This window comes from Promicromonospora sp. NPDC050249 (genome assembly GCF_040656015.1).
In the GTDB taxonomy this organism is placed as follows: domain Bacteria; phylum Actinomycetota; class Actinomycetes; order Actinomycetales; family Cellulomonadaceae; genus Promicromonospora.
Map to the genome: position 1 here is coordinate 1 of NZ_JBFAKY010000007.1, position 56,562 is coordinate 56,562.

The 56,562-nt window shown below is 73.1% G+C and carries 52 protein-coding genes and 1 pseudogene (1 of these 53 only partly in view); 36 read left to right on the forward strand and 17 right to left on the reverse strand.

Translation table 11 applies throughout. The features are described from left to right. Positions 1–93: pseudogene (locus AB0I32_RS07130) on the forward strand (uracil phosphoribosyltransferase); the annotation flags it as partial. Between the two features lie 62 nt (positions 94–155). Here AB0I32_RS07130 and AB0I32_RS07135 read toward each other — a convergent pair. After that, positions 156–1,088, reverse strand: coding sequence for an aldo/keto reductase (locus tag AB0I32_RS07135; RefSeq protein ID WP_357504299.1), 933 nt, complete (start codon positions 1,086–1,088; stop codon positions 156–158). A 40-nt stretch (positions 1,089–1,128) separates the two neighbouring features. Then, complete coding sequence (locus AB0I32_RS07140) at positions 1,129–1,989, reverse strand: aldo/keto reductase (RefSeq protein WP_357504300.1); 861 nt, start codon at positions 1,987–1,989, stop codon at positions 1,129–1,131. A 118-nt stretch (positions 1,990–2,107) separates the two neighbouring features. Here AB0I32_RS07140 and AB0I32_RS07145 point away from each other — a divergent pair, with 118 nt between their 5' ends. Further along, positions 2,108–2,986, forward strand: a complete 879-nt coding sequence (locus AB0I32_RS07145) for a LysR family transcriptional regulator (RefSeq protein ID WP_357504302.1) — start codon at positions 2,108–2,110, stop codon at positions 2,984–2,986. A gap of 107 nt (positions 2,987–3,093) precedes the next feature. Next, positions 3,094–4,545, forward strand: a complete 1,452-nt coding sequence (locus tag AB0I32_RS07150; RefSeq protein WP_357504304.1) for a hypothetical protein — start codon at positions 3,094–3,096, stop codon at positions 4,543–4,545. An 88-nt stretch (positions 4,546–4,633) separates the two neighbouring features. Here AB0I32_RS07150 and AB0I32_RS07155 read toward each other — a convergent pair whose 3' ends face one another. Next, positions 4,634–5,239, reverse strand: coding sequence for a TetR family transcriptional regulator (locus tag AB0I32_RS07155; RefSeq protein ID WP_357504306.1), 606 nt, complete (start codon positions 5,237–5,239; stop codon positions 4,634–4,636). 103 nt (positions 5,240–5,342) lie between these two features. On the opposite strand from AB0I32_RS07155, the gene AB0I32_RS07160 reads away from it, so the two are divergent. Further along, on the forward strand, positions 5,343–6,041 hold the full coding sequence (locus AB0I32_RS07160) for a DUF998 domain-containing protein (protein WP_357504308.1): 699 nt from the start codon (positions 5,343–5,345) through the stop codon (positions 6,039–6,041). Between the two features lie 69 nt (positions 6,042–6,110). Here the strand turns inward: AB0I32_RS07160 and AB0I32_RS07165 are convergent, their stop codons facing one another. Then, complete coding sequence (locus tag AB0I32_RS07165; protein WP_357504310.1) at positions 6,111–8,201, reverse strand: NPCBM/NEW2 domain-containing protein; 2,091 nt, start codon at positions 8,199–8,201, stop codon at positions 6,111–6,113. 128 nt (positions 8,202–8,329) lie between these two features. Next, the gene (locus tag AB0I32_RS07170) at positions 8,330–9,217 is read right to left on the reverse strand and encodes an AraC family transcriptional regulator (RefSeq protein WP_357504312.1); all 888 of its coding nucleotides are present in this window, start codon (positions 9,215–9,217) and stop codon (positions 8,330–8,332) included. 129 nt (positions 9,218–9,346) lie between these two features. Here AB0I32_RS07170 and AB0I32_RS07175 point away from each other — a divergent pair, with 129 nt between their 5' ends. From AB0I32_RS07175 to AB0I32_RS07200, 6 genes are read left to right on the forward strand one after another with little or no spacing between them, the layout of a single operon-like run. Continuing rightward, complete coding sequence (locus AB0I32_RS07175; RefSeq protein ID WP_357504314.1) at positions 9,347–12,886, forward strand: DUF5107 domain-containing protein; 3,540 nt, start codon at positions 9,347–9,349, stop codon at positions 12,884–12,886. Positions 12,887–12,943: 57 nt separating this feature from the next. Continuing rightward, positions 12,944–14,245 carry an ABC transporter substrate-binding protein gene (locus tag AB0I32_RS07180; RefSeq protein ID WP_357504316.1) on the forward strand — a complete coding sequence of 434 codons (1,302 nt, stop codon included), beginning with the start codon at positions 12,944–12,946 and terminating at the stop codon, positions 14,243–14,245. Continuing rightward, positions 14,242–15,183, forward strand: coding sequence for a sugar ABC transporter permease (locus AB0I32_RS07185; RefSeq protein ID WP_357504318.1), 942 nt, complete (start codon positions 14,242–14,244; stop codon positions 15,181–15,183). The genes AB0I32_RS07180 and AB0I32_RS07185 overlap by 4 nt, the downstream gene beginning before the upstream one ends. A gap of 1 nt (position 15,184) precedes the next feature. Continuing rightward, positions 15,185–16,063: a carbohydrate ABC transporter permease gene (locus AB0I32_RS07190; RefSeq protein WP_357504321.1), complete on the forward strand. Its 879-nt coding sequence runs from the start codon at positions 15,185–15,187 to the stop codon at positions 16,061–16,063. After that, complete coding sequence (locus tag AB0I32_RS07195) at positions 16,060–18,153, forward strand: alpha-galactosidase (RefSeq protein ID WP_357504323.1); 2,094 nt, start codon at positions 16,060–16,062, stop codon at positions 18,151–18,153. Before AB0I32_RS07190 ends, AB0I32_RS07195 begins: the two co-directional genes overlap by 4 nt. Before the next feature lie 2 nt (positions 18,154–18,155). Continuing rightward, the gene (locus tag AB0I32_RS07200) at positions 18,156–19,013 is read left to right on the forward strand and encodes a hypothetical protein (protein ID WP_357504325.1); all 858 of its coding nucleotides are present in this window, start codon (positions 18,156–18,158) and stop codon (positions 19,011–19,013) included. Between the two features lie 40 nt (positions 19,014–19,053). Here the strand turns inward: AB0I32_RS07200 and AB0I32_RS07205 are convergent, their stop codons facing one another. Beyond that, positions 19,054–19,893, reverse strand: coding sequence for an EamA family transporter (locus AB0I32_RS07205; protein WP_357504327.1), 840 nt, complete (start codon positions 19,891–19,893; stop codon positions 19,054–19,056). Between the two features lie 116 nt (positions 19,894–20,009). On the opposite strand from AB0I32_RS07205, the gene AB0I32_RS07210 reads away from it, so the two are divergent. After that, positions 20,010–20,759, forward strand: a complete 750-nt coding sequence (locus AB0I32_RS07210; protein WP_357504329.1) for a sugar phosphate isomerase/epimerase — start codon at positions 20,010–20,012, stop codon at positions 20,757–20,759. Beyond that, the gene (locus AB0I32_RS07215; protein WP_357504331.1) at positions 20,756–21,874 is read left to right on the forward strand and encodes a Gfo/Idh/MocA family oxidoreductase; all 1,119 of its coding nucleotides are present in this window, start codon (positions 20,756–20,758) and stop codon (positions 21,872–21,874) included. The genes AB0I32_RS07210 and AB0I32_RS07215 overlap by 4 nt, the downstream gene beginning before the upstream one ends. A 30-nt stretch (positions 21,875–21,904) precedes the next feature. Here AB0I32_RS07215 and AB0I32_RS07220 read toward each other — a convergent pair whose 3' ends face one another. Further along, entirely contained in the window at positions 21,905–22,552 is a 648-nt protein-coding gene (locus AB0I32_RS07220; protein WP_357504333.1) for a TetR/AcrR family transcriptional regulator, read from the reverse strand. Here AB0I32_RS07220 and AB0I32_RS07225 point away from each other — a divergent pair. Continuing rightward, positions 22,526–23,275 (forward strand): NAD(P)-binding domain-containing protein, encoded by a 750-nt coding sequence (locus AB0I32_RS07225; protein WP_357504335.1) that lies wholly within the window; start codon positions 22,526–22,528, stop codon positions 23,273–23,275. The two genes, AB0I32_RS07220 and AB0I32_RS07225, sit on opposite strands and share 27 nt — an antisense overlap. Positions 23,276–23,297: 22 nt before the next feature. On the opposite strand, the gene AB0I32_RS07230 is transcribed toward AB0I32_RS07225, so the two are convergent. Together AB0I32_RS07230 and AB0I32_RS07235 are read right to left on the reverse strand one after the other, a co-directional pair. Further along, the gene (locus tag AB0I32_RS07230) at positions 23,298–24,038 is read right to left on the reverse strand and encodes a glycoside hydrolase family 16 protein (RefSeq protein WP_357504337.1); all 741 of its coding nucleotides are present in this window, start codon (positions 24,036–24,038) and stop codon (positions 23,298–23,300) included. 10 nt (positions 24,039–24,048) lie between these two features. Beyond that, positions 24,049–24,852, reverse strand: coding sequence for an SDR family NAD(P)-dependent oxidoreductase (locus AB0I32_RS07235; protein WP_357504339.1), 804 nt, complete (start codon positions 24,850–24,852; stop codon positions 24,049–24,051). An 88-nt stretch (positions 24,853–24,940) separates the two neighbouring features. On the opposite strand from AB0I32_RS07235, the gene AB0I32_RS07240 reads away from it, so the two are divergent. Further along, the gene (locus AB0I32_RS07240) at positions 24,941–25,840 is read left to right on the forward strand and encodes a LysR family transcriptional regulator (protein WP_357504341.1); all 900 of its coding nucleotides are present in this window, start codon (positions 24,941–24,943) and stop codon (positions 25,838–25,840) included. Positions 25,841–25,871: 31 nt separating this feature from the next. Beyond that, positions 25,872–26,633, forward strand: coding sequence for a class I SAM-dependent methyltransferase (locus tag AB0I32_RS07245; protein WP_357504343.1), 762 nt, complete (start codon positions 25,872–25,874; stop codon positions 26,631–26,633). A gap of 12 nt (positions 26,634–26,645) precedes the next feature. On the opposite strand, the gene AB0I32_RS07250 is transcribed toward AB0I32_RS07245, so the two are convergent. Next, positions 26,646–27,614 carry an NAD(P)-dependent alcohol dehydrogenase gene (locus AB0I32_RS07250; protein WP_357504345.1) on the reverse strand — a complete coding sequence of 323 codons (969 nt, stop codon included), beginning with the start codon at positions 27,612–27,614 and terminating at the stop codon, positions 26,646–26,648. Positions 27,615–27,790: 176 nt separating this feature from the next. On the opposite strand from AB0I32_RS07250, the gene AB0I32_RS07255 reads away from it, so the two are divergent. After that, a complete protein-coding gene (locus AB0I32_RS07255) occupies positions 27,791–28,840 on the forward strand; it encodes a CobW family GTP-binding protein (RefSeq protein ID WP_357504347.1) in 1,050 nt (349 codons plus the stop codon). Positions 28,841–28,882: 42 nt separating this feature from the next. Further along, a complete protein-coding gene (locus AB0I32_RS07260; protein ID WP_357504349.1) occupies positions 28,883–30,088 on the forward strand; it encodes an MFS transporter in 1,206 nt (401 codons plus the stop codon). 4 nt (positions 30,089–30,092) lie between these two features. Here the strand turns inward: AB0I32_RS07260 and AB0I32_RS07265 are convergent, their stop codons facing one another. Beyond that, on the reverse strand, positions 30,093–31,712 hold the full coding sequence (locus AB0I32_RS07265) for a tannase/feruloyl esterase family alpha/beta hydrolase (RefSeq protein WP_357504352.1): 1,620 nt from the start codon (positions 31,710–31,712) through the stop codon (positions 30,093–30,095). A 201-nt stretch (positions 31,713–31,913) separates the two neighbouring features. Between AB0I32_RS07265 and AB0I32_RS07270 the strand changes: the two genes are divergently transcribed. The 4 genes from AB0I32_RS07270 (at position 31,914) to AB0I32_RS07285 (ending at position 37,215) form a co-directional block, all read left to right on the forward strand. Continuing rightward, the gene (locus AB0I32_RS07270; protein ID WP_357504354.1) at positions 31,914–34,703 is read left to right on the forward strand and encodes an AAA family ATPase; all 2,790 of its coding nucleotides are present in this window, start codon (positions 31,914–31,916) and stop codon (positions 34,701–34,703) included. Positions 34,704–34,806: 103 nt separating this feature from the next. Then, positions 34,807–35,862, forward strand: coding sequence for an alpha/beta hydrolase (locus AB0I32_RS07275; protein ID WP_357504356.1), 1,056 nt, complete (start codon positions 34,807–34,809; stop codon positions 35,860–35,862). After that, positions 35,859–36,575, forward strand: a complete 717-nt coding sequence (locus AB0I32_RS07280; protein ID WP_357504358.1) for a molybdopterin-dependent oxidoreductase — start codon at positions 35,859–35,861, stop codon at positions 36,573–36,575. The genes AB0I32_RS07275 and AB0I32_RS07280 overlap by 4 nt, the downstream gene beginning before the upstream one ends. Then, entirely contained in the window at positions 36,568–37,215 is a 648-nt protein-coding gene (locus AB0I32_RS07285) for a cytochrome b/b6 domain-containing protein (RefSeq protein ID WP_357504360.1), read from the forward strand. Before AB0I32_RS07280 ends, AB0I32_RS07285 begins: the two co-directional genes overlap by 8 nt. On the opposite strand, the gene AB0I32_RS07290 is transcribed toward AB0I32_RS07285, so the two are convergent. From AB0I32_RS07290 to AB0I32_RS07305, 4 genes are all read right to left on the reverse strand, one after another. Beyond that, entirely contained in the window at positions 37,176–37,634 is a 459-nt protein-coding gene (locus tag AB0I32_RS07290; protein ID WP_357504363.1) for a hypothetical protein, read from the reverse strand. The genes AB0I32_RS07285 and AB0I32_RS07290 overlap by 40 nt on opposite strands. After that, positions 37,621–37,857, reverse strand: coding sequence for a hypothetical protein (locus tag AB0I32_RS07295; protein ID WP_357504365.1), 237 nt, complete (start codon positions 37,855–37,857; stop codon positions 37,621–37,623). Before AB0I32_RS07295 ends, AB0I32_RS07290 begins: the two co-directional genes overlap by 14 nt. A gap of 25 nt (positions 37,858–37,882) precedes the next feature. Continuing rightward, on the reverse strand, positions 37,883–38,326 hold the full coding sequence (locus tag AB0I32_RS07300) for a VOC family protein (protein ID WP_357504367.1): 444 nt from the start codon (positions 38,324–38,326) through the stop codon (positions 37,883–37,885). A gap of 92 nt (positions 38,327–38,418) precedes the next feature. Then, positions 38,419–38,847 carry a hypothetical protein gene (locus AB0I32_RS07305; protein ID WP_357504369.1) on the reverse strand — a complete coding sequence of 143 codons (429 nt, stop codon included), beginning with the start codon at positions 38,845–38,847 and terminating at the stop codon, positions 38,419–38,421. Between the two features lie 133 nt (positions 38,848–38,980). On the opposite strand from AB0I32_RS07305, the gene AB0I32_RS07310 reads away from it, so the two are divergent. The 12 genes from AB0I32_RS07310 (at position 38,981) to AB0I32_RS07365 (ending at position 52,996) form a co-directional block, all read left to right on the forward strand. After that, positions 38,981–39,565 carry an ABATE domain-containing protein gene (locus tag AB0I32_RS07310; protein ID WP_357504371.1) on the forward strand — a complete coding sequence of 195 codons (585 nt, stop codon included), beginning with the start codon at positions 38,981–38,983 and terminating at the stop codon, positions 39,563–39,565. 271 nt (positions 39,566–39,836) lie between these two features. Continuing rightward, the gene (locus AB0I32_RS07315) at positions 39,837–40,838 is read left to right on the forward strand and encodes a LacI family DNA-binding transcriptional regulator (protein ID WP_357504373.1); all 1,002 of its coding nucleotides are present in this window, start codon (positions 39,837–39,839) and stop codon (positions 40,836–40,838) included. After that, positions 40,835–41,794: a sugar ABC transporter permease gene (locus tag AB0I32_RS07320; protein ID WP_357504375.1), complete on the forward strand. Its 960-nt coding sequence runs from the start codon at positions 40,835–40,837 to the stop codon at positions 41,792–41,794. Before AB0I32_RS07315 ends, AB0I32_RS07320 begins: the two co-directional genes overlap by 4 nt. A 4-nt stretch (positions 41,795–41,798) precedes the next feature. Then, complete coding sequence (locus AB0I32_RS07325; protein ID WP_357504377.1) at positions 41,799–42,626, forward strand: carbohydrate ABC transporter permease; 828 nt, start codon at positions 41,799–41,801, stop codon at positions 42,624–42,626. A gap of 65 nt (positions 42,627–42,691) precedes the next feature. Continuing rightward, a complete protein-coding gene (locus AB0I32_RS07330) occupies positions 42,692–43,966 on the forward strand; it encodes a sugar ABC transporter substrate-binding protein (protein WP_357504379.1) in 1,275 nt (424 codons plus the stop codon). Positions 43,967–44,021: 55 nt separating this feature from the next. Continuing rightward, on the forward strand, positions 44,022–45,191 hold the full coding sequence (locus AB0I32_RS07335) for an ADP-ribosylglycohydrolase family protein (protein WP_357504381.1): 1,170 nt from the start codon (positions 44,022–44,024) through the stop codon (positions 45,189–45,191). Further along, complete coding sequence (locus AB0I32_RS07340) at positions 45,188–46,582, forward strand: ADP-ribosylglycohydrolase family protein (RefSeq protein ID WP_357504383.1); 1,395 nt, start codon at positions 45,188–45,190, stop codon at positions 46,580–46,582. Before AB0I32_RS07335 ends, AB0I32_RS07340 begins: the two co-directional genes overlap by 4 nt. Beyond that, positions 46,579–48,639 carry an SUMF1/EgtB/PvdO family nonheme iron enzyme gene (locus AB0I32_RS07345; protein ID WP_357504386.1) on the forward strand — a complete coding sequence of 687 codons (2,061 nt, stop codon included), beginning with the start codon at positions 46,579–46,581 and terminating at the stop codon, positions 48,637–48,639. The genes AB0I32_RS07340 and AB0I32_RS07345 overlap by 4 nt, the downstream gene beginning before the upstream one ends. After that, a complete protein-coding gene (locus AB0I32_RS07350; protein WP_357504388.1) occupies positions 48,636–49,844 on the forward strand; it encodes a CoA transferase in 1,209 nt (402 codons plus the stop codon). Before AB0I32_RS07345 ends, AB0I32_RS07350 begins: the two co-directional genes overlap by 4 nt. Next, on the forward strand, positions 49,841–50,665 hold the full coding sequence (locus AB0I32_RS07355; protein ID WP_357504390.1) for a CoA ester lyase: 825 nt from the start codon (positions 49,841–49,843) through the stop codon (positions 50,663–50,665). Before AB0I32_RS07350 ends, AB0I32_RS07355 begins: the two co-directional genes overlap by 4 nt. A 30-nt stretch (positions 50,666–50,695) precedes the next feature. Beyond that, positions 50,696–51,280: an AAA family ATPase gene (locus AB0I32_RS07360; protein WP_357504392.1), complete on the forward strand. Its 585-nt coding sequence runs from the start codon at positions 50,696–50,698 to the stop codon at positions 51,278–51,280. A gap of 207 nt (positions 51,281–51,487) precedes the next feature. Next, complete coding sequence (locus AB0I32_RS07365) at positions 51,488–52,996, forward strand: DUF222 domain-containing protein (protein WP_357504682.1); 1,509 nt, start codon at positions 51,488–51,490, stop codon at positions 52,994–52,996. A 4-nt stretch (positions 52,997–53,000) separates the two neighbouring features. Here AB0I32_RS07365 and AB0I32_RS07370 read toward each other — a convergent pair whose 3' ends face one another. Both AB0I32_RS07370 and AB0I32_RS07375 read right to left on the reverse strand, forming a co-directional pair. Then, entirely contained in the window at positions 53,001–53,699 is a 699-nt protein-coding gene (locus AB0I32_RS07370) for a CPBP family intramembrane glutamic endopeptidase (protein ID WP_357504394.1), read from the reverse strand. Positions 53,700–53,761: 62 nt separating this feature from the next. Continuing rightward, on the reverse strand, positions 53,762–54,721 hold the full coding sequence (locus AB0I32_RS07375) for a zinc-binding dehydrogenase (protein ID WP_357504684.1): 960 nt from the start codon (positions 54,719–54,721) through the stop codon (positions 53,762–53,764). Between the two features lie 179 nt (positions 54,722–54,900). Here AB0I32_RS07375 and AB0I32_RS07380 point away from each other — a divergent pair, with 179 nt between their 5' ends. From AB0I32_RS07380 to AB0I32_RS07390, 3 genes are all read left to right on the forward strand, one after another. Next, on the forward strand, positions 54,901–55,779 hold the full coding sequence (locus AB0I32_RS07380; RefSeq protein WP_357504396.1) for a helix-turn-helix domain-containing GNAT family N-acetyltransferase: 879 nt from the start codon (positions 54,901–54,903) through the stop codon (positions 55,777–55,779). Positions 55,780–55,855: 76 nt separating this feature from the next. Next, positions 55,856–56,275, forward strand: a complete 420-nt coding sequence (locus AB0I32_RS07385; protein WP_357504398.1) for a CBS domain-containing protein — start codon at positions 55,856–55,858, stop codon at positions 56,273–56,275. Between the two features lie 22 nt (positions 56,276–56,297). After that, a protein-coding gene (locus AB0I32_RS07390) for an aromatic acid exporter family protein (RefSeq protein ID WP_357504400.1) crosses the window boundary here: on the forward strand, positions 56,298–56,562 show its 5' portion. The gene runs 869 nt beyond the window's last position; the window shows 265 of its 1,134 coding nt (coding positions 1–265); the start codon lies at positions 56,298–56,300; its stop codon lies beyond the right edge, outside the window.

The following is a 56,562-nucleotide window of genomic DNA, read 5'->3' on the forward strand; positions in this document are numbered from 1 at the left end:
CGCCTGCTCCCGACGGCGGAGGTCGGGTTCCTCGGACTCGTGCGCGACGAGGAGACGTTCAAGGCCGTCACGTACGCGAACCGCCTGCCCGACCGCAGTCCTGCACTCACCTCGGGGGCCGGTCCTGCCGGTCCCGACAGCCGCGGCTTCCGGCGCTACGGCACGATGTGGCCGGCCGTGCGGAACAGCTCGTACCACTCGGCGCGCGTCAGCGGCACGTCGGACCCGAGGGCGGCGCCCGCCACGCGCTCCGGGCTGGTCGTCCCGAGCACCACCTGCATCTGCGCGGGGTGGCGCGTGATCCAGGCGGTCGCGATGGCGATGGCCGGCACGTCGTACTTCGCGGCGAGCCTGTCGATCACGGCGTTCAGCTCCGGGTACTCGGGCGATCCGAGGAAGACGCCGGTGAAGAACCCGGCCTGGAACGGCGACCAGGCCTGCACCGTGATGTCGTTCAGGCGGCAGTAGTCGAGGGTGCCGGAGTCGCGGCTGATCGACTGGTCCTGCGCCAGCATGTTCGCGGCCACGCCCTGCGCCACGAGCGGCGCGTGCGTCACCGAGAGCTGGAGCTGGTTCGCGACGATCGGCTGCGACACCGACTTGCGCAGCAGCTCGATCTGGCCCGGCGTGTGGTTGGAGACGCCGAACGAGCGCACCTTGCCCGACGCCGACAGGTCGTCGAACGCGCGCGCCACCTCGTCGGGCTCCACGAGGGCGTCCGGGCGGTGCAGCAGCAGGATGTCGATGTAGTCGGTGCCGAGCGCAGCCAGGGAGCCGTCGACCGACTCGATGATGTGCTCGTACGAGAAGTCGAAGTACGGGCCCTCGCCCACGATGCCGGCCTTGGTCTGGAGCACGATCTCCTCGCGCTCGGACGACGTCAGCTGCATCGCCTCCGCGAACCGCTTCTCGCAGCCGTGCAGGGTGGAGCCGTAGACGTCGGCGTGGTCGAAGAACGAGATGCCCGCGTCCCGGGCGGTCTTGACCAGGGTGCGCACCTCCTCGTCCGTCTTCTCCTGGATGCGCATGAGGCCGAGGACCACGTTCGGGACGGTGAGGTCAGTCCCGGGCAGGGTGAAGGTCTTCACGGGGATTTTCTCCTGTGGTGGGTGGGAGGTCGGGGGAGGTTCAGGCGGCGGAGAGCCGCGCTACCTCGTCGGCGGTCAGCTCGAGCTCTGCCGCCGCCGCGGAGTCGGTGATGCTGGCGGGCCGCGAGGCCCCGGGGATCGGCACGACGACGGGCGCGAGCGCGAGCTCCCAGGCCAGGACCACCTGATACGGGCTGACACCGTGGTCGGCGGCGACCTCGGCGAAGGCGGCGTGGCGCGTGGCGAGCTCACCGGCGTTGGAGATGCCGCCCAGCGGGCTCCACGGCAGGAACGCGATACCCAGCTCGGCGCACAGCTCGAGCTCGGGCTCCGACGAGCGGAACCGCGGCGAGAACTGGTTCTGGACCGAGACGAGGCGGCCGCCGAGGATGTCCTGCGCCTGCCGGATCTGGTCCGGGTTCGCGTTCGAGATGCCCGCCATCTCGATGACGCCGTCGTCGAGCAGGTCGCGGATCGCGCCCACCGAGTCGCCGTAGGGCACGTTCGGGTCGGGCCGGTGGAACTGGTACAGGCCGATGGCCTCGACCCCGAGCCGCTTGGCCGACGCCTTCACGGCCTCCTTGAGGTACTCGGGACGGCCGTCCTTGGTCCAGGAACCGTCGCCGGGACGCAGGTGCCCGCCCTTGGTCGCGACGAGGACGCCGGAGGTGTCGCCGCCGTAGGTGCGCAGGCCCTCGGCGATGAGCTCCTCGTTGTGCCCGACCTCGTCGGCGTGCAGGTGGTAGGCGTCGGCGGTGTCGATGAGGGTGACGCCCGCGTCGAGGGCGGCGTGGATCGTGGCGATCGAGCGGTCGCGGTCGGGCCGCCCCTCGATGGACATCGGCATGCCGCCGAGGCCGATCGCGGAGACGGCGCGGCCGCCGATGGTGCGGTGCTGCATGAGTTACTCCTCGTGTCGCAACGGGTTCGAACCTGAGACTAGGAAGCGATAACCTAGAAGTCCAACAACTCCCCATCATCATTCCTAGAACTGGTACTGCTTAATGGAACTGCGTCAGATGGAATACCTCGTCGCCCTCGCGGACGAGCGGCAGTTCACCCGCGCCGCCGAGGTCACCGGCGTCTCCCAGTCCGGGCTGTCCGCCGCGATCCGTAACCTCGAGGTCGAGCTGGGCACCAGGCTGTTCACGCGGACCACGCGCAAGGTAGAACCGACCGAGGCCGGCCTCGCGCTGCTGCCCTTCGCCCGTTCCATGCTCTCTTCCGCGACCGAGGCGCGCGACGCGGTGGTGCAGGTCTCCCGCGAGCTCGCCGGAACGCTGCGGGTCGGGGCCGAGCAGTGCCTCGGCTTCGTCGACGTCGGCTCCCTGCTCGAACGGTTCCACCGCCGCTACCCGCGGGTGGAGATCGCGTTCACCCAGGCGGGCTCGCACGAGCTGCTGGCCGGGGTGCGCGACGGCGACCTCGACGCCGCGTTCGTCGCGACGTCGGACCATGTGGGCGTCCTGCCGCGCGCCGTACTGGGCCGGGAGCCGGTGGTGCTCCTGTGCCCGCCGGAGCACCCGCTGGCGTCCCGTCCGGTGGTGGACCGGGCAGACCTCGGCGGCGAGACCTTCATCGACTTCCACCCCTCCTGGGCGATCCGCCGGATGAACGACGAGGCCCTCGCCGCGCGTGGCGTGCACCGCCTGGTGCGGTGCACCGTCAACGACGTGCACACGCTGCTCGACCTGGTCGACCGCGGGCTCGGCGTCGCGCTCGTGCCGCGGCACGTCGCGGCCAAGCCGCAGGCCGCCCGGCTGGCCGTGGTCCCGCTGGTGCCGGACGGCGGAGCGGACTGGGTCGTCTCGGTCGTCACCAACTCGGGGGAGCGCCAGGACTCGCCTGCCCCGCACCTGCTGGAGCTGCTCGACGAAGCCCCGGTGCCGGTCGGCTAGCGGCTTCTCGGAGATGTTCCGGGTACGGCGATGAGTACCCCGTCGGTCGATCGTCGAACTGTGCAGGAGGCGCGCAGCGAGCGTGCCGCTCACCGAGGAGCGACACCATGAAGCAGGTACGACCGGCGGCCCTGGCATCGGCCCTCGCCCTGATCGTGACGGCATCTGCCCTGCCGGCCGCCGCCGTGGAGGCGGTGCCCGGCGACGTCGTCGAGTACACCGGAACGATCGACGGCGCGGACTACCGGGCCGTCGTTCCCGACGACTGGAACGGCACCCTCGTGCTGTTCGCGCACGGCTACTTCCCCACCCAGTTCGCGGAGCTGGGGTTCGAGATCCCCGACCAGCTCGCCAACAACTCCCGCACCGAGGAATGGCTGACCAGCCAGGGCTACGCGCTCGCCGGCTCGATGTTCGGCAACGACGGGTTCGGCTACACGCTGCCCGCCGCCGTCGACCACCAGGAGGGGGTCCTGGACTGGTTCGCCGGCGAGATCGGCGAGCCGGACACGACGCTCACGAACGGTCAGTCCTTCGGCGGCGCGATCGCGGCCCTGCACGCGGAGGAGGACCCGCGCGTGGACGGCGTGCTCGGAACGTCCGCGGGATTCGACCCGCTCGGAGGCTGGGACGCCGCGCTCGACGTGCAGTACGCGGCGATGACCCTCCTGTTCGACGACCTGGTGGACGCGAACGGCAACCCGGTCGAGATCGTGAACCCGACCGACCCGGAGGCTTCGCAGGCTGCCCTGACCGGTGCCGCGTACGAGGCGCTGGGCGACGCCGAGGAGTTCGACCCCGAGGCGAATGCCCGCCTGGCGCTCGCTGGATCGCTGGTCCAGGTCCCGGCCTGGTTCGACTTCGCGACCCCGCGCCCGGAGGACCCGCTGGAAGCCGCCCACGCGCTGAGCGAATGGGTGGTGAACGCCTACCTCAACGGGCACGGCCCCGTGGACCGGGCGCACATCGCGGAGGTGTTCGGGGGGAACCCGTCCACGAACGCCGACGTCGACTACCACGAGCTGTTCCGCCGGTCCGCGGAACGCCGGACCGTGGAAGCGGCGTACGAGGCCGCGGGTCTCGGCAAGGCCCAGCTCCGCGCGGATCTCGACGCCCTCGCCGCCGGGACGCGGTACGACGCCGATCCCGCCGCGCGGGCGCGGATGGCCGAGCACACCTCTCCGGGCGATCTGGACGTCCCGATCCTGACGGTGCACGCTACCGGCGACGGTGGCGCTCCGGCGGCCGACGTCCGGTCCTACACCGACCATGTCCGCGCCGAGTGCGGCGACATCCGCAACCTCTGGGTCGCGCGCGGCGGGCACCCGACGGTGACCGCGGCAGAGGAGATCGTCGCGATTCAGGCGCTCGAGCACCGCGTGCGGACCGGCGTCTGGCCGCCGCTCAACCCGCGCGCCACGGGGCGGTCTGCCGCCGCTCTGCCGGCGGAGACCCAGGTCGTGGCGACGTGGGACGAGAACTTCGAGACGATCTTCGTGGACACTGACGCGGCGTTCACCCGGTACGTTCCGCCTCGCGCACCCCGCGCGACGTACTGAGTGGTACGAGACGTTCCGCACGGTGATCCAGCCGTGCCGGACGATGTACTCCATCGTCGAGACGTCGAGACGTCGAGACGTCGTGAAGTCAGCGGTTCGCGGGCGCGGCCTGCCGCGCGTACTCGTCCCAGCCCTGGTCGAGGACCCGGAACCCCGTGCTGAGCATCGCGTCCGGGTCGGCGCTGTCCGAGGCGAGCAGCTGGATCTGGAGCGCGAACCGCACGTAGACCCGTACCTCCTCGCTCGGCTCCGGCTGCCCGAACTCCTCGGCGACGGCCGCCGCGAGCGCATCCTCGTGGCGGAGCCACATCCGGGACGCGTAGTTCACGAGCGACGGCGTCGACTCCATCAGCTTGAGAACGCGGGCCCCGTTCGGCCGCGACGTCATCTCGGCGAGCTCGGCACGGTAGTGGTCCTGGAGCGCCGTCGAGATGGACGTGCCGGCGGGCCTGTCGCGGATCGCGGAGACGAGTCGTTCGTGCTGCGCGGCCTCGTCGTCGAAGAGGAGTGCTTCCTTCTGCGGGAAGTGCGCGAACACGGTCGTCGGGGACACGTCGGCCCTGTCGGCGATCTCCCGCACGCTCACGTCGTCGAAGCCGCGAGCCAGGAAGAGCGTGGTCGCCGCGTCGACGATCGTCTTGCGCGTGGCTGCCTTCTTGCGCTCCCGACGTCCCGGTGGGTCTGCGTTGGCCATGCCGACGACATTACTGTATCGGCCGCACAACTGGTTTGACACCAAAACTGGTATCGATACAGTTATGGAGTCGAATCAGTGAAACGAGCCAGGAGAAGAACCCTTGAACCCTGCAGAGCCGGAGACGCTCGCCCCCGAGGCGCATCGGACCGTGCAACGCCGTGCCGCGGGCGCAGTGCTCATCACAGCGACGGTGATCTTCTTCCTCGCCGAGTTCATCTCCGCCGCGGCGTGGACGGATCCGCCCTACAGCTACACGTACCACTACATCAGCAACCTCGGGGTCCGCGGCCCCTCGGAGGCGCTCGGGCAGTTCATGAACTCGCCGCTCGCCTGGGTCATGAACACCGGCTTCTTCCTCTTCGGGATCGCGGCGCTCGCCGGCGTCGCCCTGCTCCGGGGCCTGCGCGGCTGGCGCCGCTGGGTAGCGCTCGTGCCGGCGGCCGCTCTGGCCGCCGGCGGCGTGCTGCTGGCCTTCTTCCCCGGATCCGCCGAGGCGATCAAGAACGGCACCGACGCCTATCACGGGCTCGGCGCCATGGCGGCCATCGTCGGCGGCAACGTGCTCGCCATAGTGCTCGGGCGGATGCACCGGCTCATCGGCGTCCCCCGGAAGGCGGCGAGGGCCATGGTCCTGCTCGGTGTGTTCGGCCTGGTCTCGCTGGTCGGCTTCTTCGCCCTGGCAGGCTCCGGGGCCAACGTCCTGATCGGTCTGGTCGAACGCTGCGCGGTCTACCCGCTGCTGATCGCCCTGGTCTGCGCGGGCCTGCCGATCTGGACCCGCCGGACAAGCCCGTCCTGAGCGTTGAGTGCTGGGTATCTGTTGGCTCAGACGCTCCGAACCAACAGATACCCAGCACTCGACGACGGGTCAGCAGGTGGTTGTCAGGGAGAGCCAGTCGGCTCGGTCGTTGTAGCCGCCGTCGCCCGCGTCGCCTACGCGGAGGCTCAGGTCGCGGACGTTCGTGACGTCTACGTCGAACGGGATCTCCGCGCCCCGTGTCACGGTGCCGCTCGACCAGAGCGTCTCGCCGTCCCCGACGACCTCGAAGGTCGCCGTGCCGCCCTCCGGGCCGACGTTGTTCACGGCGTCGTCGATCCCGACGCCACCCGTGAGCCGGGTGCACGCACCGCCCAGGTAGTACCGGACGTGCGCCGGGCTGGCGACGCCGATCCCCGTCGGATGCACCGTTCCCGCCACCGTGAGCGGCGAGCCGCCGCCCACGCTCTGGTCCACGGCCGGCTCCATCCACCCGCTGCTCGCGCTCACCCACGGGTGCTGCGACAGCACGACGGCGCTCCCGCTGGGCGTGGCGGGCGCGACCGTCACGCGCGACGGCGGCGTCGTGCCCGCCGGGGCGCCGCCGTAGGCGACCGTCGCGGCGACGTCGTAGCTGCCCGTTCCGGTGCCCGGCGGAACGTCCACGGTGAAGGCGACAGAGGCCGAGTCACCGGGCCGCACCAGGCGCGGCGCCGGGCCGACGGGGCGGACCGTCCAGCCGGCCGGCGCGGTGAGCGAGACGGCCGGACGGCGCACGGCCGTGCCGCCGTCGTTGTGCAGGGTGACCTCGGTCGTGAGCCGGTCGCCGGCCGCTGCCAGCAGGTCGGTGGTCGGCGCGACGACGTCGGACCCGACCGCCGTGAACGTCGGCGGGGCGGTGACCAGGCGCGGGACGCCGGCGGCCCGGGTGGGCGTGACGCGCAGCAGCGCGGCGCCGTGCGCCGGGACGGCGGCGCGGATCGTGCCGGCCGACTGCGTACGGGCATCCGTCCACGTGTCCAGGACGGAGAACGACCGGCCGCGCAGGCCCAGGTCGCGGGCGGTCGTCGACACCTCGGCAGGCCGGTCGCCGCGGTTCAGCAGCGCGACGGCGACCGAGCCGTCCGCCAGCGGCTTGGCCCACGTCTCGGTGGTCCCCGCCGCGCCGACCCGGGTGCCCTGGATGCCCAGCGGGTCCTGGTCGATGGCCAGCACGTCGTCGTCGAGCAGGATGTCCATCGACTCCTGCTGGAGCGTGCGCGGGTCGCTGGAGATGATCAGGGGCGCCGCCGCGATGGTCCAGAGCGACATCTGGGTGCGGAACTCCTCGGTGGTCATACCGAGCTCCGGGCCCAGGTAGTCCGGGTCGCTGAAGTGCCCGGGGCCGGCGACCTCGGGGTGCCGCGCGTTGGCGTCGAAGTTGCGCAGCACGTCCTTGAACTGGATCTGCCCCACGAACCCGACGTCCGTGTAGGTGCGCCAGGACTCCGCGATATCGGGCGCGTAGGTCCAGGACCAGGTGGACTGCTGCTCCTCGGGGTAGTCGCCCCAGTCCGGGGAGGTGACCGGGTTGCAGAGGTTGAAGATCATCGACCGCCCGGAGCTGTTGTTCCGCAGCGCCTCGGCGAAGGCGGTGAACGCCTCCTGCGGGTCCAGGTCCGCGGTGATGCCGCACAGGAAGTCGACCTTGACGGCGTCGTACCCCCACTGCGCGAAGGTGTCGGCGTCGGTCTGGTAGTGGCCGCCGCTGCCGAGGCCGCAGGTCCCGGGGATGTACGGACCGGCGTCGGTGTAGATGCCGGCGCGCAGGCCGCGGTCGTGGATGGCGTCGGCCAGCGCCGCCATGCCGTCGGGGAACCGCTCGGGATCGCCCTGCAGGCGGCCGTCGGCGCCGCGGGGGACGTCGGCCTGCCAGCCGCCGTCGAGCCACACGATGTCGTAGCCTGCCTCGGCCAGGCCGGACGAGACCAGGAAGTCGGCCACGTCCAGCACCTCGTCGGCGCCGAAGTCGCCGCCGAGGCCGTAGTAGGTGTTCCAGCCCTGGTAGGGCGTGGGGCTCGGGCTGGACGGCGGTTGGCCGACGGCGGGGGCGTCCGGCCGCTCCGGGGCTGCCGCGGCGCCGGCCGCGAGCCCCGTCGCAGCCAGCGCTGTCGTGAGCAGGGCGGCACTCGCTCTCGCCGCCCAGGTACGTACGGTGAACATCCAGGTCTCCTGACGTCGTCGTCGGTTCGGCGGTGCGCCGAAGGAGGAACCCGCTCAGCAAAGCGCGCGCCGGGGCCGGGACGGAATGCAGGGGCCGACGGATCTACCTGGACGATCCGATGCGGGGTTCAGCGCTCGCGGTCGTGGAGGCCGCGGCGGAAGTCCGTCGGGCTGCAGGAATGGACGCTGCGGAACTGGCGCGAGAAGTAGAACGGGTCGGGGTAGCCGACGGAGCGCGCGATGTCGGAGACCGGCAGCTGGGTGGTGATCAGCAGCTCGCACGCCCGCGCCATCCGCAGCCGCTTGGCGTACTCGACCACGCCTCCGCCCGTCGCCGCCCGGAACCGGGCCGAGAAGTGCGACGTGCTCAGGCCGAACCGGCGGGCGAGCGCGGCCACGTCGACGACGGTGTCCAGGTGGGTGCGCAGGTACTCCTGTGCGGCGCGGACGGGCTCGCCCCGGAGCGGGCTGCCCGCGGCGGCGTCGGCCCCGATCTGGGCGAGCACCGACCAGCCGGCCCCCGCGCAGCGCAGCAGGCTGGGGTAGGTCTCGTCGGTCTCCAGCGCCTGGACCACGCGTTCGAGGTCGGCGACGACGCGGACCAGGTCGTGCACCTCGACCACCGCGACGTCGTCCGGCCCGGCGTGCGCGGTGAGGTCCCGCTCGAACTCGTCGGCGTCGGGCCCACGGGCGTGCATCCACCAGATCGTCCATGGGTCGTCGTCGTCCGCCCAGTACTCGTGGGCCACACCGGCCGGGATGACCAGGGCCTCCGCCGCCGAGATCCGGTGCAGGCCGCCGGGGGTGCGGCACCAGCCGCGCCCGGCGGAGGAGACGATGACGATGGTCCCGATCGCGCCGTGCTTGCGGACCCGGCCGTGGTTGGCCGCATGCGGAAAGTAGCCCGCGTCCGTGACCAGCAGCCGCGATGTGGGGCCGGTTCCCGCCGCCGCGCGGACCACGGCGGTCGGCAGCACCCGTAGGCGCTGTCCGGGGAAGCCGTCGCGGATTCGCACTCCTGGAGCGTAGCCCCGCCGGCCCCGCGCCGTCAGCATGGGGGTGTCGGCACCGATCGTCGGATCATCCAGGCAAGTACGTCGATACGTCGCTTCCGGCGTCGGCCGGCGGTTCGTACCGTCGGTCACATGCTCGATGTGGAGTCAGCGCTTGAACTGCCCGACCTTCCCGACCGGCCCGACGACCTGGCCGGACGGGCCGCGGCCGCCTGGGAGGCGCCGCTCACCCTGACCACCTACGAACCCCTGCCGCCCGACAGGTTCCCCGCGTACCTGGACCGGCGGGTGTACCAGGGGTCGTCGGGGCGGGTGTACCCGCTCCCGTTCCACCACCAGATCGCCGACGAGCCGCACCAGCGGGCCTGGCGCGCCGTGCACCTCGAGAACGAGTGGCTGCGCGTGGTGGTGCTGCCGGAGCTCGGCGGGCGCATCCACGTGGCCCGGGAACGCCGCACCGGCCAGGACTTCTTCTGGACCAACCCCGTGATCAAGCCGGCGCTGGTCGGCCTGGCGGGCCCGTGGGTGGCCGGCGGCGTGGAGCTCAACTGGCCCCAGCACCACCGCCCGGCGACGTACCTGCCGGTGGACGTCGAGATCGAGGAGGAGCCCGACGGTGCCGTCGTCGTCTGGTGCTCCGACCACGACCCGTTCACGCGGATGAAGGGCATGCACGGGGTGCGGCTGCGCCCGGACAGCGCGGTGCTGGAGCTGACGGTGCGGCTCTACAACCGCACGGAGCTGCCGCAGTCGTTCCTGTGGTGGGCCAACGTCGCGGCCAAGGTGGACGACGACTACCAGTCCTTCTTCCCGCACGACGTCACGTACGTGGCCGACCACGCGCGGCGCGCGATCACCGGGTTCCCGCACGCCGACCGGCCCTACTACGGCGTCGACTACCCCGCCCGGGCGGGGGAGGTCCGCACCGCGGCCGACGCCGCCGAGCTCACCGGCGACCAGCTCGACTGGTACCGCAACATCCCGGTGCCGACGTCGTACATGTGCCTGGCCAGCGCCGAGGAGTTCTTCGGCGGGTACGACCACGCCGCCCGCCTCGGCTTCGTGCACGTCGCCGACCGCGCGCTCTCGCCCGGCAAGAAGCAGTGGACCTGGGGCAACGCCCCGTTCGGCCACGCCTGGGACGAGAACCTGGCCGACGACGGCTCCCACTACGTCGAGCTGATGGCCGGCGTGTTCACGGACAACCAGCCGGACTTCGCGCACCTCGCCCCCGGCGAGACCAAGGTGTTCTCCCAGTTCTGGTACCCGTTCCGCGAGGTCGGGCCGGTGGACCGCGCCACGCTCGACGCCGCGGTGCGTCTGGAGCGGCTGGCGACACGTTCGGGTACGACGGCGCGGACCGGCGTCGTCGTGCCGCGTCCCCTGACGGGGATCGAGGTGACGCTGTCGGACGGCGACCGCGTCCTGGCGACCGACGTCGTGGACGCCGACCCGGCGCATCCGGCGCAGCTCGCGCACGACCTGCTCGCGGGGACGGGGCCGCTCACGGTGACGGTCGTCCACGAGGGCCGGGTGCTGGTCACCTGGGACGAGCCCGCCACGCCGGCGGTCGAGCCTGTCGAGACCCCCGAGCCCGCTCCCGCCGAGGAGCCGCCCACGCCCGAGGAGGTCGGCAGCGTCGAGGAGCTGGCGCTGATCGCGGCGCACCTCGAGCTGTACCGGCACGCCACCCGCGCCCCGGAGCCGTACTGGCACGAGGCGCTGCGCCGGGACCCCGGGCAGACAGACAGCCTGGTCGGTCTCGCGCGGCGCGCCTACGTCGCGGGCAGGTTCGCGGAGGCCGCCGAGCACCTCGAACGCGCCGTCGGGCGCCTGACCAGGCTGCACCGCAGCCCCCGCGACACCACCGCCGTCTACCTGCTGGGCCTGGTGCGCGAGGAGCTCGGCGACGACGCGGCCGCCTACGAGGCCTACGCACAGGCCGCCTGGGCGCGGGCCTGGCGAGCCCCCGCCGGCTACCGGATGGCCCGGCTCGACGCGCGCGCGGGCCGCCACGAGCAAGCCCTCGCCCGGCTCGCCGACGTGCGCCGCACCGAGCCGGACCACCTGCAGGCGCTCGCGCTCGCCGTGGTGTGCCACCGCCGGGCGGGGCAGCAGGAGGCGGCTGCCTCCGTGCTGGCCGCGGCCCGCGCGCTCGACCCGCTCGACGCCTGGCTGCGGCACCTGGACGGGCTGTCCGCCAGCGGCGACGCGCAGACCCTCCTGGACGTCGCGATCGAGCTCGCCGGAGCAGGGGAGCACGACGCAGCGCTGGCCTGCCTGGCCGACGCCGAACGCCGCGAGGACCACCGGCCGGCGGGCCAGACCGCCGTCGGCCCGCTGCCGGCCTACCACCGCGCGCACGTGCTGCGGCTCGCGGGCCGCGCCACCGAAGCCGCAGCGGAGCGCGCTCGGGCCCGCACCCTTGACGCGACCTGGTGCTTTCCCGGCCGGCTCGCCGACGCGGCGGTGCTCCAGGAGGCGGCCGACGCCGAACCCGGCGACGCCGTCGCCCGGTCGCTGCTGGGGCACTGGACCTACGCCGCCGGACGCCGCGCGGACGCCCTTGCGCTGTGGCGCCAGGCCGTGGCGCTGGACCCGGACGACGCCGTCGCCTGGCGCAACATCGGTCTCGGCGCCGTCAACCACGAGCGGGACCTGACCGCTGCCCGCGACGCCTACGCCCGGGCCTGTGCCGCCGCGCCGGGTGACGCCCGCCTGCTCTACGAGCGCGACCAGCTGGCGGCGCTGACGGGCACCAGCCCCGCGGCCCGGCTCGACGCGCTGATGGCGTCGGATGACCATGCAGCTGCTGCCAGTCAGGGGTCGGATCTGGCAGCAGGTGCATGGTCGTCCGACGACGACAGCCCCGCAGCCCTCGACCGCGACGACCTCGCCGTCGAGACGCTGCACCTGATGATCACCGAAGGGCGGGCCGACCAGGCCGTGACGATCCTCGGCCGGCGCAGGCTCCACCCCTGGGAGGGCGGCGAGGGCCAGGCGCTGCTGGCCTGGGACCGCGCGCACACCCACCTCGCGCTGGACGCGCTCGCCGACGCCCGGGCACGGGACGCCGTCGAGCACGTGCGGGCGGCGCTCGCGCCGCCGCGCAACCTCGGCGAGGCGCGGCATCCGCTGGCCAGCACCGCGTACCTGCACCTGCTGCTGGGGGACGCGCTGGCGGACGCCGGGGACCCCGGCGACGCCGCCGACGCGTGGCGCACCGCCGCGGCGCAGCGCGGCGACTTCGTCGACATGAGCACGCAGGAGCACGGCGAGCAGACGTTCTGGACCGTGCTCGCCCTGCGCCGCACCGGGCAGCACGACGCGGCGGACGAGCTGACGGCGTCGCTGCGCGCCTACCGCGACCGGTACGCCGTCGAGGTGCCCCGCGTGGACTACTTCGCCACCTCGCTGCCCGACCTCCTGCTGTTCGAGGAGGACCCGCTGCGGGTGCGCGACCGGCGAGTGCTGTTCCTGGACGCACAGCTCGCCCTCCTGGCCGACGACACCGCGGCGGGCGAGGCCCTGCTCCGGCGGCCGGAGCTCGCAGCGTCCCGACATGCGGCCGACCTGCGGCACGGCGTGGCCCGCCGGGGCGCGGAGCTGCTGCACGGCCCCACACCGGCCGGACCGACTGCGGATGCGGACCTACCCGTTTCCGTGCACTGAATGCACTGCACTGAATTCACCAGTGCGCCAACGAGGGCGCACGAAGGAGGAACCACGATGTCCGAGCGAACCAGGATGTTCGAACTGACCCGCCGCCAGCTGCTCGCGGGCGGCATGACGCTGGGCGCCGCGAGCCTGCTGGCCGCGTGCGTGGGTACGACGTCGGGCGGTGGGGGCGGCGGCGGTGCGAGCACCGGCGTCGTGACCCTGCAGAACTCGATCCAGGACGCCGACCCGAAGGCCGCGCTGGAGGCGCTCGTCAAGGCCTACCCGGGCGGCGACGTCACCATGAACTCGGTGGCGACCGAGCAGTTCCGGGCGCAGCTGACCAACTACCTGCGGTCCGGCGACGCGCCCGAGGTGCTGAGCTGGTACGCCGGTTCCGTGGCCCGGTCCTACGCCGAGGAGGGGCTGCTGCTCGACGTCTCACCGCTGTGGGAGGGTGACGGCCCGTGCGCCGGGTACTCCGACGCGCTGCGCGGCCTCTCGTCGGGTGCCGACGGCAAGCAGATCTTCGTGCCCACCAACTACTACTGGTGGAGCGTGTTCTACAAGAAGTCGTCGTTCGAGAAGTGGGGCGTGGAGCCGCCGACGTCGTGGGACGAGTTCCACGCGCTGTGCGAGAACCTCCGGGGCCAGGGGATCAACCCGCTGACCAACGGCCTGGCGTCCACGCCGTGGATGGCTTCGGGGTGGTTCGACTACCTGAACCTGCGGGTCAACGGCGCCCAGTACCACCGGGAGCTGCTGGCCGGCGAGCACGCGTTCAACGACCCCGAGGTCGTCGCCGTCATGGAGGAGTACAAGCGGCTCATCCCGTACTTCGACAAGAACATGGTGTCGTACTCGGCGCAGGAGGCCGCGACGCCGATGGCCCAGGACAAGTCGGCGATGTACCTCGTCGGGGCGTTCGTCACCTCGTACTTCCCCGAGGACCAGCAGGACGACCTCGACTTCTTCTCGGTCCCGGTGATCAACGACTCGGTGCCCACCGCCGAGGAGGCGCCGACCGACGGGTTCTTCGCGGCCGCCAAGAGCGACAACCACCAGGGCGCGCTCGACCTGCTGAGCTACCTCGCCTCCGCTCAGTCGCAGCAGCAGTTCATCGAGCAGTCCGGCTCCGCGAACCTGCCGACGTCGCCCGACGTCGACACCTCCGCCTTCAGCCCGCTCGTACAGAAGGGCATCGAGCTGCTGAGCAGCACCGAGGAGATCACGCAGTTCTTCAACCGCGACTCCTCCGACGCCCTCCAGGCCACCGCCGACACCGCCCTGACCAAGTTCCTCGCCGAGCCCGACTCGATGAAGAGCATCCTGGACGAGTGGCAGACGGCGGCCGAGGGGGTCTTCGCGTCGTGAGCACCCAGACCTCTGTCGCCGCGACGCGGCAGCGCGACGGGGCCGGGAGCGGCAGGCCCCGCCGTCGCTCCCGGCTCGCGCGCGTCCCGCTGCTGGTCTGGGTGTTCCTGCTCGTCCCGTTCGTGCTCGAGCTGTTCTGGGTGTTCTGGCCCGCCGCGAACTCGTTCTCGCTCGCCCTGACCCGGTGGGACGGGATCGGCCTGGCCGAACCCGTCGGCCTGCAGAACTTCCGCGACCTGGCGGACGACCCGATCTTCCTGACCGCCCTGCGGAACAACGTGATCTGGGTCCTCGGCTTCGGCGGCCTGTCGGTGGTGGGCGGGCTCGTCCTGGCCGTCACCCTGAACAAGCCGGGGCCCCTTGTCGGCCTGTACCGCAGCGCCATCTACCTGCCCATGGTCGTCTCGCTCGCCGTCAGCGGCCTGTTCTGGCGCGTCATGTACGCGCCCGAAGGGCCGATCAACGGCACGCTCGGCCTGCTCGGGCTGGAGCACCTGGAGCGCCAGTGGCTCGCCGACCCCGCCGTCGCCCTGTGGGCCGTGCTGATCGCGGCCGTGTGGCGCCAGGTCGGCTACATCATGGTGCTGTACCTGGCCGGCCTCAAGGGCACCGACCCGACGCTCGAGGAGGCCGCCGCCGTCGACGGCGCCAACGCCTGGCAGCGGTTCTGGCGCATCGTCATGCCGCAGCTGCGCGGCGTGAACACCGTCGTCTTCGCCGTGACCGTCATCGACTCGCTGCGCACCTTCGACATCGTCTGGGCCATGACGCGCGGTGGCCCGTACAACGAGACCCAGCTGCTGAGCACCTACATGTTCCAGCAGGCGTTCACCACGGGGAACCTCGGCTATGCCTCGGCCATCGCGGTGGTCATCTTCGCCCTGGCGATCGGCTTCATCATCACCTATCTCGCCCGCCAGGCCCGGACGGAGGACTGACATGTCAGCGCTCGCCCCACCCCTCACCCGGCCCGGCACAGCCAGCCGCCGACGGCGGCCCCGTGCCGCCCGCTCCCCGTGGCTGCACGTCGCGATGATCCCGGTGACGCTCCTGTGGCTCAGCCCCATCGTGTTCGTCCTGTTCGTCGCCGTCCGGTCCTTCGACGACATCGCGAGCCGCGGCCTCGGCGCCCTCCCCGCGTCGTTCAGCACCGAGGGCTTCGCCACGGCGCTCACCGACGGTGGCGTGCTCCAGGCGCTCGGCAACAGCGTCGTCGTCACCGCGTGGGCGGTCTTCGCCTCCCTCGCGCTGTCGTCCGTCGCCGCCTACGCGCTCAGCCGGTTCGACATCCCCGGCCGCCGCACCATCCTGCTCACCATGCTCGCCGGTAACCTCCTGCCCCCGCAGATCCTGCTCGTCCCGGTCGCGGCCATCACCGAGGCCATCGGCATCGCCGACACCCGCACCGCGCTCGTCGTCGTGCAGGTCGGGTTCGGCATCGGCTTCTACACGTTCGTGCTGCACGGCTTCATGCGCAGCCTGCCCACCGAGGTCTTCGAGGCCGCACGGCTCGACGGCGCAGGACCCGGCGGCATCTTCTGGCGCATCGTGCTGCCGCTGTCCCGGCCGGCGCTGGCGGCGCTCGCGGCCCTGGCGACGACGTGGATCTTCAACGACCTGATCTGGGCGATGACCGTGCTGCGCACCGAGTCGAAGTTCCCGATCACCGCGGCCCTGCTCAACCTCCAGGGTGGCTACGCGAGCGCGTGGAACGTGGTCGCGGCAGGATCGTTGCTGGCCGCCGTCCCGACGGCGATCGTGTTCTTCATGTTCCAGAAGCAGTTCGTGTCCGGACTTCTTGTGGGGGCCAACAAATGACGTGGACGCTCCCGACCCGGTCGGGCCGGTACGCGGTGGCGCTCGCGCCACGCGGGGCCGGGCTGGTCGCCGTCGGCTGGGGGCCCGGCGGCGGTGACGGGCCCGCTCCCGCCGCCGCGACGTCGTCCTTCGAGGCGGACCTGGACCTGCTCCCGCTGGAGGCGACGGCGCTCGGCACGCGCAACGTGCACGGCGCCGAGCTCGTGGTCCGGCGGGCGGACGGCCTGCGGGGCGCGCGCCTCGCGCTCTCTGGTGAGGTCGAGCTCGGGCGGGACGACGACGGCGCGACGCACCTCGTGTGCCCGCTGGCCGACGACGTGCTCGGCCTCGGCGTGCGCCTGCACCTGCGGACCCACCCCGCCCACGACGTCGTGGAGAAGTGGGCGGAGCTGCACAACGCCTCGGAGCAGCCGATCGAGCTGCTGCGCGCCTGGGGTGGGGCGTTCGCGATCCCGGCCGGTTCCGGGGCCTCGGTGCACCTGCTCGGCGGCGCGTGGTCACGCGAGTTCACGCCCTTCGACGTGCAGCTCGGCGCGGGGACACTGAGCATCGGCAGCCGGCAGGGCATCACCTCGCACACGTACGCGCCGGTGGTGACGGTCGTACCCGCCGGAACGGACGGCGTGGTCCGCTCCGCCGGAACGGACGCCGGCGTCCGCTACGGCGTCGCGCTCGGATACAGCGGCTCGTGGCGGATGGCGCTGGACGCCGTACCGTTCGCCGACCACGTCCGGATCGCCGCCGGGCCTGACGACGAGTCGGGCATCCTGACCCTCGCGCCGGGCGAAGACCTGACCACCCCGGTGCTCGCCGGGGTCCGCGTCGAGGGCGACGCCGGCGACCTGGCGCAGGCCTGGCACGAGTACCAGGCGACGCTGGCCCGCACCCGCGGCCCGGAGCACCGGCCGGTCGTCTACAACTCGTGGTTCGCCACCACGTTCGACGTCCGCGTGGCGCACCAGCTCGAGCTCGCGCAGGCCGCTGCGGAGGTGGGCGCAGAGGTGTTCGTGGTCGACGACGGCTGGTTCCGCGGCCGCACCAGCGACCGTGCCGCGCTCGGCGACTGGGACGTCGACCTCCACCGGAACCCGGACGGCCTGGGCCCGCTCGCCGACGGCGTCCGCGCGCTCGGCATGCGGTTCGGCCTCTGGGTGGAGCCGGAAGCGGTGAGCCCCGACAGCGACCTGTACCGCGCGCACCCCGAGTGGGCGCACCAGGTGGCCGGTCGTCCCCTGGAGACCCTGCGCAACCAGTACGTGCTCAATCTGGGCCGACCCGAGGTCGAGGAGTGGGTGCTCGGCACGCTGCGCCGCCTGCTGGACGACGGCGACGTCACCTACCTCAAGTGGGACATGAACCGCTCGATCGCCGACGGCGGGCAGAGCGTGCTCGGCGGCGACGACTGGTCCTGGCGGCACACCCAGGCCTACTACCGGATCCTCGACGCCCTGCGCGCCGAGTTCCCGCGGGTGACGGTCGAGGCGTGCGCGGGCGGCGGCGGGCGGATCGACCACGCGGTGCTCGCGCGGACCGACGTCGTCTGGCCCAGCGACGAGACCGGACCGCGCGACCGGCTGGCGATCCAGCACGGATTCCTGGGCGTCCTGCCCGCCTGGACGATGAGCTCCTGGGTCACGGACCTGCCGGATCTGCTGGACCGCGACCGGGAGGGCGCGCCGGCGAGCCTGGAGTTCCGGTTCGTCGTCGCGATGGCCGGCGTGCTCGGCATCGGCGCCGACCTCCTGGCGTGGGACGCGGCGACGCGGGAGCGGGCTTCCTCCCTGGTGGACCTGTACCGGTCGATCCGGACCGTGGTGCACACCGGGCGGGTGCGGCGGCACGGGGCGCCGTCGCACGAGGCGTGCGCGGTGCAGTACACGGCAGCGGACGCCGTCGTCGTGCTCGCATGGCGGCGGCCCGGTGCTGCCGATCTCACCGTGCACCTCCGCGACCTGGACCCGGACGCGCGGTACCGGCTGCGCGGCGACGCGCGGACCAGCACGTTCAGGGGCAAGGAGCTGATCACAGACGGGATTGCGATCGGCTGGACCTGGGAGGACTGTGCGGTCATGATCCTGGACCGCGTGTGACCGTGGCGGGACCGGCCGGCGCCGGACGCCCCCTGACCGTACGGACCGACCTGGCGTTCGGCGGCCGCTGGACGTCGCTCGCCACACCCGAGCGCGAGTGGCTCTGGCACAACCCGCGGATCCCCGACGCCGAGCGGGCCGCCGTCGCACCGGGCGACGCGTTCGTCGACGCGGGCGGCGGCGAGGAGTGCTTCCCGACGCTCAACGGTCCGAGCGACCACGGCGAGGTGTGGTCTCGGCCGTGGGCCGCCGACGACGGCGAGCCGGGCGTCGACGTCGCGCCGGTCTCGGCCGGCGGTCTCACCCTGCGCCGTCGGCTGGACGCGGAGGACGGCGTCGTGCGGGCGAGGTACGCGATCGAGGGCCCGCCCGGTGCCGCCGTCCTGCACGCGGTGCACATGCTGCTCGACGTCGGTCCCGGCGCGCGGCTGGAGGTGCCCGGGCGACCGGACGTGCTGGTGGTCGAGTGGCCGGAGCGGGGCGCGACGGTGTCGTCCGTCTGGCCGGACGGCGACGGGGTGTCCTTCGATGTCCTGGGCCCCGACGACGGGACGGCCCGCTGCGCCGTCGTCGCCACCGACCGGGTCGACATCGTGGACGGCGCCGACCGGCTCTCGCTGAGCTGGGGCGTCGAGCCCGGATACGCGGCCCCCGTGTCGTTCGTGGTGTGGCGCAACCTCGGCGGCTGGCCCAAGGACGCGCCGTACCGGTCGATCGGTGTCGAACCGCTGCTCGGCGCGGAGTCGAACCTGGACCGGGCGGCGCCGCACCAGCTGGCGCACCTGGACGGGACAGGTCGGCTGAGCTGGTGGCTGGAGGCCCGGGCAAGCACAGGACTTGAACCTGTGACCGGGAGATGATGAGTCTCTCGGTCGGCCGGCGCGCAGCTGAGCAGAGTGCTCAGGTGCGCCCGAAGGCACTCGCCGACCGGTTCGCGAAGAACACCAGCACCACCACCGCGGCGGCCAGCAGCAGCGACCACGAGACCTGCGCTGAGCCCTGGAGCACCTCGGTGACGTAGCTGATCACGGGCAGCGTGGACATGATCGCCATCGCGGCGACGGGACTGGTCCGGGTGAGCCCGATCTGGAGCAGCCACAGCGGTGCGACCACGCCGAGCAGCGAGAGCACGACCAGGTGGGGCCAGTCGAGCGACGGCGGCCCGTTCCCCGCCCAGTGCCAGGCCACGCCGACCGCGGCGAGCAGATAGGTCAGGTGGTAGCGGCACGCGAGGATGGCGCTCGGGCTGTGCCCGAGCCCCGACAGGCGCACCGACTCCGTCGCTATCCCCGCCGCACCGACCCCGGCGACGGCGGCCAGCGTCGCGCCGATCGCGAGATCCGCGAGCGGTGTCCCGGACGCACTGCGGACCAGGCAGAAGGCGACCCCCGCGCCGAGCACCGCCAGTGCGAGCCAGACGTTCCCCGTGCGCCGGGTGAGCACCCAGGCGGCCAGCGGGCCCAGCGCGGTCTCGATGCCGGTGGTCACCGAGCCGGGAACGAAGGCCAGCGACACGTAGAAGCACAGGAACACGAGTGCCGTGAGCAGGTTGATCGGCACGGTGTCCCGGAGCGGCACCGGCCGGGTGCCCGGCGTGACCACGAGTCGCAGGTTTGCGAGCCCCGCGGCCAGGAGGAACGCCACGAGGGTGTACCAGAGGTTCTCGCCGAGCGAGCCGGACTCCCCGAGAAGCGCTGCCACCGTGCCCTGCAGGACTGTCGCAGCGAGGACGTAGAGCATGACGGGCACCGTACAGGCCCCTGCCGGATCACTTGGGCGGCTTCCGAGAAAAATCTTCCACTGTAAGAATTTCTGGGTACGATCGTCGTGCTGACCATGCCGAACGAAGGAGTTCCATGCCGACGACGAAGCCGACCACCTCAGTACAGCTCTACACCGTCCGAGACGCGGTCGCCGAGGACCTGGACGGCGCGGTAGCGCGCCTCGCCGAGATCGGGCTCGAGCACGTGGAGCCCTACGCCTTCCACGAACGCACCGTGGAGTACGGCCGCGCCTTCGCGGCCGCGGGGATCACCGCGCCGTCGGGACACGCGCCGGTGCTCGGCTCGGACGCACCCGAGGCGATCTTCGACGCCGCGGCCACGCTGGGCATGGCCACGGTGATCGACCCGTTCGTCCCCGCCGAGCACTGGCAGACGGCGGAGCAGGTGGCCGAGCTCGCCGAGCGGGTCAACGGGCTCTCGGTGCTGGCCGCCGAACGCGGCCTCGAGTTCGGGTACCACAACCACGCCTGGGAGCTGAGCACCCGGATCGAGGGCAGGCATGCCCTCGAGCTGTTCGTCGAGCACCTGGATCCGGCGGTGGTCCTCGAGGTCGACACCTACTGGGCGAGCGTCGGCGGGGCCGACACCCCGGCACTGCTGGCCGCGCTCGGTGACCGGGTCCGTCTTATCCATGTCAAGGACGGCACGCTCGACGGCGACGTCCAGGCGCAGCAGCCCGCGGGGTCCGGCGCGGTGGACGTACCGGCGATCCTGGCCGCGGCTCCCCGGGCGACCCGCGTGATCGAGTTCGACGCGTACGCGGGCGACGTGTTCGCGGGCATCGCGCAGTCGTTCGCCTGGCTGGCGGAGAACGACCGGTGACCGGGGCGACCAGGCCAGGGGCCGCGGGCGTCGGCATCATCGGCGCAGGCAACATCTCGACCCAGTACCTGGAGAACCTGACCCGGTTCCCCGACGTCGAGGTCCGGTTCGTCGCCGACCTCGACCAGGCACGGGCCGCCGCGCAGGCCCAGGCGTACGGCGTGCCGGCCTCGGGAACCGTGGACGAGCTGCTGGCGCGCGAGGACATCGACGTGGTCGTGAACCTCACCGTCCCGGCGGTGCACGCCGACGTCGGGCACCGCGTCCTGGCCGCGGGCAAGCACGTGTGGAGCGAGAAGCCGCTGGCCCTCGACCACGACGCGGCGGCCGCCCTTCTCGCGGACGCCGAGTCGCGCGGCCTGCGCGTCGCGTGCGCCCCCGACACGGTGCTGGGCGCGGGCATCCAGACCGCGCTGCGGGCGATCGCGCACGGTGACATCGGGGAGCCGCTGACCGCGACGACCATGTTCCACGTGCCGGGCCCGGAGGCCTGGCACCCGAGCCCCGACTTCCTGTTCGCGGTCGGGGGCGGACCGCTGTTCGACATGGGCCCCTACTACGTGACGACCCTCGTGCACGTCTTCGGTTCCGCGACGCGCGTCCAGGCGGTCGCCTCAACCTCCCGCCCGACCCGCACGATCGGCAGCGGACCCCGGGCCGGCGAGGTGTTCGACGTGCTCGTGCCGACCCACCACGCCGCGCTCATCGAGTTCGGCCCCGGGCGCTCGGCACAGTCGACGTTCTCGTTCCAGCACGCTCTGCCCCGGAACGGGCTCGTGGAGATCAACGGCACGGAGGGCACCATCGTCCTGCCCGACCCGAACACCTTCGACGGCGACTCGTCCTTGTGGCGGTACGGATCGGACGAGCCGACGACGCTCCCCGCGGTCGGCCCACAGCTCGGGCGCGGCGCCGGGGTGGTCGACCTGGTGCGCTCGATCCGCGACGGCGGCACCGAACGCGCGTCGGGGGCGGTGGCCGCGCACGTGCTGGACATCCTGCTCGCGGTCCGCGACGCGGCGGACGCCGGAAAGCCCGTGGAGATCGACTCTGCCATCGGCCCGGTGGCGCCGCTGCCGGAGGGCTGGGACCCCACGGTCGTGTCAGCGGTGTAGGTCAGCGGTGCACGGCGGGCGGCCGAGCGCTCACGCCTCGGCCGCCTCGTCCGGCCCGGTCGGTCCACCGCCCGGCAGGAGCCGTTCCAGCAGCTCCAGCGAGCGGCGGACGTCGACCTCGTCCGGGGCGAGCAGCCACTGCAGCTGCAGGCCGTCGGAGGCTGCGACGACCAGCGCGGCGGCGTCGTCCGGGTCGACGTCGGCGGCGATCGCACCCGACCGCTGACCGGCCCGGACCCGCTCGGCGAGATCCGACCGGACCCGCACGTAGCGCGCCTGGACGAACTCGCGTGTCGCCGGGTGCTGCTCGCCCTGCAGGGCGTCGGTGGTCAGCGTCGCGTAGAGCTCGACCAGCCCGGGGATGGAGCGGTTCCGCTCGGCGCTCCTCTCCATCATGGCGACCGCCGAGACCTCCTCGGGAGCCGACGGTTCGTGTGCCTGCGCCTCGTGAACCTGGGACTCGTGCGCCCGGTAGACCTCGACGAGCAGCTCGTCGCGGTTGGCGAAGTAGTACCGCAGCGCGGCGTGCGAGACGCCGATGGCCTCGCCGATGGCGCGCAGCGAGGCGCCCACCCCGCGCTCGGCGAACAGCGCCATCGCGCTGAGGAGGATCTGCGCGCGCCGCTCGGGACCCTTCCGGTACGACCGCCCGTGGGATCCCGCATCGCCGTTCGCCATGGACGCCATCGTACGAACGCTCGTGACATACGGAACTCGCGCGGACGGAATGCGTCACGAATGCCTGGGGTTGCCGACCGTATGACTACTTTCGGCATCATCGGAGCGGGAAACATCGGCAGCCAGGTGGCGCGCGTCGCCATCGCACAGGGCCACGAGGTGGTGATCGCCAACTCGCGCGGTCCCGAGACCCTCGCCGACCTGGTCGCGGAGCTGGGGCCGAAGGCACGGGCGGCAACGGTGAAGGAAGCAGCCGAGGCAGCAGACGTCGCCGTCGTGTCGGTGCCGTTCAAGTCCTACCGCGACCTCCCGGTCGAGCCCCTTGCGGGCAAGATCGTGCTCGACACGAACAACTACTACTGGGAGCGCGACGGCCGCGTCGAGGCGCTCGACCGTGGCGAGGCGACGGTCTCCGGCCTGCTGCAGGAGCACCTGCCCACCTCGAAGGTCGTCAAGGCGTTCAACCAGATCATGGCGGCGAACATCACGACGGACGGCACTCCGGCCGGGACCGAGAACCGCCGGGCCCTCGTCACGGCGAGCGACTACCCGGAGGCCGTCGAGCGCGTGACCCGGTTCTACGACGAGGCAGGCTTCGACACCGTCAACGCGGGGCCGCTCAGCGAGTCGTGGCGCGCCGAGCGTGACCGGCCCGCTTACGTGTCCCGCCAGAACGCCGAGGAGCTCAAGGCGAACCTGGCCAGGGCGCCGCGCACCATCTGACCCGGTCCCGGGACGCGGCGGCTCACGACGTCCCGGTCACCGACCGAACCACCGCGGTCCGGGGGTAATGGCCGGGGTCCCGCGGCCCGGCGGGGAACTCGAACAGGTCGATCATGAGCTGCAGCGGATAGGCCAGGACCTGGTCCGACGTCCAGACGGTGGCGCCGTCGACGAGCAGACGCACGCCGGCGGCGTCCCACTGCGCCGCATAGGAGTGCGGGGCGGTGGCGTCCAGCGGCAGGCGGACGTCGGCCAGGTCGGTCCGCAGGCGAGGGTCGTGGTGCGCCTTGATCCCGAGCCGCACCGTCGAGGCGTCCGGACCCAGCTGGTCGCCGAACAGCTCGGCCAGGCAGATCTCCCCGGAGTCCTCGGGCGAGCTCTCCTCGAACCCGACGAGCCAGATGCCCACCATGCAGAGCGGGTCGGAGGAGGCGCTCACGACCACCTCGACCTCGCCCGCCGACGGCGTCCACAGGCGCCGCGTCGGCGTGGCGGTCCGCACGACCAGGCCGTCCGACCGGTGCCGGTGCTGGCCCCGCGTGCCGCCCACCGGGCCGGTCCAGGTACCGGTCTGGAGGTTGGAGACGCGCATCTCGCCGTCCTCGGGCCGCCAGGCCGGCTGGTCGTGGTCGATTCGCAGCCGGAGGCCGCCGGGTACGAAGTCGTACCTGGCGGCCGACCGCTCCGGCGTCGTCCAGTGCGGCAGGTAGTGGGGCACCCACAGCCCGGCGTCGAGCACGGGTCCATCGAACGTGTCGTGCATGCGGCAAGTCTCAGGCCCCGAACGCCGCCTGCGCTACCGGCTCCCACTCGCGCCAGGTGCGCAGGCGCTCGGCGTAGATCTGCTCGACCTCGGTGAAGGTCCTGCCGAGCAGGACGTGCAGCGGGGGCTGCTCGGCGTCCGCGATCCGGAGCAGCGCGTCCCGGGTCGCATGCGGGTCGCCGACCTGGAAGTCGGGGGCGGTCGCCTCGCGAACCTCGTCGTAGTCGGGGTTCGGGGCGCTGACGTGCGCCGCGGTGGCGAACCCCGTGGCATAGGGGCCGGGCTCGACGTTGGTGACGTGGATGCCGAACGCCGCCACCTCCTGGGCCAGCGACTCGGACAGACCCTCGACCGCCCACTTGGACGCGTGGTACGCGCCGAAACCGGGGTAGGCGCGGACACCGCCCTCGCTCGTGACCTGCAGGATCCTTCCGGACCGCTGCGCGCGCATGATCGGCAGGACCGCCTGGGTGACCCAGACCGTACCGAAGAAGTTGGTCTCGAGCTGGGCGCGGAGCTCGGCCTCGGTGACTTCCTCGACCAGGCCGATGTGCCCGTACCCGGCGTTGTTGACGACCACGTCGAGCCGGCCGAGGTGCTCGGCGGCGCGGGTGACGGCGTCGAACACCGCGGTGCGGTCGGTGACGTCGAGGGCGATGGGCAGGACGGCGTCGCCGTACTTGCTGCTCAGCGGCTCCAGGGCGCTGGTGTCACGGGCGGTGGCGGCGACGCGGTCGCCGCGTTCGAGTGCTGCCTCGGCCCACTCGCGGCCGAGGCCGGTGGACGTTCCGGTGATGAGCCATGTCTTCTCCATGCCTCCATCGTGCGACCCGGTCACCCATTCCACCAGCGACTCTTTCGCACACAAGACATGCGTGCATCGCATGGCTCATGATGACCTCATGGCTGAGCTCACCGTCACCGCCCTGCGGGTCGTGCACGCCGTGGTCGGCACCGGGTCCTTCACCGCGACGGCGGACCTGCTGGGCTACACCCAGTCGGCCGTGTCCCGACAGGTCGCGGCGGCGGAGTCCGCCGCGGGTGCGCCGTTGTTCGTGCGCGGCGCACGCGGCGTCGTGCCGACGCCGGCCGGGGCCCTGGTCGCCCGCCGAGCCGCCACCGTGCTCGCCGAGCTGGACGCCGTCGGCAGGGACCTCGCGGGGCTGGCCGACCGGCTCGCCGGCCGGGTCGTGCTCGGCGCTTTCCCGACGGCGACGTGGGTGCTCGCGCCACGGGCCGTGGCAGTCGTGCGGCGGCAGCATCCGGGTCTGACGGTCGACCTCCAGGAGGCGTCCACACCCGCCCAGCTGCGCCAGCTCCGGGCGGGGCGCATCGACGTCGCGGTGATCGGCATGGGCGCCGACCTGCCCGCATACGACCTGGACGGGCTGCGCCGCGACCACCTCGTCGACGGCCGCTCCCTCGTGGCGGTGCCGACGGGGCACCGGTTCGCCGACCGCGGGCGGGTCTCGGTGACGGAGCTGGCCGAGGAGGAGTGGATAGTCGGCAGGGGGCTGCGCGGCGAACCGCAGTTCGGGGCCTGGCCCACCCTGCTCGAACCGAAGGTGGCGTACACGGCCCGCGAGTGGCACGCGCGGCTCGGCCTGGTCGCGGCAGGGCTGGGCATCACTACCTTGCCCGAGATCGCAGCTCCCGCGATCCCCGCCGACGTCGTGACGGTCCAGGTGGACGACCCCGCCTGGCTCGGCCGCGCCGCGGTCGCCGTCACGCGGCCGGAGCGTCCCGCGAGTGTCGAGGCCGTGGTGGCGGTGCTGCGCGAGGTGGCGCGGGACCTGCCCTGACGCGTCCGCCGCGTTCGGATAACCTCCGAGCATGCAGTCGACCCGCCCGGACGATCCCTGGTCCGCAGTCGCCGACGACTGGGGACGGTACTGGGGCACCTTCGCGCGCCCCGCGTGGGAACCGCTGCTGCGCACCGCCCGGATCGGTCGCGGCACGCGGGTGCTCGACGTCGGCTGCGGCAGCGGTGAGCTGCTGGAACACCTCCAGGACCAGGGCGCGGTGCCCGGCGGCGTCGACCCGGCGCCGCGGATGGCCGAGCTCGCGCGGGCGCGCGCGGTCGGCACCGACGTCCGGCTCGGCGACTTCGAGCGGCTCCCGTTCGACGACGGCGCCTTCGACGCGGTGCTCGCCGTGAACGCGTTCCAGTTCGCCGAGGACCAGGACGCAGCGCTGGCCGAGGCCGCCCGCGTGCTCACGGCGGGCGGCGTCGTCGGCCTGGCGGGGTGGGCCGAGCGCGCGTGGAACGACCTGGACGCGATCAACGCCGCGCTCGCCGCGGCCGACGACGACGAGCCGCCAGAGGACGGCCCGCTGCGCGTCGAGGGCGGGCTCGCCGCCGTCCTGGGCGGCGCGGGCTGGGACGTGCTCGACGACGGCGTCGTGCCTGTGGTGTGGATCGCGCGCGGCGACACCGACCTGGTGCGCGGGATCCTCTTCGGCGAGGAGGAGTCGACGATCGCGGACCTCGCGCCCGTCGTGGTCGACGCCGCCGCGCCGTTCCGCCAGCCGGACGGCGGCTACAGGCTGACGAACGCCTTCCGCTGGGCCGTGGCGCGACGACCCGGGCGCTGATCCGGCGGCTGCTCACGCCTCCCGCGCGCGGCCCGCTATGTCGACGACCACCTTGCCGAGGGCGTGCCCCTCACCGTGGAAGGCCAGCGCCTGGGGGACCTCGTCGAGCGGGTAGGTGCGGTCGATGTGGATGTCGACCTGCCCGGCGAGGCACCGATCGGCCAGCGGCTCGAAGTGCTTGGGGCCGAGGCGCACGGCCATGACCTGGATCCGGCGGCCGGTCAGCAGGCCCGTGACGGTGCCGACGGTCAGGATCTCCAGCAACGTCCGCACGGGCCCGCCCACGCACAGGTACCGGCCGCCGCGCGCGAGGGCGCGACAGGCGAGCACGGACCGGTGGGCGACGAGGTCGAGCACCAGGTCGTAGGGCCCGGTCCGGGTGTAGTCCTGGCTGCGGTAGTCGATGACGCGGTCGGCGCCGAGGGACCGGATGTAGTCGAGCTTTCCGGCGTTGTCGACGCCGGTCACGTGCGCGCCGGCGTTTCTTGCGAGCTGGACCGCGACGGAGCCTGAGCCGCCGCCCGCACCGTTGATCAGCACCCGCCGGCCCGGGCCTGCTGCCGCGGTGCCCTGGATCGCGATCGGGCCGGCCTGCGGCAGCGTCGACGCCTGGGCGAACGTCAGGGCCGCCGGCTTGTGTGCGAGGGCCGACTCGGGCGCCACCGCGTACTGGGCGAAGCCGCCCATGAGCGCGAGGTTGTCGCCGTAGACCGCGTCGCCCGGCCGGAACCGCGTGACGTCGGAGCCGACGGACTCGACCCAGCCGGCGATGTCCGAGCCCAGGACCCGCCGGCCCGGCCTGCGCAGCCCGCCGAGCCGCGCGTAGGCCGGCGTCCCGTGCAGACCCTCCCAGTCGGAGAGGTTGACCGACGTCGCCGCTACCTCCACCAGCACCTGTCCTGGCCCCGGAGCAGGCTTCGGTATCTCCTCGACCCGCAGCACGTCTGGTGGCCCGTACTCGTCGTAGACGACTGCCCGCATCCTGCGCTCCGCTCCGTGGACCCGGCATATCAGGCCGATGTGGTGCCCGGTCTACACGCTCTGGCTGCGGGCGACAAGGGTTCCGTGGGGCGAGCCCCGTCGTGAGAACGGTTATCATCCAACCGGGCGGTGCGCGGACGCCGCCGGATCGCCGTCGGACCGGGGAGAGAGGCGCGATGAGCAGCACAGCCGCCTCCGAGCGCGTGCCCGTGGTGACGCTGACCGGCCACCTCGGTGCGGGCAAGACGACGCTGCTCAACCACCTGCTGCAGCAGCCCGGGGCACGGGTCGGTGTGGTGGTCAACGACTTCGGCACCGTCAACGTCGACGCGGGCCTGGTCACGGGACAGATCGACGAGCCGGAGTCGATCGCAGGGGGCTGCCTGTGCTGCCTGGAGGACGCCGGCGGGCTCGACGACGCGCTCGAGAAGCTCACCCACCCGCGGCTCGGGCTGGACGTCGTCATCGTGGAGGCCAGCGGCATCGCCGACCCCGTGACGCTGTCCCGCATGATCCGGTTCAGCGGCGTCGAGCGGGTGCGGCCCGGGGGAGTGGTCGACGTGGTCGACGCCCTTGAGTACTTCGGCACCGTCGACCGTGGCGGCGACCCACCCGCGCGGTACTCGGTGACGTCGCTCGTCGTCGTGAACAAGACGGACCGCCTGCCCGCGGAGGACGGCGCGCGGACGCTCGCGCGCATCGAGGCCCGCGTGCACGAGCGCAACCCGGCAGCCCAGGTGGTGCGCACCTCGCACGGGCGCGTGGACCCCGCCCTGGTCTACGACGCCGCGTCCGCCGAGGACCCGCCCGACCAGCTCCCGCTCGCCGCGCTCCTGCGCGACGGCCGCGAGCACGACCACCAGCACGCGGACGCCGTGACGGTCACCGCGTCCGGGCCGGTCGGTCCAGGGCTGCTCGTCGACCTGCTCGAGGACCCGCCGCCGGGCGCGTACCGGATCAAGGGCCGGGTGGTCGTCGACACCGGCCGGAGCCTGCGCGGGTACGTCGTCAACGTCGTGGGCCGGTCGGTGCACGTGACCGGTCGCCGGGTCGCCGGTGCGGCGGGCGGGGTGGGCGACGGCGGCTTCGGCGAGCTGGTCGCCATCGGCATGCACCTCGACGTCGGACACGTGCGGGAACGCCTGGAGCGTGCGCTGGCGCCGGCCGAGCGGCCCGACGCCCGGGGCTTCGCCCGACTGCAGCGCTACCGGCGGCTGAGCGACTGAGGTTGGGCGCGGGGCCCGGACGACCTCGTAGGGTGAGTTCACGTGAGCCACGCCCCGACCGAGCAGCAGCAGCCCATCCTGCGGATCCCCGGTATGCGGGCGCTGCTCGGGGTATCGCTGCTCGGCTTCGCCGGCTACGCCCTCCTGCTGCCGACGGCGCCCCTGTGGGCCACTCGTGGCGGCGTCGACGAGGGCGGTGCCGGGCTGGTCAACGCCGTCCTGATGCTCGCGACCGTCGCCTTCCAGACGACGGTGCCGTGGGCGCTGCGCCGGTGGGGCTGGCGTACCACGCTCGTCGCCGGGGTGCAGCTGCTCGGCCTGCCCTCGTTCGGGCTCCTGCTCACCGACCAGCTCGCCGGGATCCTGGCGGTGTCCGCGGTCCGGGGCGCGGGGTTCGCCATCGTGACGGTCTGCGGCGCGAGTGCCATCGCCGAGCTGGTCGACGCCTCCCGGCGCGGGCGGGCGATCGGCGTCTACGGGCTCGCGGTCGCCGTCCCCCAGCTGATCCTCGTGCCGAGCGCCGCCTGGATCGCCGAGTCCGTCGACTTCCGGGTGGTGTTCGTGCTCGGCGCGCTGCCCGCGCTCGCGGTGCCGTTCGCGGCGGCCTTGGGCCGCCGGCTCGACGTCGTCGCCAGGGACGCCGCCCGTGATGCGGCCGCCGAACCGCGGCAGGCGCGGGGGAGAGTGCTGCTGGCGCTCGTCGTGCCGTCGCTCGTCCTGCTCGCCGTCACCACTCCTGGCGGGGCGCTGCTCACGTTCGCCCCGCAGTTCCGGCACGGGGCGACGGTGGCCGTGTTCGGGCTGCTGGGCTTCACGGCCGCGGCGGCTCTGTCCCGCTGGCTGGTCGGCGCGCCCGCCGACAGGTTCGGTCCGCGCCGGTTCGTCCCTCCGCTGCTCGCCCTCTGCGCCGCCGGCCTCGCCCTGTGCGCCTGGTCGCTGTCCGACGGCGGCCCCGGCGCCGCCGTGCTCGTCGCCGGCATGACGGTGGTCGGCATCTCGTACGGCAGCCTGCAGAACCTGACGCTGGTCACCGCGTTCGCCGCCGTGCCCGACCGGGACCGCAGCGTCGCCTCCGCCGTCTGGAACATCGGGTTCGACGCCGGCACCGGCCTGGGCTCTCTGGTCGTCGGGTTCATCGCCGCCGGGACCAGCTTCTCCGTCGGCCTGCTGACCACCGCCGCCCTGTGCGTGGTGGTCGCCGCGGTCGCCCTGGTGGGCGGCCGGGCTGCGGGCCGACGGAGCGCCTAGCGGGTCAGCGGGCGGCGCAGCGGTAGCTCGACGCCGACGCCGGGTCGCCGTGACCGGTGTAACGGGTCACCTTGGGGTAGCTGCAGACGTCGCGGGTCACGACGGTGCCGTCCGGCCGGGTGGTGGACGTGGCCAGCGTCACGGGGGACTGCCCCTGCTCGACCCACCTCACGAGGGCTCCGAGGGCATCGGTCGGCTGCGCTCCGGCGCCACCGCCGCAGTGCTCCACGCCCGGGAGCAGGAAGAGCCGGTAGAAGCTGTCCACCCGCGCCGGGGCGCCGAAGCGCCGCTCGACGCGCTCGCGGTAGTCGACGGTGCCTTGGGTGGGCACGAGCTGGTCCGCCTGCCCGTGCCAGCTCAGCAGCTTGCCGCCGGACCGGGCGAACGCCGACAGGTCGGGGTCGTCGCTGCCGATCACGTCGTGGAACTGGCGCTGGGAGCTGCGGAAGATCTGCTCGAACCGCTCGTACGTCAGCGCGGTGGTGTCGAGCCCGAGGTCCCGCCCCACGAAGTTCTTGACCCAGAGGTCCGCCACGACGAACGGCTTGCCGGGCGTGGCGAGCCAGCCGAAGTCGGCGCCCTTGCTGGGCCCGTACCAGAGCTTGCGTCCGTCGGCCGAGACGGGGCCGGCCCAGATCTTGCGGACGGCGTCCGCAACGGGGGCGCCGATGGTGACCGTCCGGTCACCGCAGTCCACCTGGGTGCCGACCAGCGCGCGGGGGTCCCAGCGGCAGGCCTGCGGGTCGTCGATGATGCCGTCCCGGACCCCGTCGATCGTGTCGCACGCCGCGACGGCGGCGTCGTTGAACGCGTCGAGCTCGCACGGGGTGGGCGAGACGCCCTCCTCGTGGAACACGACCTGCGGCCAGAGCGTCGCGACGGCGAACCTGTCCCAGCTCACCGCGGGCGCGTCGGCCAGGATGCCCTGGAAGTCGCGCGGGTACTCCTGCGCTGCGAGGTAGCCCTGGCGCCCGCCGGTGGAGCAGCCGTTCCAGTACGAGTAGGTCGCGGACGTGTCGTAGAACGCCTTGGTCACGGCCTTGCCGACCACGGCAAGGTCGTGCACCGAGCGGGACGCGAAGTTGGTCAGGAGCGGCTGGTTCACCGTGCCGTCAGGCGTGAGCGCCCAGCTCGCGTCGAGCCCGGTCTTCACGCCGGCGTCGGTCGACGCCGTCGCGTAGCCGTCCTTGACCCCCTGGACCAGCGGGGCGCCGAAGTCCCCGGCCTGGTAGGCGCTGCCCCCGACGGCTTGGAACCGGCCGGTCCACAGGGCGCGGTCCTGCGGCAGCCCCACCTTGACCGCCACCCGGTCGTCGGCGCCGCGGTGGGTCAGGGTCACGGTGATGTCGCACCAGTCGGGCACGTCGGTGATCGGGGCGGGCGCGCCGAGCGGCGTCGCGGGGAACGTGTACGTGCCGGCGGCACGCGTCTCCGCGGTGACGGAGACGACGCGCGCGCCGGACGGCGGGGAGACCTGGACGGGCGCGCAGGCCGCCGTCGGCATACCGGCGGGGAGGGTACCGGCGCGGTCGCCGCCCAGGGGAGCGGCGCCGGCGGTCATCGGGACCAGCACGGCCGCGGTCGCGGCCAGCGACACGGTCAGGGTCAGTAGCTTCTTTCGCATGTGGCCCACCGTGGCGTGGCCGTTCGTCGGCCGCGCCAGGGGCGCCCCCTGGTGTGTACCCCGGGTGTGCCACGGGCCAGGCCCTAGGCTTGGGCTGCCGGACGACGGGCGCCGATGACGTGCACGACACCGGCGCGCGGGCCAGGACTGCCAGGCGCGAGGAGGGGGCCGGACCGGCCCCGCGAGAGAGGACTATCCGCCATGGCCGCCTGGACCCAGAACCCGGATCCCGTGGACCCCGGCGGGAGCACACCCGGGGAGCCCCTGGTGGGCAGGCGGCGGGAGAACCGGGTGCTCGACGACCTGGTGACGGGCGTCCGGGAGGGCCGCAGCCAGGCGCTCGTGCTCCGGGGCGACGCGGGTGTGGGCAAGACGGCGCTCCTCGGCCGCCTCGCGGGCCGTGCGCACGGGTGCCGGGTCGCGCGGGTGGTCGGGGTCGAGTCGGAGATGGAGCTCGCGTTCGCCGGTCTGCACCAGCTCTGCGCTCTCCTCCTGGACCGGCTGGACCGCGTGCCCGAGCCGCAGCGGGACGCGCTGAGCACGGCGCTCGGCCTGCGCCGGGGTGAGACCCCCGACCGGTTCCTGGTCGGTCTCGCGGTGCTGAGCCTGCTGGCGGAGGCTGCTGCGGAGCGTCCGCTGATCTGCCTCGTCGACGACGTGCAGTGGCTCGACAACGCCTCGGCGCAGACCCTCAACTTCGTCGCCCGCCGGCTGCCGGAGCAACTGCCCGTGGCGCTCGTCTTCGCGGAGCGGCTCGGCCAGGAGCAGACGGTGCGGGGCCTGCCGGAGCTGGCCGTCGGCGGGCTCTCGGACCGCGACGCGCACCTGCTGCTCGACGCCGAGCTCACCGGACCGGTGGACGCCCGGGTGCGCGACCGGATGGTCGCGGAGACCCAGGGCAACCCGCTGGCCCTGACGCAGATGGTCCGCGGCCTCACCCCGGAGCAGATGGCGGGCGGCTACGGGCTGCCGGGGACCGGCCCGCTCGCCGGCCGGATGGAGGAGGCCTTCGAGCGGCGGCTGGCTCCGCTCCCGCCCGAGACGCGCACCCTGCTCCTGGTCGCCGCCGCCGAGCCAGGGCGCGACCCGGCTCTTGTCTGGCGGGCGGCCGCCGCGCTCGGGGTCGCTCCGGCGGACGCCGAGCCGGCCGCGGCGGCAGGGCTGCTCGACGTGAGCGACCAGGTGCGGTTCGCGCACCCGCTGGCCCGGTCGGCCGTCTACCGGGCCGCGGACCCCGACGCGCGCCGGGCCGCGCACCACGCCCTCGCCGAGGCCGCAGATCCCGCTGCCGACCCCGAGCGGCGCGCCTGGCACCGTGCGCATGCGGTGTCCGGACCGGACGAGGACGTGGCGGCCGAGCTCGAACGGTGTGCCGCGCGGGCGCAGGCCCGGGGCGGGGTGGCCGCCGCTGCCGCCTTCCGCGAGCGCTCTGCGGTGCTGACCCCGGACCCTGCGCTGCGGGCCGAGCGCGCGCTGCACGCCGCCCGGGCCAAGTTCCACACGGGGGCGCCGGACCGGGCGCTCAGCCTGCTGGCCGCCGTCGACTCCGGCCCGGCGGACGACCTGGTGCGCGCCCGCGCAGACCTGCTGCGGGCCCAGATCGCGGGTGCTCGGGGTGACGGCCGGGACGGCCCGCTCCTGCCCGTCGCCAGGCGGCTGGAGGTGCTGGAACCCGGCCTGGCGCGCGACACGTACCGCGACGCTCTCCAGGCCGCCCTGGTCTGCGGCCGGCTCGCCCGGTCCGGGAGCGTGCGGGAGGTCGCGACGGCGCTCCTGGCCTTTACGCGTCCCGATGACGGCAAGCCGGTGTGCGACGAGCTGCTGGAGGGCATGTCCACCGTGGTCACGGCCGGCTACGCGGCCGGTGCCCCGACCCTGCGCCGCGCGGTCCGGGAGGTCGGGTTCGGCACGGACTGGGAGGTCCTGCCCCACCTGGCCTGGATGCCTCTGGTCTGCCGCATGGCGCAGGACGTCTGGGACGACGAGACCTGGCACGCGCTCACGGTCCGTTCCGTCGAGGCGGCGAGAAAGCACGGCGAGCTGCGCGTCCTCCCGCCCCTGCTGTTCTCGAGCGCCGCCCTGCTCGCGCTGGAGGGCGACCTCGACGGCGCGCAGGCGGCAGGGGAGGAGGGCATGATGATCGCGGAGGCGACCGGCACCCTGCCGATGCTGCCCTACGGAGCTGTCTTCGCCGCGGCCCTGCGCGGGCAGGAGGAACGGGCCACGGCGCTGCTCACCGCTACCGCGACCGAGGCCGCCGCACGTGCGGAGGGGCACTGGCTGCCGGCGTCCGCGTGGGCCGCGGCGGTGCTGTACAACGGGCTCGGCCACTACGAGCAGGCGCTCGCCGCCGCACAGGAGGGCAGCGCCTACCCCGACGAGCTGGGCCTGGGCTCCTGGTCGCTGGTCGAGCTCGTCGAGGCCGCCTCCCGGGCGAACGAGCCGGGCCGCGCGAAGGACGCCCTGGCCCGCCTGGACGAGATCGCGCGGTCGTGCGGGACGGACTGGGGGCTCGGGTCCGCCGCGCGCAGCCGGGCGCTGCTGAGCGAGGGCGCCGAGGCGGAGGACGCCTACCTCGAGGCGATCCAGCGGCTGGGCCGCACCCGCCTGACGGCGCTGCTCGCGCGGACCCGCCTCGTGTACGGCGAGTGGCTGCGCCGCGAGCACCGCCGGACGGACGCGCGCGAGCAGCTGCGGCTCGCGCACGACGTCCTTGCCGGATCCGGGATGGAGGGTTTCGCGCAGCGTGCGCGGCGCGAGCTGCTGGCCTGCGGCGAGACCGTCCGCGTGCGGACGGCCGATCCCGCGGCGGCGCTGACCGAGCAGGAGGCCGAGATCGTGCGGCTCGCGGTGGACGGCGGCACCAACGCCGAGATCGCGGGCCGGCTCTTCATCAGCCCGCGCACCGTGGAGTGGCACCTGCGCAAGGTCTACACGAAGCTCGGGATCAGCCGCCGCACGGAGCTGCGCCAGGCGCTCCGCGCGGTCTGAGCCACGCCAGGGTGCGGACCAGGGGGACACCCTGGTTCGCCAGGGGCCCGGGCCGGGCGACGGTGAGCACGAACGAGCACCGACCCGGCAGGAGAGCCACCCCATGATCGACAGAAGAACTTTCGGCAAGGCCTTCGGGCTGGCAGTCGCGTCCGCCACGGCGCTCGGCGCGGCTCCGGCAGCCGCCGCCGGGCCAGGCTCCGGCGGTCCGAGCAGCCCGGCCCCGACCGAGGTGCCCGAGCTCCCCGTGGCTCCCGCGTTCGAGCGGATGCGCCAGGTGGACGCCGGTGAGCTGAACATGGGCTACGCCGAGCTCGGGCCGGCGAACGGCCGGCCCGTGGTCCTGCTGCACGGCTGGCCCTACGACATCCACAGCTACGTGGACGTCGCGCCGATCCTCGCCGCGCGCGGCTACCGGGTGATCGTGCCGTACCTGCGCGGCCACGGGACCACCACCTTCCGGTCGGCGTCGTCGTTCCGCAACGCCCAGCAGTCGGTCGTGGCCCTCGACGTCATCGCGCTGCTCGACGCGCTGCGGATCAAGCGCGCGGTCTTCGCGGGGTACGACTGGGGTTCCCGCACGGCCGACATCATCGCCGCGCTCTGGCCGCACCGGGTCAAGGCGCTCGTGTCGGTGACCGGCTACCTCATCACCAACCGCGAGGCCAACGAGAACCCGATCTCGCCGATGTCGGAGTGGGCGTGGTGGTACCAGTACTACTTCGCCACCGAACGCGGCCGCCGCGGGATGGAGAACCCGGAGTACCGCGTCGAGCTGGCCCGCCAGGTCTGGACCTTCAGCTCCCCGACCTGGACGTTCGACGAGGCGACGTTCGCCCGGACGGCGGCGGCGTTCAGCAACCCGGACTACGTCGACGTCGTGATCCACAACTACCGGTGGCGGCTCGGGCTCGCCGAGGGCGACTCCCGGTACGACGCGCTCGAGCGCCGGCTGGCCGCGAGGCCGACCATCGGTGTCCCGACGATCACGATCGACGGCGAGCTCGACCCGTTCACCCCGCCGGGCGAGGGCTCGATGTACCGGTCCTACTTCACCGGCCCGTACGACCACCGCACGTTCCGTGGCATCGGGCACAACGTCCCGCAGGAGGCGCCGGCCGAGTTCGCCCGGGCCGTCGTGGACGCCGACGCGCTGTGACCGCCGCAGTTCCCGGCCCCCGGGACCAGGGGCCCGCCGGGCGGCCGATGGGCCGCCGGATCGTGCTGGCGATGCTCGGCCTCGGCGCGGCGGGCGTGGCCGTGGGGCCCGCCGTGCAGCGCGGCCTGAGCGGCATGCGCTCGGCCCTGTCCCGGGTCGCCCCGGGCACGGTGCCGGACGCCCGCGGGTTCCGCTACTTCAGCATCGTCGGCTCCGTGCCGCGCAAGGACGCCACGACCTACCGGCTCACCGTCGGGGGCCTGGTCGACCGGCCGGCGACGTACACGCTCGACCAGCTCGCGGCCCTGCCGCAGACGACGGTGGTGCACGACGCCGTCTGCACCGACGGGTGGCAGGTCGACGACGTGCCGTTCACCGGCGTCCGCCTCGGCGACCTGCTCGACGCCGCGGGCGTCCAGGGCAAGGGCACTGCCGTCCGGTTCACCTGCTTCGACGGCGCCTACTCCGAGAGCCTCACCCTGGAGCAGGCCCGGAGGCCGGACGTCGTGGTCGCGCTGCGGATGTTCGACGAGCCCGTCCCGCACGACAGCGGCGGCCCCGTGCGGCTCTTCGTCGCGCCGATGTACTTCTACAAGTCGGCCAAGTGGCTCTCGGGCATCGAGGTGACCGAGGAGGTCGAGCAGGGGTACTGGGAGGACTACGGCTACCCGGTGGACGGCTGGCTGCCCGGTGAGGAGCCGGTCGGTGCCTGACGAGCCGCGGTTCGTGCTCCGGTTCAGCCCGGCCGAGCGGGCCGTCCATCGCGCGACCGGGCTGCTGTTCCTGGTCTGCGTGCTCACCGCGACAGCGCTCTACGTACCGGACGTGGCGCAGCTCGTCGGCCGCAGGCACGTCGTCGAGACCGTGCACGAGTGGTCGGGGATCCTGCTGCCCGCGCCGGTCCTGCTCGGCCTCTGGTCGCAGGCGTTCCGCGCCGACCTGCGGCACCTCGACCGGTTCACCGACCAGGACCGCCGGTGGCTCGCCGGGCTCCGCTCGCCGGACCCGTACCGCGGGCGGCTCGCGGGAAAGTTCAACGCCGGCCAGAAGCTCTGGGCGTCCTGGCTCGCCGGGACGGTCCTGGTCATGCTCGGCACCGGCCTGCTGCTCTGGTTCAAGTTCGCGCTCGGGTTCGTCCCGCGGGCCGGCGTCGTGCTCGTCCACGACGTCGGCGCTTACGCCCTCGTCATCGTGACCGCGGGCCACGTCCTCAAGGCGCTCGCCGACCCGGAGGCCCGGCGCGGCATGCGCACCGGGTCCGTCCGGCGGTCGTGGGCGGAACGGGAGCACGCCCTGTGGCTCGGCGAACCGGGTCAGAAGCCGAAGTCCCCGATCCCGCCGTCCCCGGCATAGGTGCTCTCCTCGTCGCCGTCGGCGGCCCAGGCCTCCCAGACCAGGGACGACGCCGCGTAGGCGGCGACCGCGCCCAGGATCGCGGCGCTCACGGCACTGCCGAGCGCCGCCCCGGGCGCGTCGGTGCCGAGCATCCGGGCGACCTCGCCGCGCCGGCGCGCCTCGGCCCGCGACGCCGACCGGGCCAGTGCGGCCGGCGTCGCGTCGGTCGGCCGTTCGTCGGCGCTCGCCGCGGAGGCCAGCCGCTCGTACACGGCAGCACGCTGCTCCGGGCTCAGTCGCCCGAAGGCGTCGGCGTGCACGCGTTCGACGACCGCGGGCGGCGCAGATCCGAGCATCTTCTCGTAGCGGTCCAGTGCGAGGGCGTCGGCGGCCGCCGCCCTCGCCGACCGGCGCGTGAGGCGGTCAGACCAGCTCATCGTCGGCCCCTTCACGTGTGCCGTCGGCAGGAACGAGGCGATAGCCCCGCTCGGCGAGGGCGCGGGCCATGTGGGTGGCGTACCACTCGGGCCAGGCCTCGTCGTACACGCCGCCGAGGTCCTCCTGCTCGTGGATGCCGTGCGCGGCCGCCGCCTGCCGGAGCAGGTCGAGCAGGATCTCGCGGGGCTGGGTGTGGTTCGGGATGTTCACCGGTGTCTCCATGGTGCGCTCCGTCGGCCTCGTGCGGTCAGCGGCCGGGGAGACGGTCGACGACCTGCTGGAGCACCCACTCGTTGCCGTCGGGGTCGGCGAACGACGCGAAGGACGCGTAGCTGTCGTGCTCGGGGTGCGGGCCCGGGACGCGGTGCGCGGTGCCGGCCCAGTGGAAGACGCCGTCCTCGTCGTGCCAGATCTCGCTGATGTCGGCGCCACGCTCCTTGAGCTCGGCGCGCGCCGCGGCGAGGTCCGTGACGATCAGGTGCAGGCCCCGGACTGACCCGGGCGCGGCGTCCGTCAGGTGCTCGCCGAAGATGATCGAGGCGGGGGAGCCGGGCGGCGTGAGCTGCACGACGCGCAGGCCCCGCTCGGTCGAGAAGTCGGCGTCGTGCCGCCAGCCGAGCCCCTCGTAGAAGGCCTTGGTGCGGTCCACGTCCGACACGGGCAGGACGACTACCTCGAGCTTGAGCTCCATGATGTTCTCCGTTTCCTGGGGTGTTGCTGGTTGGTTGATCGGTCGGTTGGTCGGTTGGTCGGCGGGCTGCCGTGGGGTACGTGGCGCCGCGGTCACCTGGCCTGGAGCGGGCCCGCGAAGGACTTGCTCAGGGATGCCGGGGCGACGAGGGGCAGCAGAGCCGCGAGGAGCTTGCGCTGGAGGGTCTGGGGCCGGCGGGTCAGCTCCACGTCGATGCGGCTGCCGTCGCCCGCGGGGGAGACCTGGAAGACCCAGCCGCCGCCCGGACCGAACACCTTCGAGTCCAGCGTGGTGATGTCGACGCGGCCGCGCTCGGCGTCCCACTCGTAGCGGGCGCGCTCCCAGGCCGCGGCCGTGCCCTCGGTCACCTCGGCCCAGGTGTCTCCCTGGGCGTGCACCGTGAGGTGGTCGGCGTCGATGCTCGGCCACGCCTCGGCCCGGGCCGGGCTGAAGTCGGTCAGCACCCGCAGGGCGGCCTCGGGGGCGAGCGAGGAGTCGAGGTGAAAGCGGACTGCGGCCATGTGAGGCTCCTTGATCCGGGTAACCACTCTGAACGGTTACTGCGATGACAGAAACTGTGACACAGGTCGAGTAACCCGTCAAACTGGTTACAGGGACTTGTGCGTCACACTGGTCACCGGTCAGAATGGTTACGTGAACCACGCCTTCCCCTGCGGCACGCTCGCTCTCGACTTCCTCGGCACACTGCGCGCCCGCCGCAACCCCGTGCCCGCCGAGAAGCTCGGCACGCCCGCGCTCCTCGACGACTGGTTCGTCGAGTCCGGGATGCTCGACGGTGCTCCCGGCGCTGACGAAGCGGACCTCGTCGCAGCGCTGGAGCTGCGCGAGTCGGTGTACGCGCTCGTCGAGGCGCGGATCGCGGAGCGCCCCCTCGACGTCGACGGCGACGCCATCGCCGTCCTGAACCGGCACGCCGCCCAGGCGCCGGTTGTGGTGCAGCTCGGCCCGTCCGGTGTGCGTCACTCGGGTTCCGCTGCGCAGGGGCTGGCGGCGATCGCCCGCGAGGCCGCCGAGATCCTCGGCGGTCCGGACGCGGCTCTGCTGCGGGAGTGCGGCCGGCCCGAGTGCACGCAGGTCTACCTCGACCGGTCCCGCGGTCACCGGCGCGAGTGGTGCGCCATGCGGACGTGCGGCAACCGGGTCAAGGTCTCGGCCTACCGCTCCCGCCACCGTGACTCGGGTGCGGGCGCTGCGGCACCGGCGTCGTCCCGCGTCTGATCCCGCCGGGCGGCGCATCGCAAGGTCCGCCTCGATCAAGCGCTCGCGCCCGGAATCCGCGTGAGTTCCATGCCCGGCCGCATGGTGGAAGCGGACCTCTGCGAGATCGGTCGCTTGACGCCTCCTCCCCCGCGGTGTCACACTCGTCGACATCACCGGAAACGTTTCCAGATTGCTTCACCCCCACACTGGAAACGTTTCCAAACGAACCAGCCCGACCTCACGACGAAGTGGAGTGACAGTGTCGTCATCACGCGCCACCCTCATACAGGTGGCGGAGCGCGCCGGGGTGTCGCTCGCGTCGACCTCGCGGGCGCTGCACGGCACCGGAGCGAGCCCTGCGATGGTGGAGCGGGTCCGCGCCGCCGCCGCCGAGCTCGGCTACAGCGCTGACGCGACAGGCCGGTCGCTACGGATGAAGCGGACCTTCCAGGTCGCGTTCGCCGTGGCCGACATCGGTAACCCGGTTTACGTCGAGATGCTCACCGCCATCCACGAGGTCCTCGCGCCGCACGGGTACCGGGTCGTCGTCATGTCCACTGGCCACACCGTGGCCTCCACGGTCGACCTGGTCCGCAGCCTCGGCAGCGGGTTCGTTGACGGCCTGATCGTCAGCCCGCTGCGCACCGACGACGCCCTCGTCGAGGCGATCAGGCAGGCACCCGTGCCCGTCGTCGTGATCGGTCGCTCGCTCGAGAAGCAGGGGATCGACTCGGTCTCCACCGACTCGGCGGCCGGCATCGGCCAGGCTGTCGCCCACCTGGTGGAGATCGGCCGACGTCGCATCGGCTTCGTGAACGGGCCGCTGGACACCACGCCGGGCGCCGCTCGCCAGCGCGGGTTCGACGCCGCCACGAGCTCGCCCGCGTTTGCCGGGGACCACGCAGAGACCGAGCGGGCCGACGACTTCACCGTCGCCGCAGGGCTCGCCGCCGGGCGCCGCCTGTTGTCACGAGACCCGGAGGCCGGGCCGTTCGACGCCGTCGTCGCCGCCAACGACCTGCTTGCCATCGGCGTCATCCGGGCCGCGGGGGAGCTGGGCCTGTCCGTCCCGCGCGACGTCGCCGTCACCGGGATGGACGACACGGAGATCGGCAGGGTCTTCCAGCCGAGCCTGACCAGCGTCTCCCTCGGCTCGGCCGAGCGTGGCCGCGCGGCGGCGCAGCTCGTCCTGGACCGGGTCGGCGACGTCGTCGAGCCCGCCCAGCAGATCGCCATCGGGCCGCACCTCGCCGTGCGGGAGTCCACCGCCCAGGAAGAGAGCGCACGATGACCGCCGTTACCTCGCCCCGGGCGCCGTTGCCGGCACCCCGGCCCGGTCGCCGCCGCGGCCCGAGCGGCCTGGACCGCGCCAGACGCCGCGAGGCGGCGGCGCTGGTGATGCCGTCCCTGCTCCCGATCCTGGTGCTGTCCGTGGCGCCGCTGCTGATGGGCGTGCTCCTGGCGTTCACCGACGCCGAGCTCGTGCGCCGCCCGGACTACCAGTTCGTCGGGGTCGACAACTTCACGCGGCTGGCCGGCAACTCGTTCTTCTGGGACTCGTTCCGCATCGGCATGATCTGGGCGGTCGCCGTGACCCTCCTCCAGCTCGTCGCCGCGCTGGGCCTCGCGCTCCTGCTCAACTCCGGGCTGCGGCTGCAGGCGCTGACCCGGGTGCTGGCGCTCATCCCGTGGGCGATGCCGCCGGTGGTCGTGGCGATCATGTGGAAGATGATCTACTCGCCCAACGCCGGGCCGCTGAACGCGTTCCTCGGCTCGCTGGGCCTGCCGGACGACGTCAACTGGCTCGCCGACTTCTCCACCGCGCTGCCCGCCGTCATCGTCGTCGGCGTCTGGGTGGGCATGCCGCAGACCACCGTGACGCTGCTCGCCGGCCTGCAGCAGATCCCGGCCGAGCTGCACGAGGCGGCGTCGATGGACGGCGCCGGGGCCTGGCGTCGGTTCTGGGCGGTGACGATGCCGAGCCTGCGACCCATCGTCACGTCGATCACGTCGCTGAACTTCATCTGGAACTTCAACTCGTTCTCCCTGGTCTACGTGCTGACCGAGGGCGGACCCGGCGGCCGCACCATGCTGCCGATGCTGTTCACCTACCTGGAGGCGTTCAAGAACCGCAACATCGGGTACGCGGCGGCGATGGGTGTCGTGCTCGTCGTCGTGGTCGTCCTCCTCCTCGCTCTCTACCTGCGGTCGCAGCTGCGCGACGACCGCGCCGAGAAGAAGGGCTGAGCCGATGCGCGTTCTCGTCCGCCCCGCCCAGTACGTGGCGCTGGCCTGTTACATCGTCTTCCTCGGCTTCCCGCTGCTGTGGCTGATCTCGGCGTCGGTCAAGTCGTCCGCCGAGCTCAACTCCCTGGTGGTGAACCTGCTGCCGCAGGAGTGGCACTGGGAGAACTACGCCGAGGCGCTCGCCCGCCAGGGGCTCGTGAGCTCCGCGGGGAACAGTGCGATCGTGGCGCTCGCGTCCACCGCGCTCGTCATCCTCATCGCCCTGCCGGCCTCCTACGTGCTGGCCCGGCTCAAGGGCGCGATCCGCGCGGCGGGCGTCGGCTGGATCCTCGTGAGCCAGGTGTTCCCGGTGATCCTCGTGGTGCTGCCGCTGTTCCTCATCCTGCGGACGATCGGGCTCACGGACAGCCTCGTCGGGCTCATCCTCGTGCACACCACCTACACGATGCCGTTCGCGCTGTGGATGCTGCAGGGCTACGTCGCGGCGATCCCCGTGGACCTCGAGGAGGCCGGGGCGATGGACGGCGGCAGCCGCCTGGTCGTGCTGCGCCGCATCGTCTTCCCGCTGCTCGCCCCGGGCGTCGTGGCGACGGCGATGTTCAGCTTCGTCTCCTCCTGGAACGAGTTCTTCTTCGCCCTCGTCCTGCTGCAGTCACCCGAGAACTACACCCTGCCCATCACGCTGTCGACGTTCATCGGCGGCGAGGGCAAGGTCGCGCTCGGACCCCTCGCGGCGGGCTCCGTGCTCGCCGCGATCCCCAGCATCGTCTTCTTCTCGATCATGCAGAAGAAGCTCGTCGGCGGCCTCATGGCAGGGGCGGTCAAGGGATGACTGCTCCCTCCGTGCCCACCGCCCACCCAGGCCGCACCGGCACCACCTACCCGAAAGGCAGAACCATGAAGTCCCGTGGAGTGTTCATCGCCGCATGCCTCACGTCCAGCACCCTCCTGCTCGCAGCCTGCGGTAGCGGGGACGCGGCCGACGACGGCCCCGTGACGCTGAAGTTCCAGGCCCTGTCCGACCAGCCCGCCGCCATCGCGGCGACGGAGTCGATCGTCGAGGACTGGAACGCCGAGAACCCGGACGTCCAGGTCGAGATCGTCCCGGCCGGCTGGGACGGCGTCTACGACAAGCTGATCACCCAGTTCAACGGGGGCGCCGCGCCCGACGTCATCCACTACGAGGCCGCGAGCATCGTGTCCTTCGCGCGGGACGGCTACCTCGCCGACCTCACCGACCTCATGTCGGAGGAGCGCCGCGCGGACATCCCCGAGGGCATCCTCGACTCGGTGACGGTCGACGACCAGGTGGTCGCCTACCCGACCGAGCTGCAGTCGTACGTCGTCTTCGCCAACCGCACCCTCCTGGAGGACGCCGGGGTGGAGATCCCGACCGGCGACACCATGACGTGGGACGAGCTGCGCGAGATCGCGAAGGCCACCACCGAGGGCGACGTCTACGGTCTGGGCTGGGGCCTGTCGAGCCCCACGGCGGCGTTCATGTCACTGGCGCCCGGCTTCGGTGGCACCTACTTCGAGGGCACCGGGGAGGACGCCGCCCTGACCGTCGGCGAGGGTGAGATGGCCCTGCCCGAGCTGGTGCACACCATGGCGTACGAGGACAAGTCGATCCTGCCGGTCACCATGACCCAGTCGGGTTCCGAGGCCATCGCCTCGTTCTACGCCGGGCAGACCGCGATGACCGTGCAGGGCTCCTACCAGGCCGCGAACATCAGCAAGGACGCGCCCGAGGGCTTCGACTGGGTGGCGCTGCCGCCGCTCGCCGGACCCGACGGACCGCAGCAGGCGGCCAACCCGCAGACGCTGTCGGTCAACATCGACTCCGAGCACGTCGAGGAGTCTGCCGAGTTCATCGAGTTCTTCACGCAGACGGAGAACCTCGCGGCGCTCAACGAGGCGGACGCGCTGATCCCGGCGACGACGTCGGCCCAGGAGGCCATGACCGAGAAGCTCGGCGACGAGAACGGCTGGAGCACGATCCTGGCCGGGGGCCAGAACTTCGTCTCGGCCCCGTACCTCTTCGCGGACTCCTACGCGCAGTGGAAGGACACGGTGGCGACACCGGCCTACCAGCGCTATCTGGCCCAGGAGACGGACGAGACGGAGCTCGCCGACCAGCTGCAGAGCGGCTGGGCGGAGATCACGCAGTAGCCGAGCCGTGGTGTGCAGGACGACGTGTACCGAGGAACGACGAAGGAGCGCAATCGTGAGCTGGTTAGAGGACCGGTCGGTGGCAGTGATCACCGGTGCCGCCGTAGGGGACGCCCTCGGCGGCGCCACCGAGGGCTGGACACCAGCTGCGATCGAGGAGCGGCACGGGGGCCGAGTGCGCGGCATCGTCGGCCCCTGGTACCCGAACTGGCAGGACGCGCGCCCCATCGCGCCGTACCACAAGGGCGACGGGCACATCACGGACGACACCCTCATGACCAGGGCGCTCGTCGAGGTGTACGCCAAGCGGCGCGAGCACCTCGACGCGTACGCGATGGCCGAGGACCTGGTGCCGCTCATGATCGGCGAGCCCCGCTGGATCCCCGAGCTCGAGTCGACGGCGCTGCTGCTCCAGCGGGTCTTCCTCGCGGAGAAGTGGCTCGTGGCCCGGCTGCACTACGGGCACGTGGACCCGCGCGAGGCGGGCGTCGGCAACGTCGTCAACTGCGGGGCCGCGATGTATGTCGCGCCGGTCGGGCTCGTGAACGCGGGCGACCCGCGGGGCGCCTACGCGGAGGCCATCGACCTCACGGGTGCGCACCAGTCGAGCTACGGGCGGGAGGCGGCGGGCGTGTTCGCGGCGATGGTCGCGGCGTCCGTCGACCCGGGCGCCACGCTCGACGACGTCGTCGCCGCGGCGCTCGACGTCGCGCACGACGGGACGGCGGCGGCGCTCCGTGCGGTGGTGGACGCGGTCTCGGGCCGGACCGCTGCGCCGGCGACCGACGACGAGGAGCGCGAGCTCGCGCGCGTGGTCCGCGAGGCCGTCGCGCCCTACGACTCGGTCGGCCCGGAGTACCGGCAGATGTCGATGGACGCCCGGCGCCCGTCGCGGACCAAGTCGATCGAGGAGCTGCCGGTCGCCCTCGGCCTCCTCGTCGCCCACCGCGGCGACTACCGCGGCGCCGTGCTGGCCGCGGTGAACTACGGCCGCGACGCCGACTCGATAGCAGTCATGGCCGGGGCGGTGGCCGCAGGGCTGGGCGGGAGCGGCGTCGTGCCCAGCGAGTGGCTCGACGAGATCGAGTCCGCGAGCAAGATGGACGTCCGGGAGACCGGGCGGCTCATGGCCGGCGCCGCAGCCGACATCCTGCGCGCCGACCGGGAGCGGGCGCTGAGCCGCCTCGCGGCGATCGACGCCGTAGGGACCGGTGAGCGCGCATGAGGCTGACCTGGGCCCAGCCCGAGGACCTGCTGGCGCACGAGCTCGTGCAGTCGGCGGCCGAGGGCAAGGACGTGACCGGCGTGCGCGACCGCTGGGTCGCGGCGGGCGGCGACCCGGTACCCGCGGTGAGCGGCGCCAGGCCGGTCGCGGCGTCGCCCGAGCTCCGCGCGCTCGCGCGGCTGCTGCTGGCAGAGCTGGCGGCCCGGCCCGCGCCGTCGGCCCCCGAGGAGCCGGACGGGTGGGACGAGATCGCCGCCCTGCTGCCGCCCGCACCGGATCTGCCGTGGCGGCCCGCCGGACCCGACCCCGACGCGGCCTACGCCGCGCGCGTGCACGGAGCCTGGACCGGCCGCGCGGCCGGCTGCCTGCTCGGCAAGCCCGTGGAGAAGCTTTCCCGTGAGGCCATCGAGGAGATCCTGCGGTCCACCGGCCGGTGGCCGCTGGACCGCTACTTCACCGCGGTGGGCGTGCCCGACGACGTCCTGTCCCGCTGGCCGTGGAACCGCCGCTCGGCGCCGACGTCGCTCGAGGAGAACATCGACGGGATGCCCGAGGACGACGACCTCAACTACCCGATCCTCGCGCTCGCGCTCCTGGAGCAGCACGGCCGCGGGTTCACCACCGACGACGTCGCGCAGCTCTGGCTCGACAACCTGCCTGCCGGGCGCACCTTCACCGCCGAGCGCGCGGCGTACCGCAACATCCTCGACGCGCGGCCCGTGCCCGAGACGGCGACGCACGACAACCCGTTCCGCGAGTGGATCGGTGCGCTGATCCGGACGGACCTGCTCGGCTGGGTCTCGCCCGGCGACGTCCGCGAGGCGGCCCGGCTGGCCTGGGCCGACGCGCGGCTCAGCCACACGCGCAACGGGGTGTACGGGGCGGCGTGGGCGGCCGCGCTCGCCGCGTCCGCGATGGTGTGCGAAGGCGTGGAGGACGTGCTCGACGCCGCCGACGCCGTCGTCCCGCCGGACAGCCGGCTGGCCGCCGCCGTGCGGCTCGGGCGGTCGCTCGGACGCGAGTGCGACGGCAGCGAAGCGGGCGTGCGCGCCGGCCTGGACCGGATCCACGCCGAGTACGGGGACCTGCACTGGGTGCACGTGCTGAACAACGCGGCGGTCATCGCGTTCGCGCTCAGCGCGGGCCGGGGCGCGTTCGGGCCCAGCGTCTCGATCGCCGTCACCGCGGGGTGGGACACCGACTCGGCGGCGGCGACAGTGGGCGGGGTCGTCGGGGCGCTGCTGGGCGCCGACGGCATCGGCGAGCGGTGGACCAGGCCCCTGGACGGCCGCATCGCGACGTCGCTGCCGGGCGGCGAGCGGCGCATCGACGACCTCGCGGCGCGGACGATCGCGCTGGCCGGGCGGCTCGACACCGGAAAGGCATCATGACCTACACGTTCGACCCCCTCGTCCCGCGACCGATCGACCGGCCGACCGAGGTCGCGACCGGGCCGCTGAGCCCCGAGAGAAGCGCGGCCCTCGACGAGGCGAAGATCTTCTCCGGGCCCGCCGACCCGGCCGACCGGCCCGCCTGGCGCGAGACCCTGCGGGCCTGGCGCGCAGACGCCCGCGAGCGCCACGGCTACACGGGTGCCGCATACGCGCGGCCCGAGGCTGCCTGGGCGGCCAGGTGCAGCACCGTTGCGCAGGTGTGGCTCTGGGACGAGCTGCTCTACTCGTTCGAGGAGAGGCGTTTCACGCCGGACCGGTTCCTCGCCGACGCCGGCGAGCGCTTCGGCGGGCTCTCCGCTGTGGTGCTGTGGCATGCCTACCCGGTGATCGGGCTGGACGACCGCAACCAGTGGGACTTCTACCGGGACGTGCCGGGGCTCGCCGGGCTCGTGACGACGCTGCACGACGCAGGCCTGCGCGTGTTCGTCGACTACAACCCGTGGGACGTCGGCACGCGCCGCGGTGCCGACGATCTGACCGAGCTGGCCGCCGTCGTGGCCGAGCTCGGGGCGGACGGCGTCTTCCTCGACACCCTGAAGAAGGCCGAGCCGGAGCTCGTGGCCCGTCTGGAGGCGGCGCGGCCCGGCATCGTGCTGGAGGGCGAGTCGAAGCTGCCGGTCGAGCGCATCGAGGACCACTCGTCGTCGTGGGCGCAGTTCTTCGCCGACTCGCCCGTGCCCGGTGTGCTGCGTGCGCACTGGTACGAGCGCCGGCACATGCAGCATCACGTGCGGCGCTGGCACCGCGACCACTCCGAGGAGCTGCAGTCCGCCTGGCTCAACGGCGTCGGCGTCATGGTGTGGGAGGTCGTGTTCGGGGTGTGGGTCGGCTGGTCCCGGCGCGACGCCGCGACGGTGCGCCGCATGGTGACGGTCCAGCGGGCGGCGGGCGACCTGCTGCTCGACGGCGAGTGGACGCCGCTGGCCGGGCTCGCGCCCGACGCGGAGTCCGCCGGCGTGTACGCGTCGCGCTGGGAGCTGGACGGTGTGACGCTCTGGACGCTGGTGAACCGCGGCGAGGCCGACTACGCGGGGCCGGTGCTGGACCCGGACGCTCCCGAGCGGACGGCGGGCCGGCTCGTGGCGCTCACCGGCGCCTCGGCGGCCGCGGACGTCGTCGTGCCCGGGCGGGGCATCGCCGCGCTGCTGCACGTGGCCGCGGACGCCGAGGAGCCGCAGTGGTTGCCGGACCTGCTCGCCGCCCTCGCGGACGCGCCGCACGACGCCGATGCGCGGTTCCCGCACAAGCTCGCCCGCCGCGTCGGTCCGGCCCGCGCGTCCGACAGCCCTGGGCGGACGGCGGGCGAGCCGGACGGCGACGTCGTCGTCCTGCCGCAGGGCCCTTACGCGCTGACCGTGCGCTACCGCGCCCGGGAGACCGGCATGTACCAGGGCGCGCCGTACGTGGACGAGTGGAAGCCGCTCCCGCCGCGCCTGCACGACGCGCGGACGCTGCAGCGCGACGGCGTCCTGGCTGCGCCGGTAGCGGTGGCGTCCGCCGAGGTGACCAACGCGCAGTTCGCGCAGTTCCTCGCCGCGACGGACTACCGTCCCGCCGACCCCTACCGGTTCCTGGCGCACTGGGCCGACGGCGGCGCGTCCGCCGCGGACGGGGACGCGGTGACGTACGTCGACCTCGACGACGCCCGTGCGTACTGCGCCTGGCGCGGAGGCCGGCTCCCCACCGAGGACGAGTGGCAGCTCGCGGGCGAGGCGCGTCCGGCGCTGTTCGGGGTGGAGCGCCCCGGGCCTGCGGTGTGGAGCTGGACCGAGAGCGAGCACAGCGACGGCCGCACCCGGTTCGTCATGCTCAAGGGCGGGAGCGACTATCGCGCCGCGGACTCGGACTGGTACGTCGAAGGCGGGCGGCACGCCCCCGACTACGCGGTGAAGCTCCTGCTGCCGGGCCTCGGGCTCGCCCGGAGCGCCACCGTCGGGTTCCGGTGCGCGTGGGACCTGCCGCCGTCGGCCGCGGACGGGCAGGCGACCGCATGAGCGTCTCCCGCGATCCCGCCGCCGGCGCCCTGGCCGGGCTGCGCGTCGTGGACGCATCCACGCTGTTCGCCGGGCCGATGGCGGCCATGCACCTGGGCGACCTGGGGGCGTCCGTGGTGAAGGTCGAGCACCCCACCAAGCCCGACCCGTCGCGCACGCACGGTGCGGCCAAGGACGGCGTCAACCTCTGGTGGAAGACCCTGGGCCGCAACAAGCGCACGGTCACCGCGAACCTGGGGTCGGACGGCGGGCGCGAGGTCTTCCTGGCGCTCGCCGAGCAGGCGGACGTGGTGATCGAGAACTTCCGGCCCGGCACGCTCGAGCGCTGGGGCCTGGGCTACGAGGAGCTGTCGGCCCGCAACCCGCGGCTCGTGCTGGCCCGGGTCTCGGGGTTCGGCCAGGTCGGTCCGTACCGCACGCGCCCGGGGTTCGGCACGCTCGCCGAGGCCATGAGCGGGTTCGCGGCGATGACCGGCGAGCCCGACGGACCGCCCACGCTGCCGCCCTTCGGCCTGGCGGACGGCGTCGCGTCGCTCGCCACGGCGTTCGCGATCATGACGGCGCTGACGGTGCGGGAGCGCACGGGGCACGGACAAGTGGTGGACACCGCGATCGTCGAGCCGATCCTGGCGATGCTCGGGCCGCAGATCACGCGGTGGGACCAGCTCAGGACCGTGCAGCCCCGCACGGGCAACCGGTCCAGCAACAATGCCCCGCGCAACACCTACCGCACGAGCGACGGGCACTGGGTGGCGGTCTCGACGTCGGCCCAGTCGATCGCGGAGCGGGTGGTGCGGCTCGTGGGCCGGCCCGACCTGGCCGACGAACCATGGTTCGCGCGCGGCGTCGACCGGGCGCAGCACGCGGACGAGCTCGACGAGGCGGTCGGGGGCTGGATCGCGCTCCGGACGCGGGACGAGGTGGTCGCGGCGTTCGAGGCGGCGCAGGCCGCGGTGGCCCCGGTGTACGACGTGCGGGACATCGTCTCCGACCCGCAGTTCCGGGCGCTGGGCACCATCCACGAGATCGAGGACCCCGAGCTGGGGCCGATGCTGATGCAGGGGCCGTTGTTCCGGCTCTCCGAGAACGACGGCGTCATCCAGTTCACCGGGCGGGCGCACGGCGCGGACACCGATCTTGTGCTCGACGAGCTGGGGTTCTCGCCCGAGCGCATCGCCGAGCTGCGGGGGGAGGGGGCGGTATGACGCCGCTGACCCTCCTGTACGTGCCTGCCGACCGGCCCGACCGGGTCGCCAAGGCGTTGACCTCGGCGGCTGACGTGGTGCTGGCCGACCTGGAGGACGCCGTCGCGCCGTCCCGCAAGGACGAGGCGCGGGGCAACGTCGTCCGGCTCCTTTCCGACGTGCCGGTGGACAGGGCCGTCCAGGTGCGGATCAACCACCCGAGCACGCCGTGGCATGCCGACGACGTCGCGATGCTCGCGGCGCTGCCGCCCGACGTCGGTGCGCGGATCCCCAAGGCCGAGTCCGCCGACGAGGTCCGGGCGCTCGCCGCCGCGCTGCCCGGCCGGGCGTTGCACCTCCTGGTGGAGTCGGCGCTCGGCGTCGAGCGTGCTTTCGAGCTGGCGACGGCGTCGCCGCAGGTCGCGTCTTTGGGGTTGGGAGAGGTGGACCTGCGCTCCGACCTGCGGCTGGACGGCGACGGGGGGCTCACCTGGGCGCGCAGCCGCGTCGTCGTCGCGGCACGGGCTGCGCGGCTGCCGCCGCCCGTCATGTCGGCGTACACGAACGTGCGGGACCTGGACGGGCTCGCGGCGTCGTGCCGCGCGGGTCGCACGCTCGGCTTCTGCGGCCGGACGGCGATCCATCCGGGGCAGCTGGACACGATCCGGGCTGTTTTTCTGCCCTCCGCTTCCGAGGTCGCGGCGGCCCGGGAGGTCCTGGAACGGGTGGGGGACGCCGCGACCGAGGGCGTGGGCGCCGTCGCACTGGCGGACGGGACCTTCCTCGATGTCGCGATGGTGGAGCGGGCGCGGTGGGTGCTGGAGCTGGCTTCCGCGGGCTAAAGAACTTGCTGGTGCTGCGAGGGTGGCGGGGTGACTGTTGAGGAGACTCTGGCCGGTTGCCTGCTGATCACCGGCACACCCGGGGCGGGAAAGACGACGGTGTCGCAGCTGGTCGCAGAGCGGCTGCCGCGGGCCGCACGGGTCGACGGGGACGTGTTCGGGATCATGCTCGTCAGTGGCCGGGCGAACATGCTCGACGCGGCGGGGCGCTGGAGTCCCGGGCCCGACGGGCAGCATCAGCTGCGGCTCCGGATGATCAACCTGTGCTCGGTGGCGGACAACTTCGCCGAGGCAGGGTTCACGCCGGTCGCCGACTCCGTCGTCGAGACCAGGGAGGAGCTGCGCTTCATCGCCGGGCGGTTGCGGGCGCGGCCGCTGATGCTCGTGGTGCTGTGCCCGCCTCTCGAGGTGGCGCGGCACCGGAACGCGACCCGCGCGGTCGAGACCCGGGTGGACTACGACTTCGCTCCGCTGGCGCGGAACCAGCGGCGGGAGCTGGGCGACCTCGGGTGGTGGCTCGACTCCGGGGAGCAGACGGCGGAGGAGACCGCCGACCTGATCGTGGCCGAGGCCGCTCGGCGGGCCGTTGTGCCGGAGTCGGTGCTGCGGCCCTAGGGGGCGGGGACGTGCTGGTTCTGCTGCTGGCGTACGGGGGCCGCTCGGCGAGCGATGCGAACGGGTGTGCCATATGTTGATGCCATGACGTCAGCTGGAGATGCACCTGGAGCGGGCGACCAGCCCTGCGGGCCGGTGCTGCCCTCTGGCGGCGGTGCGGTGCTGCGTGCGGCCGATGTTCGGGCGCTGCGTGAGGCGCTGGCCAGCATGATCCTGCCAGGCGGCACTGACACGGCGTCGTCCGTCTCGAAGCAGGCGCAAGCCGAGTGGGTGGATCTGCTCGGTGAGCTGGAGGCCGTGAAGAACACCGTGACGGCTACGCAAGGCCGGCTGGCGGTGGCGCTGGAGGAGGCCACGAAGGCGGACGAAGCGCGGCAGGGCATCCGGGCCGAGCGGCAGGGTCGTGGTGTGCCGAACCAGGTAGGCCCGGCAATGCGGCTCAGCCCGCATGCGGGAGGGGCGTTCCTGGGCACGGCGCGGGCATGGATCACCGATATGCCGCACACCTTCGACGCGCTGCGCACCGGCGTGCTCTCGCAGTGGCGCGCGACGCTCATGGTGCGCGAGACCGCACACCTCTCGGCCGAGCACCGAGCGCAGATCGACGAGCAGATCTGCGGGCCCGCGAACCTCGCGGCACTTGCCCGGACGGGCACCCGGCGGCTGATCGCCCTGATCAAGGAGCTGGCGGGCGAGCTCGACGTACATGCCTGCGTGAAGCGGAACGCGAAGGCCGTGTCGGAGCGGCGTGTCTCCGTGCGCCCGGCGCCCGATCTGATGGTCTACCTGACCGCGCTGGTGCCGATGCAGCAGGGTGTGCAGGCGTACGCGCAGCTCAAGGCCCACGCTGATACGGCGAAGGCGGCCGGCGACGAGCGGGGTGCCGGTCAGATCATGGCCGACACCCTGATCGAACGGGTTGCCGGCCGCGAGCCGGGCAAGGCCGACGAGGTGCCCGTCACGATCAACCTGCTGGTCAGCGACCAGACGCTGCTCGCCGGTGGTGAGGAGCCGGCAGTCGTCGTGGAGGGAGCTGCCGCCGGTGTGGGCGCGGTCCCGGCACCGGTCGCTCGCGAGCTCGCCGCGCACGGGATCGGCGCCGACGCGGCCTGGCTCCGCTCGATCTATGTCGATCCCCGTGGACGCCTGCTGGCGACCACGTCGGTGTCCCGGTTCTACCCGCCTGGCCTTTCCGCACTGCTTCGTGCCCGTGAACAGGGCATCTGCGCCACGTCGTGGTGCGACGCCCCGGTGCGGCACATTGACCACGTGACGCCGTTCGCCGAGGGTGGTCGGACCAGCCTGGGCAACGGCCAGGGCCTGTGCGCGCGCTGCAACCACGCGAAGCAGGCGCCGGGGTGGAGGCAGAAGGCCACCCAGATCGACGGCCGGCACGCGGTCGAGACGGTGACGCCGACGGGGCACACCTATGTCGCCGTCGCGCCCAGGCCGCCGCGACCCGTGAGAGCCCAGTCCGCGGACGGTGCGAAGCAGCCGATCCACACCGAGCAACCGGCACCGGGCTGGACCCCTGCCGTCGGCATGGGCCCACCCGGGCGTATCCCGGGAAGCCGCTACTCGATCGGCTGTCATTCCGGTCCAGACCGAGGCGCGATCGCCTACCGGCCCGTCCGGAACACGGGTCCGGGCCGTCGGCCACCTCGGCGCGCCCGCCCCGCAGACCTCTCCTGGGAGTATCCAGGACCTGAGCGATAGCTGGTTAGACGATCCCCGGGAACAGCGCATAAGCCACCACGGTGATCGAGTTGTTGAGCGCGTGCACCACCACACCCGGCCACACTGAGTCGCTGCGCCGGCGAAGCTCGGCGGTGATGATCCCGACGATGAACGCGGTGGGCAGCACCACGTTGATCCCGTGCAGCAGGGCGAAGATCGCTGCGCTCCCGACGGTCGCGATCACCGGCCCGTACCGGAGCAGGCCGGTGGTCACGACGCCGCGGAAGAGGAACTCCTCGCCGATCGGCGTCAGCACCACCAGCCCGATCGCGGTCACGACGAGAAGCCATACCCCGCTGCTCGCCCCGGCCGCATAGCTCGCCTGGGTGTCGGTCTCGGCGTCGGTCAGTACGACGAAGAGCGGGGTGAGCACACCCTTGGCGAGCAGCGCCACGACACCACCGGCGACGCCGATCCACAGCCAGCGCGCGCTCGTCCGCCGTACGCCGAACGCCTGCCAGGAGCGGTGCCGCAACGCCGCCGCGGCGCCGAACCCGGCAAGCCCTGCCACGCCGGAGAGGCACGCCAGGGCGGCGCCGCCCGCCGGGCTGGTCAGGTCGATCAGCCCGCGGGTCGCGAACGGCAGCCCGAATCCGACCAGGGCCATCGCGGCGATCCCGACCAGGATCTCGGGCCAGCCCGGCCGGGCGATCCGCGAGTTGGTGCCAGTAGTGGTTTCCATGCCGCCAGTAGAAACCGTGTCCTTGGCACAGGGTCAACCGCAGGCGCCGTGACCCGTGAACTTCAGGGCACCAGCACGATCCGCCCGAACACGGTGCCCGCGTCCATCTGCCGGTGCGCCTCGGCCGCTTGGGCCAGGGGCAGCACGTCGTGCACGACGGCGTGCAGCTCGCCACGTGCCGTGGCGGCGAGCACCTCGGCGCGGACGATGTCCCGGGCCGGCGTGGCGACGCTGTCGAGGCTGAACGTCGCGAACGACCGGGACTGCTGGAAGGTCTTCAGGAGCATGCCGCCGACGTCCGCCGGGGGCATGCCGGCGACCGCCCCGACCACGACCAGGCGGCCGTTCGGCGCGAGCCGGTCGATGAACCCGGCGGTGTCCGGTCCGCCGACGATGTCGATGATCACGTCATAGGACGCCGGGGCTCCCGGATCGCCGGCACCCGAGCGGTCGAGCACGTGAGTGGCGCCCAGGTCACGTAGCCGCTTGCCGCGCTCGGCCGACGACGTCGTCACGGCCACGGCGCTCGCGCCATCACGGGCCGCGAGCTCCACGGTCGCGATGCCGATGCTTCCCGCGGCGCCGCGCACCAGCACGGACTCACCGGCCGTGAAGTGCGCGTGGGCGAGCGCGAAGTGCGCGACGGTCGCCGAGCCCCCGACCGTGGCCGCGTCGATCGACGACAGCCCGTCGGGGAGCGCGACGACGTCGCCCAGCTGCGCGAGCGCCTGCTCGACATACCCGCCGATGCGCATGAACGCCCACACCCGGCGTCCGATCCATGACCGGTCGACATCCGGGCCGACCTCGGTGACCGTGCCGGCCACCTCGCTCCCAGGAATCAGCCCCTCGGTGAAGCCGTACCCGCGGAGGGTCCCGCGCCGGATGACGGCGTCGACCCCGCCTACCCCGATCGCCTCGGTCTCGACCACCACCTGACCCGGTCCGGCGGTCGGCGCAGGCAGATCGGTCACCGCCATGCCGCTCGGGTCACCGAATCGTTCGATCGTCACTGCTCGCATCATGTGTCTCCGTTGCGCTCTTCGTGGGTGCTCCGCCGGCGACGTTAACGGACGGGGGCGTCCGTTTGGCCGAAGTGAGAGCGACGGCCGAACCGTTGCTTCACTTCTCCGCCGCTCCACCTGGGCGACCCCGCCGCCGGTGGTTCCACGGCGGCACTTCTCTGACTAGGGTCAGAGATATGACGCTCGTCGATACGGTCCGCCGCTTCAACCGCAGCTACACCCAGCGCATCGGCGCCCTGGAGGAGTCGTTCCTCGGCACGGGCCGTCCGCTCGGCGCGTCGCGCCTCCTCTTCGAGGTCGGGCCCGGCGGCGCGGCGGTCCGGGAGCTGCGCGAGCGGCTGGACCTTGACTCGGGCTACCTGACCCGGCTCCTGTCCCGGCTGAGCGACGACGGGCTCGTCGAGGTGCTGCCCGACCCGGCCGACCGGCGTCGGCGGATCGTGCGGCTCACCGCCGTGGGGCGGACGGCGTACCGCGAGCTGGACGAGCGCTCCGAGCAGAAGGCGCGCACGCTGCTCGAACCACTCACCGAGCGCCAGCGCGCCCGGCTGGACGAGGCGCTCGGCACCGCCGACCTGCTGATCCGCGCGGCGACCGTGCACCTGCGCGTCGTGGACCCGGTGAGCGAAGCGGCCACCGCGGCGCTGGGGGAGTACTACGCCGAGCTCGACCGGCGCTTCCCCGGCGGGTTCGTGCCCGACCCGCCGCAGCACGGCGCCGACGCGCTGCGCGCCCCCGGCGGCGCCTTCGTGGTCGCGACCAGCGACGGCGCCCCCGTGGCCTGCGGCGGGGTGCGCAGGTTCGACGAGGTGACGGGCGAGATCAAGCGGATGTGGGTCGCGTCGAGCTGGCGCGGCGCAGGCCTGGGCACGCGGCTGCTCCGGCGGCTGGAGAGCGAGGCGCTCAGCCTGGGCTGCTCCCGCATCGTGCTGGACACCAACGGGGCGCTGACCGAGGCGATCACGATGTACGGCCGGGCCGGCTACCACGAGATCGCGCCGTACAGCCAGGACAACCCGTACGCGGAGCTGTTCTTCGAGAAGCCGCTGGGCTGACCGCCCGGGATGCGAGCTGGCTCCCGGCGCGACACGGTGAACGCCTGGTAAGCAGAACCGAGGGAAGGAGCGAGACATGGCTCAGCAGACAGTCGCAGACGTCATGACCCCAGCACCGACCACGATCGGAATGTCCGCAACGCTGGAGACCGCCGCCCGCACGATGGCCGCGCAGGACGTGGGTGCGCTGGTCGTGCAGGCGGGGAACACCACCGTCGGCATAGTCACCGACCGGGACCTCGTGGTCCGGGGCCTGGCCGAGGGGCTCGGCCTCGAGGCGATGGTCGGGGAGGTGGCGAGCGAGGAGCTGCTCTCGATAGGACCCGGCGTCCCCGTGGAGACGGCGGTAGAGCTCATGCGGGTTGCCGCCGTCCGGCGTATCCCCGTGATGGACGGCAACGACGCGGTGGGCATCATCTCGATCGGCGACCTCGCGGTCGAACGAGACCCGACGTCCGCGCTGGCCGACATCTCGGCGGCCGAACCAGACTACTGAGACCTGAACAGGACTGAGTGCTGTGGGCCACCCGCAGAACTCCTGGATCGTGGCGCGGCCGGCCGGGTACCTCTCGGCCGGCCGTCGCATCTGGGTGCGCCACCCGCGCTGGTCGCTCGCGATCAAGGGGGCGCTCGCGGCCACACTGGCCTGGTTCGTCGGAACCCTCGCGCCCGCGCCCTTCTCCGAGTACCCGTACTACGCCCCGCTGGGCGCCGTGCTCGCCACCACCAGCACCGTGGTGCGCTCGGTGCGCGAGTCCGTCCAGACGGTGGCGGCGGTGCTGA

Coding starts and splice junctions, on each gene's coding strand:
- AB0I32_RS07250 (WP_357504345.1), bottom strand. CDS start 27,614: ATGCGGGCAGTCGTCTACGACGAGTACGGGCCACCAGACGTGCTGCGG.
- AB0I32_RS07295 (WP_357504365.1), bottom strand. CDS start 37,857: ATGGAGACACCGGTGAACATCCCGAACCACACCCAGCCCCGCGAGATC.
- AB0I32_RS07365 (WP_357504682.1), top strand. CDS start 51,488: ATGATCCTGCCAGGCGGCACTGACACGGCGTCGTCCGTCTCGAAGCAG.
- AB0I32_RS07345 (WP_357504386.1), top strand. CDS start 46,579: ATGACCTACACGTTCGACCCCCTCGTCCCGCGACCGATCGACCGGCCG.
- AB0I32_RS07300 (WP_357504367.1), bottom strand. CDS start 38,326: ATGGAGCTCAAGCTCGAGGTAGTCGTCCTGCCCGTGTCGGACGTGGAC.
- AB0I32_RS07320 (WP_357504375.1), top strand. CDS start 40,835: ATGACCGCCGTTACCTCGCCCCGGGCGCCGTTGCCGGCACCCCGGCCC.
- AB0I32_RS07290 (WP_357504363.1), bottom strand. CDS start 37,634: ATGAGCTGGTCTGACCGCCTCACGCGCCGGTCGGCGAGGGCGGCGGCC.
- AB0I32_RS07175 (WP_357504314.1), top strand. CDS start 9,347: ATGCTCGATGTGGAGTCAGCGCTTGAACTGCCCGACCTTCCCGACCGG.
- AB0I32_RS07230 (WP_357504337.1), bottom strand. CDS start 24,038: ATGCACGACACGTTCGATGGACCCGTGCTCGACGCCGGGCTGTGGGTG.
- AB0I32_RS07385 (WP_357504398.1), top strand. CDS start 55,856: ATGGCTCAGCAGACAGTCGCAGACGTCATGACCCCAGCACCGACCACG.
- AB0I32_RS07220 (WP_357504333.1), bottom strand. CDS start 22,552: ATGGCGAACGGCGATGCGGGATCCCACGGGCGGTCGTACCGGAAGGGT.
- AB0I32_RS07350 (WP_357504388.1), top strand. CDS start 48,636: ATGAGCGTCTCCCGCGATCCCGCCGCCGGCGCCCTGGCCGGGCTGCGC.
- AB0I32_RS07145 (WP_357504302.1), top strand. CDS start 2,108: ATGGAATACCTCGTCGCCCTCGCGGACGAGCGGCAGTTCACCCGCGCC.
- AB0I32_RS07180 (WP_357504316.1), top strand. CDS start 12,944: ATGTCCGAGCGAACCAGGATGTTCGAACTGACCCGCCGCCAGCTGCTC.
- AB0I32_RS07255 (WP_357504347.1), top strand. CDS start 27,791: ATGAGCAGCACAGCCGCCTCCGAGCGCGTGCCCGTGGTGACGCTGACC.
- AB0I32_RS07305 (WP_357504369.1), bottom strand. CDS start 38,847: ATGGCCGCAGTCCGCTTTCACCTCGACTCCTCGCTCGCCCCCGAGGCC.
- AB0I32_RS07240 (WP_357504341.1), top strand. CDS start 24,941: ATGGCTGAGCTCACCGTCACCGCCCTGCGGGTCGTGCACGCCGTGGTC.
- AB0I32_RS07265 (WP_357504352.1), bottom strand. CDS start 31,712: ATGCGAAAGAAGCTACTGACCCTGACCGTGTCGCTGGCCGCGACCGCG.
- AB0I32_RS07140 (WP_357504300.1), bottom strand. CDS start 1,989: ATGCAGCACCGCACCATCGGCGGCCGCGCCGTCTCCGCGATCGGCCTC.
- AB0I32_RS07355 (WP_357504390.1), top strand. CDS start 49,841: ATGACGCCGCTGACCCTCCTGTACGTGCCTGCCGACCGGCCCGACCGG.
- AB0I32_RS07270 (WP_357504354.1), top strand. CDS start 31,914: ATGGCCGCCTGGACCCAGAACCCGGATCCCGTGGACCCCGGCGGGAGC.
- AB0I32_RS07165 (WP_357504310.1), bottom strand. CDS start 8,201: ATGTTCACCGTACGTACCTGGGCGGCGAGAGCGAGTGCCGCCCTGCTC.
- AB0I32_RS07210 (WP_357504329.1), top strand. CDS start 20,010: ATGCCGACGACGAAGCCGACCACCTCAGTACAGCTCTACACCGTCCGA.
- AB0I32_RS07155 (WP_357504306.1), bottom strand. CDS start 5,239: ATGGCCAACGCAGACCCACCGGGACGTCGGGAGCGCAAGAAGGCAGCC.
- AB0I32_RS07190 (WP_357504321.1), top strand. CDS start 15,185: ATGTCAGCGCTCGCCCCACCCCTCACCCGGCCCGGCACAGCCAGCCGC.
- AB0I32_RS07235 (WP_357504339.1), bottom strand. CDS start 24,852: ATGGAGAAGACATGGCTCATCACCGGAACGTCCACCGGCCTCGGCCGC.
- AB0I32_RS07245 (WP_357504343.1), top strand. CDS start 25,872: ATGCAGTCGACCCGCCCGGACGATCCCTGGTCCGCAGTCGCCGACGAC.
- AB0I32_RS07330 (WP_357504379.1), top strand. CDS start 42,692: ATGAAGTCCCGTGGAGTGTTCATCGCCGCATGCCTCACGTCCAGCACC.
- AB0I32_RS07370 (WP_357504394.1), bottom strand. CDS start 53,699: ATGGAAACCACTACTGGCACCAACTCGCGGATCGCCCGGCCGGGCTGG.
- AB0I32_RS07375 (WP_357504684.1), bottom strand. CDS start 54,721: ATGCGAGCAGTGACGATCGAACGATTCGGTGACCCGAGCGGCATGGCG.
- AB0I32_RS07275 (WP_357504356.1), top strand. CDS start 34,807: ATGATCGACAGAAGAACTTTCGGCAAGGCCTTCGGGCTGGCAGTCGCG.
- AB0I32_RS07340 (WP_357504383.1), top strand. CDS start 45,188: ATGAGGCTGACCTGGGCCCAGCCCGAGGACCTGCTGGCGCACGAGCTC.
- AB0I32_RS07205 (WP_357504327.1), bottom strand. CDS start 19,893: ATGCTCTACGTCCTCGCTGCGACAGTCCTGCAGGGCACGGTGGCAGCG.
- AB0I32_RS07325 (WP_357504377.1), top strand. CDS start 41,799: ATGCGCGTTCTCGTCCGCCCCGCCCAGTACGTGGCGCTGGCCTGTTAC.
- AB0I32_RS07380 (WP_357504396.1), top strand. CDS start 54,901: ATGACGCTCGTCGATACGGTCCGCCGCTTCAACCGCAGCTACACCCAG.
- AB0I32_RS07150 (WP_357504304.1), top strand. CDS start 3,094: ATGAAGCAGGTACGACCGGCGGCCCTGGCATCGGCCCTCGCCCTGATC.
- AB0I32_RS07195 (WP_357504323.1), top strand. CDS start 16,060: ATGACGTGGACGCTCCCGACCCGGTCGGGCCGGTACGCGGTGGCGCTC.